Raw genomic sequence first — 56,451 nt, forward strand, 5'->3', positions numbered from 1 at the left:
AAGCTTTGTCTGGCGCACATCAGCCGGGTAATGTTCAGCTGCGGAGCCATGGTTTCGACCAAAAACAGCGGGTGGGTAGCCAGGTCGCCCAGCACATAGCTGGGGCCGACGAAGCGGGGATCGACCCGCCAGCGGGTGCTGGCGTTTTCCAGCTCCACCGGCTGGGCGTGAAAACCGTGGGCAAACTGCATATTGACGATGCGAATATCCCCCAGCAGCCCGTCGGCGATCATCTGCCGGGCCTGCAGGATCAGCTGGTGGCCGGCATAGCCGTAGGTCACACCGATGATCTTGTGCTGCCGCTGGCTGAGGGCCACCAGCTCGTCTGCCTCTTCGCTACTAAAGCACAGCGGCTTTTCGCACACCACGTGCAGGCCAGCCTCCAGCGCTGCCCGGCAAATGGCATAATGGGTATTGTTCGGGGTGGCAATCGACAATGCCTGAATGCCGTCAGGCCGGGCGGCTTCGCCGCGGAACAGGCTCTGGTAGTCGGCGTAACAGCGGTCGGGATCCACCCCCAACTGTTGGCCAAACTGGCGTCCGCGCTCGGCATCAATATCAAACGCGCCAGCCAGCAGCGCAAATGTGTTGTCACGCAGGGCCGCTGAGCGGTGAATATAGCCGATCTGGCTGCTGCCGCCGCCGCCTACCATGCCCCAGCGCAGGGTGCGGTCGAGAGGTTTTAAACCGTTAATCATCTCGTGTCTCCTGTCAGAATCCAACGCCGCGCAGATAGCGCAGGCTCTCCGTGACCGCCTGCAGACTGCCTGCGGCATGGCGCGGGTCACGCTCTTGTTCAATGGTTATCCAGCCCTGATAGCCCCGGTGGGCAAGAAAGTCTTTAATGACCGGGTAATCAATGGCGCCGCTGCCGAGCGGGCACATTACCCCTTCGGCACAGGCAGTGAAGAAGTCGATGCCCTCATGGAGAGCGCGCTGATAAACCTGCGGGTCGACATCCTTAAAGTGCAGATAGTCCAGGCGGTCGTAATAGCGATCCAGCCAGTTGAGCGGATCCATCCCGGCGTAATAGAGATGCCCGGTGTCCAGACACAAGCCGGCGACGTCGTGCGGGATATCGTTGGCCAGCCGCTCGATCTCATCCGCGAATTCAATGCTGCCCCCCGCGTGCGGATGGATAACCGCGCGCACACCGTACTCCTGCCACGCCAGAGTACTGAGGGCGGTAATGTGCTTCATCATGCGCTGCCAGTCGCTATCATCGAGGCGCGGAGCCAGCGCGCCGCGCCCGGCGAAACGTGCCCGCTCAGGGTTGCCGAAATCGATAATCACCAGATACGGCGGCTGGAAAGGGCGGCCCGGGATCGGTTCGGCGGAGGGAGCCTGCGACAGGTTACGGCAGATTTGATGGGTCAGCGCCACCAGCGTGGGGAAATGAGCCTCGCTCACCAGATCGTCAAAGATCGTCCCGGCGACCAGCGACAACTGATGCTGCTCCAGGGCCGCGCGCAGGCTGGCCGGATCGGTGGGGAGATAGCCCCACGGGCCCAGTTCAATGCTGCGATAGCCGGCCTGCGCCGCCTCCTTCAGCACGGTGCGCCAGGCGGGCAGGTCAGGGTTTTTCGGGTCATCGACGCCCCAGCTGCAGGGGGCATTGGCGATAGGATGTGTCATGTCGGCTTCCTTTTTCTCACAAGGGATGCCGCTGAGTATTGAATGAAAATTTCATTATCAACAACGATGGAATGTTGATTTTATGATAATCGTCATGGTTTTGTTTGATGGCTTTTTTGATAGTTTTTTATCAAAACAAGCAGGCGCGTGGCCCGGACGCCAACAGGCCCCCTCGGCCACGGGGCGGGGATTCACATATTTTCTTTGGTGATGATATCGAAAGGCTGAGGCAGAGAAATCACTTCACTGCGCGGACGCGCAACGGCCTCGGTCATCGCGTGTAGCGTAGCCGCGGCAAACCCATCCAGCCGGTGGTTGAGAATGATATCAATGGTGCCGTCGATCAGAGCCAGCTCACTGTCGCTGAGCGGGCCGTGACAGACGAGGGTGACTTCCTGCTGACGGTCGCTGTCGCGCAGCGCGTCGACGATGCCTTCGACGCCGCCGCAGGGGGCGTAGATCGCCTGCAGGGTCGGGTATTGACTCAGCATCTGTTCTGTCACGGTCCTGGCGATATCCGCCCGTTCATGGCTGCGAACCGGCTCAAGGATCTGCTGCCCCATGCCTTGTTCTCGCAGGCAGGAACGGAAGCTGATCTCACAGCTTTCCTGACAGCTAAAACGATTATCGCCAATGATAATGCCAATTTCGCCATCCCCGCGGCATAAGCGCTCGATAAACCAGGCGGCGGTGCGCCCGGCTTTTTGATTATCGAGGCCGATATACCCGCTGCGCTGGGGGACTGCCAGATCCGAAAGCAGGGTGAACACGCGAACGCCGCGGGCGGCGGCCCGGGCCACGGCGTGGCGAATCAGCGGATGATCCAGCGCCACCAGGCCTAATACTTCCACCTCGTCGCTGAGCCGGTGAATAGCCTGGGCCATCGCTTCCACCGCATCAATGGCAAAATGCAGTATCACCGGGGTATGGTCCGCGGGCAGCCACGGCGAGGCTTCCCGTGTCAGTGCCCGGGCCAGCGGCAGATAGAAGGAGTGGCTCTCCTGCAGCAGAATAAAACCCATTCTGATGGTGACCGGTGCTTTGCCGGCAGCCAGACGATAGTGGGGCTGCTCGAGGGTGAACCCCAGCCGTTGGGCGGCTTCCCGCACGCGGTATGCTGTGGATTCCTTCACCGCCGCGCGCTTGTTGAGCACCCGGTCGACGGTGGCAATACCGACATTGGCTTCACGAGCGATGTCGGCAAGGGTGATTTTGCTGGCAGTTTTTTTCACCGTGATGGCCATTGAGAATGAGAGGTATGATAGAAACTATCACGATTGTTCTGCCTGCAAAAGGGCAGCCACTGCGGCAGCGATAAAACGCATGCGCAGCCAGCCTGCAATATGACGGGATCACAGTCTGTGATCAAAAGCGACTACCAGTTCTGGCATTGCAGCTATGCTGTTGAAATAAAATTAATAATAAAGGAATTATCGTACCCGGGTGGCTAAAGCGTGTGCAAAGTCACCCTCACGGGTCTCCGCTGGGCGTATAACCGACTATACTTGCCGCGCACGCGCGTAATGAAGGTTATTCGATTTCGTTTTGTTTTCACTTTATGCCAGCGTCAGGGGGAGCACCGGAAATGTGTTGTTCCGGCGTGGGATTGGTCGGTTTGGGGCCTGTATGTTATTCAAAGAGCTGGCTGTTTTTGATGTATTAAGTACCCCGATATGGGTAGTCCATCCTTTTAATGAAAGCGTGGTCTATGCCAATCAGGCTTCCCGGACCTTGAGCGGCGAGATGTCGCTCAATGAGATGCGTAACGGTATCTATTCCACCTGCCCGGAAACACAGCTGCAGCATTATCTTCGCTATCTCGACACCATGACCGAGATATTTGAAGTCTGGACGCTACCCACCGCCAATGGATTGCAGTCGGTATATTGCAAAACCACCCTGATTAATACCGAGGACTGCGGTTGCTTGCTGCTGTTTGAGGCGGTGAAGCTTCTCGCGCAAAATCAGTCTATTCATACCGGCTCTCGCCGCTACCAGCGGCGCAATAATGGCTTTTTTGCCCGATTTTTTATGACCAACACCGCGCCGATGCTGTTAATCGACCCACATAAAGATGGCCGGATTGTGGATGCTAATATTGCGGCGCTGCGTTTTTATCATTATTCCGATGAGGAAATGCGCAACAAACATACCTGGCAAATTAATACCCTTGGCCGGGACGTGATCCCCATTATGAATAATATTGCCAATATGCCCGGCGGGCATAAGCCGCTTAATTTTACTCATATTCTGGCGGACGGCTCACTGCGCCATGTCCAGACCTATGCCGGGCCGGTGGTGCTGTATAATATTCGTCTGATGTTATGCATCATTCACGATATCACCGAAGAAGTGCATCTGAAAAAAGAGCTGGAATTCTCGGCCGCCCACGATCCCCTAACCGGGTTACTTAATCGCCGCGAATTTTATCGCCTGGTCGAGGCGCCCACATTTATTGCGCGGGGATTTTGTCTGCTGTTGATCGATATCGATCATTTCAAGAGCATTAATGATATTCACGGGCATCAAAAAGGGGATGAAGTCTTACTGGTTATCTCCCGCATTCTGGAAACATCGGTCGACCGCGAAGATAAAATTTATCGCTGGGGCGGGGAGGAGTTTCTGCTCTTTTTACCCCATTCGCCGATCGCCCGCGCGCTGATACTGGCGGAGGGGATCCGCCAGGCGGTTAGCGAGTACCAGACCCTGTCGGTGACCGTCAGCATCGGCGTGGCTGAACATCATGAGGGTGAAGCTGTCGATCAGCTGTTTTCCCGCGTCGATAAAGCGCTGTATGTGGCCAAAAATGGTGGGCGCAACCGGGTCTCGCGCCTGCCGTTTGAAAATGTGGAACTGCTGCATAGCCGCGGAGGCGCGGCCTGACCAGCCCGATGCTTTTTCTCCCCGCCGGACGCGCAGGCTGACTCACCGACTATACTGAGTGAACGCCAGCCTGCTGATTTAGGTGGCAATATTGTTAGCCTGTCGCTGAGGTGGCAAACGACATATGGTGCGTCTTTTCGTTCTCCTGTCGGTACTTTCGCTTTCCGCGCCAGCGACGCTGGCGGCGAACGGCCACGCCATCAAACAGCGTGCCGATGCCGTATTGACTCTGATGAGCTATACCGTCGTCCCTGACGTGACCGCCAGCGATCTCAACATTGGTTCCGGCAGCAACAACAAACATAATCTGGCCATCACCCAGTTTGGCGGCGGGGCAACCCTCAGCGAGTCGTTTCCTCTGTACCTTGAAGGTACGATGGGTTACAGCCGTTACGACCCGCGCTTTGTGGTCAGCAATGGCGAGCAGACGCGGAATGTGCCGACCAAATGGAACAGTCTGACCACCACCGGCGGCGTCGGTTGGGATTTTTCGCTGCACCGGGACAGCCTCGGAGGCAACCTGGTGCTGCGGCCGCTCGTCAATGTGATGCTCGGTACCCTGGCCAGCGATGCGCGTATTGGCAGCTGGGCAATTGAGCGAAAAACCAGCGCCGATCTGCAATTTCTCGACGGCGGTCGGTTCAACGCCTGGGGGCTGGGCGGGGCACTGATGCTGGATTACGAACGCTTCTCCGCCACCCAGGATATTGATGCCGAACTGCGTTACTCCTATATGCATCTGCAAAGCTTCAACAGCAGCGCCGAGGTGGTGCAGGGGGAGGCCAGCGCGGAGAATCTTGGCCTGTATCTGCGCCGCCGCGCGCCAATAGCCGACTGGACGCTGCTGGGTAACCCGCTGCGTTATGTGCTGGAGGGGGCGCATACCGAATTTCTCGGCGATCAGCGAGGGGCGCTGGGCTTTACCGGTTTGACCTCGCTGGGAATTGGCCTCGAGCTGGACAGCAGTAAATACCCGGTCTTTATCACCCGCACCCGGCTGGTGGCGCGCTACATGTTCGGCAATAACACCACAGGCTACGGCGTTGGCCTGGCAATGAGTTTTTGATGACCCAAATTCTGGTGCCGGATGGTTCCCTCTCCCTTTGGGAGAGGGCCAGGGTGAGGGTCAATCCTGACACCACACCCGCTCGCCATTCACCCACGTCTCGCTGATATTGCGTTCATCTCCCAGGGTCATCAGCACGAACAGCTGCTCATAAATGTCATGGCAGCGGCCCATGCGCAGGCGCTGTAGCGGAGTGACCGCCGGGTCAATCACCACAAAATCCGCCTCTTTGCCCGGCTGAAAATTGCCAATTTTCTCCTCCAGCCGCAGGGCGCGCGCCCCGCCAAGGGTGGCGTGATAGAAGGCCTCGCTGGCGCGCAGGCGATAGCTTTGCAGTTGTCCTACTTTGTAGGCCTCGCCCAGCGTCCGCAGCATGCTGAAGGTGGTGCCAGCGCCAACGTCGCTGCCAATGCCCATCCGCACCTGGTGCTGCCAGCAGGTGGGCAGGCGAAACAGTCCGCTGCCGAGAAACAGATTCGAGGTCGGACAGAAGGCGACGGCGGAGCCGGTGTCATGCAGGCACTGCCACTCGGCATCATCGAGATGGATCCCATGAGCAAACACGCTGCGTTCGCCGGTGAGCTGATAGTGATGATAGACATCCAGATAGTGCTTATGCTCTGGCCATAGCTGGTTGACCCAGGCGATCTCCTCCCGGTTTTCACTGAGATGTGTATGGAGCCAGGTATCGGGAAACTCAGAGCGCAGACGCTGCACCGCCTCCAGCAACGCTGGTGTCGAGGTAGGGGCAAAACGCGGGGTGATGGCATAGCCCAGCCTGCCGCGCTGATGCCAGCGACGGATCAACTCCCGGGTCTGCTCGTAGCTCTCCCCGGCGGTTTCGCACAGATAATCCGGCACATGGCGATCCATCATCACTTTCCCGGCGATCAGGCGCATATTCAGGCGCAGCGCCTCGCTGAACAGCGCCTCCACCGAGGCCGGGTGCAGGGTACAAAACACCAGCGCGGTGGTGGTGCCATGGCTTATCAGCTGGTTAACAAAAAACTGCGCTATCTCCTCGGCGTAATCTGCATCGGCAAACTGGCTCTCCACCGGGAAGGTGTAGGTGGTGAGCCACTCCAGCAGCTGTTCGCCAAAGGCGCCGATCATCTCCGTCTGCGGATAGTGAATGTGGGCATCGACAAACCCCGGCAGCAGCAGCTTGCCTCGCTGGTCGACATAGCCCTTCAGCGGATGCAGAAAGGCTTCTCCCTCCTGCCATGGCAGCAGCGCGATAATTTTCCCGTCCTGCAGGAACAACAGGCCATCGTCGAGATAGCGGGCCTGGGCGGCCACCTCATCCGGGGTCTCCGCCACGCCGGCGATATCAAAAAATGCACCGCGCACCGCGGTCTGGTAATCCATCATCGAACCTGCCTTCTCTTAACGCTCTGGGAATAGTGATAAACAGCAAGATTGGTGCCAGATTGCCGCGGCCAGACGCCGCGGCAGAAGGGGAAGTTTACTCTTTTTGCGCCACGGCGCCGGCGCGGAAGGCCGGGGTAGCCAGTACTTCACGCTCATCGCGGGCCAGCCAGCGGTAGGTCGTCGCGCCAAGGAACACCCCGATAAACCAGCTAAAGTTCGCCACTTCATGCAGGGACGGAATAAAGCTGATGATCAGCCCCAGGCCCACTGACGGCAGCAGGGCGGCAATGGCTTTAGGGTTAAAGCCGTTGCGGTACCAGTATTTACCCTTTGGCGTATCGTCAAACAGATCGTCCACCGACACCCGGCCGCGTTTGATCAGGTAGAAGTCGGCGATCAAAATGCCAAACAGCGGACCAATAAAGGCGCCCAGTACGTCGAGGGTATAGTGGATCAGCTCCGGCGAGTTAAACAGGTTCCACGGCGTCAGGAGTATCGAGCCCACCGCGGCAATCATCCCGCCGGTACGGAAGCTGATTTTCTGCGGCGCGCAGTTGGAAAAATCGAAGGCCGGCGAGACGAAGTTAGCCACAATATTGATGCCGATGGTGGCGGTGATCATGGTCAGCAGGCCTATGGCCACCGCCAGATCGTTACCCACGCGGCTGACGGTTTCGATCGGGTCAGTGATCATTTTGCCGAACAGCGACTGGGTGCCGGAGACAATCACCACGGTCACCACCGAGAACAGCAGGAAGTTAAACGGCAGACCCCAGCGGTTACCGCGGCGGATCTCGCCCATGTTTTTGCCGTAGCGGGAAAAGTCACCGAAGTTAAGCAGCGGCCCGGAGAAGTAGGAAACCACCAGCGCTGTGGCGGTGATCATCTGCCAGGTCTGCTCGCCGGCGCTCAGGGATTTGCTGGCGAGGGTAAAGGAGATCCCGTCCAGACCGGTCTTGTATACAATCCAGCCGGCCAGCGCCAGCATCACCACATAAACCGCCGGACCGGCGATATCGATAAAGCGTTTGATGGCGTTCATGCCGTGCCAGAACACCATCGCCTGCAGCAGCCACATGGTGGCGAAGCACAGCCAGCCGAGCGTCGACAGCCCGAGAAAGCTGCTGCTGGTCAGCGAGGCAAGAGAGGGCCAGAACTTGAGCAGAACCAGCATCAGGGCGTTAGCCGCCAGATAGGTCTGAATACCGTACCAGGCAAACGCAATCAGCCCGCGGATCACCGCCGGGATATTGGCGCCGAAGACACCAAACGCCTGACGGCAGATGACCGCGTAGGGCACCCCGGCCATCTGGCTCGGCTTCGCCACCAGGTTAGCGCACAGCTGTACAATGCAAATGCCCACCAGCAGGCAGAGCAAAACCTGCCAGCTGGCCAGGCCAAGCGTAAAGAAGCTCGCCGCTACGACGTAGCCGCCCATGCTGTGCACGTCCGACATCCAGAATGAAAAAATATTGTACCAGCTCCAGTTCTGGTCGCGGGTGGGCGCCAGATCCTCATTACATAGCCGCGGACTGTAGCTGGCGGCCGCCTCGTGAGTCTTCTTCTGCTGCGTGTGGGATGAATGTGGCATGAAACCTGCTCCTCTGAATGAAAACCCTTTGAAATGGATTGCTGAGGCTATTGCAGGATCCAGGCCAGAATGATGAATCTTGTATACAAAAAATAAATTTTATGTATACGATCTGCTATCGATAAGTGAAACCGGAGTGGGTTAATGAATAATGAACATCGTCTCCAGGCCGCGCCAGCGCTGCAGGACAAGGACGAAAGCATTTACCAGGCGCTGATGACGGCCATCGTCGAACATCAGTTGCCGCCGGGCAGCAAACTGCCGGAAGAGGCGCTGGCGGAGGTGTTCGCCGTGAGTCGCACCGGCATCAGAAAGGTGCTGCAACGACTCGCCGCTGTGCAACTGGTCACCTTAACGCCCAAACGTGGTGCACACGTCACCAGCCCGAGCGTGGAAGAGTCCCAGGCGATCTTTCGTACCCGGGCGCTGCTTGAGGTCGCTAATCTGCCGGATGTGATCGCGCGCTGCCAGCCGCCGCATCTGGCGGCGCTGGAGAACATTATTCAGCGTGAACAGCAGGCCCATGAGGCGCACGACGGCCCGGCGGCGATCCGCCACTCCGCTGACTTTCATATTCAGCTGCAGGCTATCTCCGGCAACCCGGTGCTCACCGAGATGGTGACCCGCCTCAGCCAGCGCTCCTCTTTAGTGATTGCCGCCTGGGGCGCCCCCTGGCGACAGGGCTGCCGTTGCGACGATCACCAGCAGCTGGTGGGTTTGCTACGGGATAAAGCCCTGCAGCCGCTCAGCGAGGCGCTGATGCACCATTTTGATCATATTGTCGCCAGTCTGTGCTTCGAGCGCGATGGCGTCAGCCTGCCCGATTTTTCCCGGCTGTTCGCCGGCCACCAGGAGCCGTGATGTCTGCCATATGTATACAAGTGATCAACCCCAACACCAGCCTGGCAATGACCGAAACGATAAGCGCCGCCGCGCGTGCGGTCGCCGCGCCGGGTACCGAGATCCTTGCGGTCTGTCCCCGCGCTGGGGTGCCGTCAATTGAGGGCCACTTTGACGAAGCCATCGCGGCGGTCGGCGTGCTGGAGCAGATTAAGGCCGGACGCGAGCAGGGGGTGGATGGGCATGTGATCGCCTGCTTCGGCGACCCGGGGCTGCTGGCGGCGCGGGAGCTGGCCCAGGGGCCGGTGATCGGCATTGCGGAAGCGGCGATGCATATGGCGACGCTGGTCGCCACCCGTTTCTCCATTGTGACTACGCTGCCGCGCACGCTGATCATCGCCCGTCATTTGCTGCACCAGTACGGATTTCATCAACACTGCGCGGCGCTGCACGCCATTGATTTGCCGGTGCTGGCGCTGGAAGACGGCAGCGGCCTGGCGCAGGAGAAAGTGCGTGAGCGCTGCATTCGCGCGCTGAAAGAGGACGGCAGCGGGGCGATTGTCCTTGGCTGCGGCGGGATGGCGACTCTGGCGCAGGAGCTGACCCGCGAGCTGCGGGTGCCGGTGATCGATGGCGTCAGCGCGGCGGTGAAGATGGTGGAATCGCTGGTCGCGCTGGGGCTGGCGACCAGCAAGCACGGAGACTTAGCGTTTCCGGAGAAAAAAGCGTTAAGCGGACAGTTTCAGTCGTTAAATCCATTTTAAAAGGGGCAGGAGATGGGAGAGAACCAGGAACACTATCCTCGCGATCTGCGAGGTTATGCAGGGCAGCCACCGCACGCGCGCTGGCCGGGCGGGGCGCGGATCGCGGTACAGTTCGTCCTCAACTATGAGGAAGGCGCCGAGAATCACGTCCTGCATGGCGATGCGGGGTCGGAACAGTTCCTGTCCGATATTATCGGCGCCGCCAGCTACCCGGCGCGCCATATGTCGATGGATTCACTCTATGAGTACGGCAGCCGGGCAGGGTTCTGGCGCATCCATCGCGAGTTCAGCCAGCGCGGGCTGCCGCTGACCGTTTTCGGGGTGGCGATGGCGCTGGCGCGGCATCCGGAGATTGTGGCGGCGATCAAGGCCGCGGATTACGATGTGGTCAGCCACGGCTGGCGCTGGATCCACTATCAGCACATGGATATTGCCGAGGAGCGCGCGCATCTGCAAAAAGCGGTTCAGGTGTTAACCGACCTGTTCGGCAAAACGCCCACCGGCTGGTATACCGGCCGCGACAGCCCCAACACCCGCCAGCTGGTGGTGGAGCACGGCGGCTTTGACTACGACAGCGATTATTACGGCGATGATTTACCTTTCTGGAGCGAAGTGGCCTGCAGCGACGGCAGCCAGCGACCGCACCTGATCGTGCCTTATACCCTCGACGCCAACGACATGCGCTTTGCCACCGCCCAGGGGTTCAACACCGCGGAACAGTTTTATACCTATCTGAAAGACAGCTTTGACGTGCTGTACGCCGAGGGAGAAACCGCGCCGAAGATGATGTCCGTGGGGATGCACTGCCGGCTGCTGGGGCGCCCGGGGCGTTTCCGCGCGCTGCAGCGTTTTCTTGACTATATCCAGCAGCACGACAAGGTGTGGGTCTGCACCCGGCAGCAGATCGCCGACCACTGGCGCGATGTTCATCCGTATCGCGGGTAGCTTGCTGCCCTTTATCATGGTCCTCTCCGCAGGGAGAGGGTACCGTCCGGTCAGGTCTCTCTCACCGGTTCACCGCGATGTATCGTGATTACTGGATGAGCATGGCGAGGAGCACCAGGCACAAGAGCAGCACATAGATGCGTGCATACCATACATCAGGTACCGCAGGGATAGCCCGGCGGCTAAACACTATCCCGGCCCAGCCGGTCAGGACGAGCAGGCCTAAAATTTTCAGGCTGATAAACCCAATAAACCCGCCCAGCGGAATGCTGTGCCAGCCAATGATGGCATAGGTCACAGCCCCGCATAGCGCCACAGGCAGAGAAAGTGGGTTGGAAGCGCTAACGCACTCCTGCATCTCATACCCGTGTCGCCGTAGCAGGGGCACCGTCATGACGCTGCCACCCACGCCCAGCAATGCGGCAATCATACCGATAACCATACCGCCGCCGGTGACCACTGGCAGGGACAGCCGACGCCGAGCGCTGCCCCTGAAGAAACCTTTGCGCAACAAACAATCGCTGATGGTGGCCAGCATATAGAGAATAAACAGCGCGCGAACGATCTTCTCGCTCAATATCCCCGCCAGACAGGAACCCACCACCGCCCCGATAGCAATAAACCACAACAACGGAAACAACGTCTGTACGGCAAGCTTGCCCGCCCGCCAGTTTCGATAGCTGACCCAGCCGGCGTTAAATATCATCACCGCCGTTGAGGTGGCCACTGCGACATGCATGGCGTTGCCCGTGAGTTCCGGCTGACGGAGCATCAGGTGATAGACAAAGGGGACCACCACAAAGCCGCCCCCGAAGCCGAACAGTACCGTGGTAATGCCGGTCGTAAAGCCTGCCAGCGCAATAATAACGATATCATTCAAGAGAATATCCCCGCCCTGAAAATGAGCGAGCAGCTTATACCGGTCGCGTACGGCTTCCCATTTGCGTAGCGCTCAATTACCTTTGTAAATCGGTCAGAGGGGGGCAGGTGTGCGCAACGTAAAAATTGACGAGGTCGATCGGCTCGATCGCGAAGTGGTGGCGTTAGGCAATGACTATGCGCAAGGGTATATACTGCCACCGCACCAGCATCGTCGTGCACAGCTGCTGTATGGCGCGACCGGACTGATGCATGTCACTACGCAGGACGGAGAATGGGTGGTTCCGCCGCAACACGCGGTCTGGATCCCCCCTGAAACCGTGCACGCCGTCAGATTTGCGGGGGTGACCACGCGTAGCTTATATATAGAGCCAGATGGCGTGGCCACGTTGATTAAACACCGTCGTTGCGAAGTGATCAGCGTCTCGCCGCTGTTGCGCCAGCTACTGCTTGAGGCTGTGGATTTACCGCCGTTGTACGACAGCCCACGCGATCGCATGCTGATCCAGTTGATGTTGCTGGAGCTGGCCGCCATGCCGGTCCGCGAATTTGATATTCCGTTGCCGCAGCATCCGGCGCTGCTGGCGCTTTGTCAGGCTTTTTTGCTTAATCCTTCTATTCATGATCCTGCCGCGCGCTGGGCCAGGGGGCTGTTTATGAGCGAGAGCACCTTTCGCCGCCATTTCCTGAAGCAGCTGGGCCTGTCATTTTCCGCCTGGCGTCAGCGAGCCTGCGTGGTGAGCGCCCTGGCATGGTTGATAGCGGGTAAACCGGTGAATGACGTGGCATTATCCCTTGGATACGACAATGCGTCCTCTTTCGCCACCATGTTTCGCCGCGTAACCGGGCAGCCGCCGTCGTTTTATCATCCAGCCTGATGCTTCGGGGAAGGGGACTGCGGCAGCATGTGTCGGAAATGAATGTCGCTTTTTATGGCGTTGCTTTGCGTTAACGCAGTCATAAGACAGACAATCCCGGAATGCCTGGCTTGCGTTTTCAGGTCCCCCTACATTTAGTGGTGGCTACCTCAAGGCGGTTTATCTATTCTGCCTGTAACCGTGAGAAGACTGGAGTCTCTCTTTGTGAACCATCTTATCGTTGAAAAAATTATCATCATCTTTCTTCTCGTCCTGTGGGGATTCGATACATTCAGGACCAGGAAAAGAAAACGTTCCGAGCCCGCCATTGAAGCAGCTGATGCCAGAGAACGTTATCAATGGCGCTATCTGAGATGGGGGTTCCGGGTCATACAGGTGGTAGCGGCAGTGTATATCGTCGTGCAACTGATACAGGTATTACTGAGATAGAGGCATGGGCAGAGTTGCTTTTCGCGTCGACAAGGGGAAGCGTTCGCTCTGTGCCAGAGCAGACGTTAACGTCGATAACTGCGTCACTTCTGAAGCTGAACATAACCATTATCAGCTACACTTGTTCTGTTTTTCGTCGAGAGCTGAGAACTTGCCTGCATATCAAAGGGGGGGTTTTTAGATGATAACATTTCAAATAACGGCTTATGTGACCCTGCAATGATGCAAGTGATACTGGTTCGACACGCGGAAACAGAATGGAATGTAAAAGGTATTATTCAGGGACACAGTGATAGCGCATTGACGCTTCGTGGGGAGCGTCAAACATCAGCTTTATTGGCAGCGTTTGCAGAGAGTGATTACCGGGTAGAATGTGTTTACGCGTCTCCACTTGGCCGGGCCTGGCAAATGGGACAGCGCCTGGCTGAGCGTTTTTATTGTTCACTGATAGCTGAACCGGCTCTGAAAGAACAGGCTTTTGGTCAGTTTGAAGGCATGACAACCGTAGCGCTGCTGCAAAATAATCCGGACGCCGCAGAAGCATTATTCACCCTGGATGCAGAGTATTGTCCGCCAGGGGGTGAGTCTCTCTCAGATGCTTCGCAGCGAATGATACATTTTTTATCCAGTCTGGAAAAAAAACATCATCATCGAACAATATGTATTGTGTCTCATGGGCAGGTCATTCAGGGCGTGCTTGCGACGTTAAAAAGTGGATCTGTGGATGATTTTCACCGCTATGCACAACCCAATGCGAGTTACGCCGTTTTCGAGCTGATTAATGGAAGCTGTACCGTTCTAAGCTGGGGGATCGCGACACATTTACGCCACCTGGATTAGCCATTACCTTGCTGTCATTCAAATCGATGATGATTGAAGTACAACGTCCGCTTCTTGCCCGCATCGAACGGAGGTAACGTAGCGGAAATATGTTTTCGGGCTCTACCAGGATGCCTTCCATCGAAACGTTTATGACTTTCCTTCTCGCACTGACGCTTCTGGAGATTTCTCCTGGGCCAGACATGATGCTGACCATTGCCAGAGGAGTGGGACAGGGAAGACGTATTGCCCTGCTTACGGTACTGGGTAATGTATTTGTAGCTGGTTTTGTGCAAGTTTCTTTTCTTGTCCTGGGGCTGGTGACCATTGTTCATGCCTGGCCGGTGGCGCTGGATCTGCTTAGGTGGGTCGGTGCGGCTTATCTGATGTGGTTGGGTGTAAAAATGATTGCGACTTCAGGCACAGATACGCGGCTGCGGAAAACAGCAAAAATTTCTGACTGGAATGCCGTTAAGGAAGGTGCTCTGAACAGCCTGACTAACCCAAAATCCCTGCTGTTCATGTTTGCTTTTCTTCCTCAGTTTGTCGATCCTGCCGCCGGTCCTGTCTGGCTACAATTACTTGTCCTGGGCAGTATCCAAAAGCTGGCTGGAATTGTTTCCCTGGGGTCAGTTGCGATGGCATCAGGAACATTTGGAAACTGGCTAGGTAAACACCCAGGCGTTATCAAGTGGCAGGAACGATTCACAGGCGTTGTCATGATAGGCCTCGGTATCCGCATGTTGTTTAGCGGGTCTGGCATAGTATCGAAAACTGCCCGTTAAGTTATACCGAAACCGGTAAACCCGGTATCCGCTTCTCGCTCAGACTGGCGTTCGTTCGCTCTGTGCGAGAAGCGGATGATGCTAACTGTCAGATATAAGTATTACTGGGAATTACATCAGTCTGGCTACGGATATCTATTATTGAGTATTGAACTGAAATCGTATGCACTAGATTTAAAATCATTTGCGGGAGGGATATAGGCATTGAGCTTTTTACTGATACTTGATACTTTCAAAGCACAAGCCGCGACCCAACACCATATTATAAAAGCCACAACAAAGACGAACAGAGACTTTAAAATCTCTATGCCATCGCTCTGTGAAGAACCTCTGTATATCTCAGCGCCAATAAATACTAGCAACCATATTAATACAAAAGGTATTAACCACTTATGGAATTTATGAGGGTATATATTCCCGTCAGCAATTGTGTACATGCCCTGATAACGCAAGACTGCCTTCAAAGATGGAATCAATGACTGCGCATGCTCAGAGTAGAAACATATGATTTTGTAAGATAAATCACGGTCTCTATGCAGTCCGAACGACTGTAGACGAAACTGTTGTTCCGCCTTAGCTAACGGATCGGACGTTGGTACAGAAGCGGTCCTGAGCCATTCGATTGCTTTTATCTGCTCTGAGGGTGAGCGTGAAAAAAAGTCTCTGCGATGAAACTGAATATACTTTTTTGTCATCGCTCCGATAATAGCAAGAACTACTGCAGATACCACCGGGATACTGAATAGGTCCTTTATTACTGCTATCAAAGTTTTTCTCCTGCCGGTCTACTTTCTAAATGAGATATTATCGCATTTTTTTAAAGCTAAAAAACTGGACCTCATCCTTTTCAGGGCGTAGTGCACCTTGACCGCTGGCTGCGATCGCGACGAACAATAACCACCATAAATCGTTTCTGGAAGCAGGTTGCTCATGGTTTTTTCATGAAAGGTTGATCGTATTGAGCCACTGCTAAGACCAAACAGCGATCAGCACTTGTCCCACCGCCTGTGTCAGGCGCGGATTTACCTTGCTCCCAAATTAAATACAACACCTAATTAATAATAAAGAGCAAGTATGATAACCTCGATCTGAAAGAGAACAGGACGTTCAATTTGCATGCCTGAGGCTGTTTTGTTCTCCAGGGTGGATGATGAACTTATGGTGAGCTGAAAATCATTGATTTGGGCAGAGGTCTCAACCTCTTGTTACCAGTATTTTATTTTGCCTCTGCAAATCATTTTTTCACCCGTGGCTTACGGTACGCATATGCCGGTGAAAGGCTTTGTCCAGCAATGGAACAAGGCAGTTAATGCAGCTATGAATATAGCTTCAAAAACAGCCGGTTATCGGTTGGTTTATTAAAGCGACAGGACCAATATCAGGACTCATTCAAGTGGTCTCAGCAAATGCATATATAAGGAATAATAATGCACGAGAATAATATCACGTTACTGTGTGATGAAGCAGAACGATTATTGCGGCTTAATATTAGTTTACTACAGAAAATGATTGATGAGCCGAATGTCCTTCTCGAAAACAAACTAAACAACGACGAACAACTCTTTAATAAAAGCAAAGCCATAAAAAGAATTGAAGAATTACAGGGTGAACAAACCAAAATTACCCGTAAAGAGATGGTGCTGGCCGTCGTAGGGACCATGAAAGCCGGCAAATCAACAACCATCAACGCAATTGTGGGCAAAGAGATCCTGCCAAACCGCAATCGCCCAATGACCTCAATCCCGACTCTCATTCGTCATGTACCGGGCAAACATATCCCGGACCTGCAATTAAATAATATCGAACCTGTTCAGCAACTGCTGATCGCCCTCAAGAAGACGATAACGACCGACGAAGGCAAAAAGCTTGTACTTGAACTAGATAAGGATCCGGAGAAAGGGAAATTACTGCGGATTGTCATGGATGGTAGCTGGTTAAAAAATAACTATGCAGGAGAAGCTGAAATTTTCACCTGCCTGGCTTCGCTAAATGACCTGGTACGTCTGGCTACTGAGCTGCATGTAGAATTTCCGTTTGAAGCCTATGAAGAGGTGCATGAACTGCCGGTTATTGAAGTCGAGTTCAGCCACCTGACGGGGATGGATGATAGCCAGGGCACACTGACCCTGTTGGATACCCCAGGGCCAAATGAAGCCGGGCAACCCCATCTCCAGACAATGATGCGCGATCAGTTACAAAAAGCTTCTGCGGTTCTGGCCGTGCTGGATTACACCCAGTTAAATTCCGTAGCCGATCGTCAGGTACGCACAGAACTTAATGATATTGCGAATGTGGCTGCCGGCCGTTTGTTTGTCCTGGTCAATAAATTCGACCAGCAAGATTGTAATAGTGATACCGCCGAGACGGTCAAACAGAGCGTGCCCGCAATGCTTGAGCAGGGTGTTCTGAATAGCGATCGAGTGTACCCTGGCTCGGCTCGCCACGCGTACCTGGCCAACCGCGCCCGCAACGAGATAAGTCAGGCCGAGATGCTGTCTGATCGGGAAGGGTGGGTGAAAGATTTTGCAAAACTGGCCTTCGGCATAACCTGGGAAGCAGAGGATCTCGCGAGTCTGGATGATGTCAGGAGAAACGCCGATAAAATCTGGCGCCGTTCATTGTTTGATAAGCTCATTACCGAAGTTATCCAGGGCGCACATGCTAAAGCAGCATCGCTGGCCGTCGATTCTGCCGCAGCAAAGCTGGTTCAGAACGCGGAAAATGCTAATGAATATCTCTCGGTGCGCCATCAGGGGTTGTTGACCAGTATTCAGACCTTACAACATCAGATCAACGGGTTGCTTAGCGATATCGATAATATCGCCGCCTGCCAGAAAGATGTCGACGGCGAGGTGCAACGGGCCATGAAAGACATCACTCGTGCAACGGATGCGTTGCTGGAACAGGCCGAATCAACGCTGAGCAAAAAACTGGATGAATACTTCAAAAATGGGAAGCGCCAGGAGAAAGACGCACTTGCGATCGATCCGTCGCAGGAATTACAGAGCCGCAATTTCCTTGGCATGTTTGTGAAGACGCTGACCGGTACGGCGCAGCCGCGAGTGCGCGATTTCAATCCGCAAAACCCGGAAATGACATTTAACTCGCGTTTTGACGCCGAAAAATTCGTCCAGCAGATCGAAGATTCTGTCACCAGTTTGCTGGCGGAGACCGAAGTAAAAATTAAACCGACGCTGACCGAGATCGTTGCAGGCATAGAAAACAGCTTCCATGGCACTGCGCTTCAGGCCGTTGAAAGAATTGCCCATCAAATCAACACGCGTCTGGAAGACGATGGCTTTACTGTCAATATTCACTTCCCTAAAGTGAGTCAGCTGCAAACCAACCTGTCTATCAGAACCCGCATGACCAGTTTACTGGAGGAAAAAACCTTCAGTGAAACCAGGCGTCGCCGTTCCGATGGGGCATGGGGAACGGTATGTAAGTGGTTCAACACCGATGACTGGGGCTGGGAAGATTACAGCGTCACTGTTACTCGCAGCGTGGTGGATATTCGCAAGATTAAAACGGCTGTGAATAAACAGACCAAAGAGCATTTTGCCGAGTTAAACGAGGCCATCAACGCGAGGATCAACAAGCCTATTCTGAACGAAATTGAGTCATTCTTCGCGACCTTTAAAAATAAAGTGGAGCAGTTGCGTAATACGCTTATCCAGAGCACCGAGGACCATAAAAACAGTCAGAATGCGCAGGAACAACTGACGCTGCGCCTGCGCGAACTGAATAAACTCACACCGGAGATGATCCGCGACAGCAAAGCGTTGAAAGAAGAACTGGAGCCGATGCTGTGATGAACCCAATTCAGGAAGCATTTCCCGATCATCAGCCATGCCAAATTCTGACGTGCCTACCGGAAAAGTTTATTGTTGATTTCGCCAACGGTATCGATCTCACGCAAGATCACCTTCGGGTGCAGAAAAACCGCAGCTTTATCACGCGGATGAAAGAAGGGCTTAGCGGTCAGTCTTCCGCCCGGCAGCACGCGATTAATAGTGCACTTGCGGTTGGCGTTGAGGCCTCACTGACGTGGCTCACCGAACTCACCTCCTCGTTGGCTACCACCAACTATGCCTTGACGCAGGTGAATGACAGAGTGACGTCTCTGGTCACGGATACCGCACTGCTCGCCCACTATTCTGCCGACACCCGTGAGCAACTGACTGCACTGTCTCTGCAGCTGAGCCAAAAGCTGAACCACCTCGAGCAGCAGCTTCATCGCGTCGATATGCTCCAGCGGGGCCAATTGCATCTTGAGCAGATATTTTCCAACTGGAGCGCCGGACGGTACTCAGCCCTGCCGTTGGCCGGACGCTGTTATGTCGCCCTTGAGGAATTACGCTGGGGAGCATTCGGCGATGTGATACGTCATGGTGATACGTATCAGGCAAAGCAGATGATCGACATTCTCACAAACAAAGCTTTAGCCCAGCTTGCCGCCGATCACAACAGCCTGGCGAGCGTACGCCACGACACGCACAGCTGGCTGTCGTGGCGTGCAGGCCAAACAAAGCAAAATGACTGGCCTGAGACACTCAACTGGATGGCTGACTGGTGTACTGAAGATGCTCATCCTGTTATCTGGGCTACGACCCATATACAGGACAATTTACCGTTGCGTATGCCGCGTCTGTGTTCAGCAGAACGCATTGCTGGCAGCATGGTTGAGGAAATATTCAGTCAGGAGGCCGTATGAGCCAAACGATGACAGTGGGTCTGGCGCTTTCCGGCGGTGGGGCGATTGGAGCCTATGAAGTAGGGATCGTCAAAGCGCTTGCGGAGTCTGGAATCGACGTCCATATGGTTTCCGGCGCCAGCATTGGCGCGCTGAACGGCGCGATTATCGCCTCTTCTTCAGGGCTTTCGCAGGCGGCGGAACGGATGGCGGAAATCTGGACCCATCTGGGCAATGACACCGTTTTGTCGGTCAACAAATCAGCCTATTTTTCACTGCTGTTGCAGTTTGGCATCGGAATGGGGCTCTCCCCGATACTCAGTAAGACGGGAAGCATGCTCAGTACGATCCTCAATCGCGCTGCGCTGTTAACCGGCATGAAAGGAATTGAGAATCAGCCTTTGCTCTCGGATCAACCCTTGATTAACCTGATGGATCGCTATCTGGACATGAACGCCCTTGCCAGCGGCTTACCCCTTTTCGTCTCGTTGTATCCCACGGAGGGCGGATTGCAGGATATTCTCCGTTGTATAGCTGCCGAGCTGGGCTTAGGCTCAACGCGCGATTCCGAATTTTACCATGTGCAAAATTTACCCCAGGAGCAGCAAAAAGAGGCGCTACTGGCATCAGCGGCCTTGCCGTTGCTGTTCAACCCCCGTGAAGTCAACAACACCAGTTATAGCGATGGCGGTATGGGCGGTTGGGCAAGTTTGCAGGGGAATACGCCGGTTACACCACTGGTGGAGGCTGGTTGTAACATGGTGATCGTCACCCATTTAAGCGATGGTTCTCTATGGGATCGTCGGGCATTTCCTGATACCACGGTATTAGAGATCCGACCGCAGCGTTCATTACGCCGCAACGAAGGGGCGCTGGGTGGTGTAAAAGATCTGCTGGGCTTTACGGCGATGCATATTGATTCATGGATTGAACAGGGCTATCACGACTGCATGAGCACTCTGGCGCGCATCTGTAAACCACTACAGGCCAGACGCACGCTACAAGCGTCCGGTACTGCGCTTGAAAGCAGTCTGGCAGAGAACAGCAAGGCGGATTCGGTCTTGAAAAACGCAATGTCCCGACTGAAATAGGCGCATGATGCTCAATGGAACGAGCTGGCCCCCCCCGCCGGCCAGTGCCCGCGGGGGTGCGAACGATTATTCCCAACGTTTCAGCAGCAGGCTGGCGTTAACGCCGCCAAAGCCAAAACCGTTCGACAGCGCATAGCGCATCTTCTGTGGGCGGGCCTCCAGCGCCACCAGGTTCATGCCTTCCGCCTCTTCATCGGGGTGGTGCAGGTTCAGCGTCGGCGGCACTACCTGGTCACGCAGCGCCTGAATGGTGAAGATGGCCTCGATCCCGCCGGCTGCGCCTAGCAGATGGCCGGTGGCTGATTTCGTCGAGGTAATGGCGACGGGATGGGCGCCAAACAGATTTTTAATCGCCGCCAGCTCACCTTTATCACCGACCTGCGTTGAGGTGGCGTGGGCGTTGATATGGTCAATCTCTGCGGCGGTCACCCCGGCCTGGCGAAGGGCGGTTTCCATGGCCCGACGCGCGCCGTTACCGTCTTCAGGGCCCGCGGTCAGGTGATAAGCATCTGCGCTGGTGCCGTAGCCGACCAGCTCGGCTAGCGGCGTGGCACCGCGCGCCAGCGCGTGCTCCAGCGACTCGATCACGATAAGCCCCGCGCCTTCTCCCATCACAAAACCATCGCGGTCACGGTCAAAGGGGCGGGATGCGCTTTCCGGCTGGTCGCTGTAGGCGCTGGACAGCGCCCTTGCGGCGGCAAACCCGGCCAGACTAACGCGATGAATTGCCGCTTCCGCGCCGCCGCAGAGGGCGATATCCGCCTCGCCACTGCGGATCATCCGCGCCGCATCGCCGATGGCCTGGGCGCCTGCCGCGCAGGCGGTGACCGGCGCGCCGATGGGCCCCCGGAAACCGTGGGCGATAGAGACATGCCCGGCGGCCAGGTTGGCCAGAAAAGAGGGGATGGTGAACGGCGAGAGGCGACGCGGCCCGCGTTCATCGGTGGTATGTACCGCATTGGCGATCTCGCTGAACCCGCCGATCCCGGTGGCGATCACCGTGGCGGTGCGTTCCTGTTCGGCCGCGGATGCCGGCGCCCAACCGGCCTGGGTCAGCGCTTCGCGAGCGGCGACCAGCGCAAACTCAATAAAGCGATCCATCTTTTTGCGCTCTTTCGCCGGGATGGTCGCCAGCGGGTCGAAGCCGTGCAGTGGATCGCTGTCAATAGACGGCACCTGGCCGGCCACTTTGCAGGGAATATCCGCAACCAGCTGCTCGCTGAGTCGGGTAATCCCTGACTTTCCTGCCAGCAGCGACTGCCAGACGTGCTGTACGCCGCAGCCCAGCGGGCTGACAATCCCCATCCCGGTGACGACAATGCGTTTAACGGAAACGCCCATAGTTAACTCTCCTGTAGTATCAGTGTGCTGGCGGCTTTTTCATCAAGGGAACCAGCAGCGCGGCAAGCAAAAAACCCATCATGATGAGGTAGAACGCATCGGAAAATGCCTGGGTTCGCGCCTCCCGCAGCGTCAGTGCGGAAAGATTTTTCAGCGCCGCCGTCTGCGCGGCATCCGGCGAGATCCCCTGGACGGTGAAGTTTGCCGCGCTGCGCTGAACAAAATCGCTCATCGCCAGGTTGGCGTTATTCAGATGGTCCGCCAGGCGGCTGTAGTGCAAATTGGTTCTGTCGTTAAGCACCGTGCCGCACAGAGCGATGCCGATGGCACCCCCGAGGTTGCGCATCAGATTAAACAGCCCGGAGGCCAGCTTCAGACGCGCGGGCGGCAGACTGCCCAGCGTCAGGGTCACGGTAGGCGCAACGGCAAACTGCTGCGCCAGTCCGCGAAAGGCCTGCGGGAGCAGCAGCTGTTCCGCTCCCCAGTCGTGGGTGATAGGGACAAAGCTGTACATCGAGACCGCAAAGCCGATCAGCCCGGCCATCAACAGCCAGCGCAGGTCGACGCGGTTGGCGAGCCACGAATAAAACGGAATCGACATCACCTGGAACAGGCCGGTGGAAAATACCGCGAGGCCAATATCCAGCGCGCTGAAACCGCGCACACTCCCCAGATACAGCGGGGTTAAATAGATGGTGGCGAAGATGCCGACGCCGGCCATAAACGAGAAATAGCAGCCGAGGCTGAAGGTTCGATCCTGCAGGGCGCGGAGATCCATCACCGGCTGCGGATGGCGCAGGGTGCGGATAACAAACGCCACCCCGCAGAGCAGGGCGATCCAGGCGGTGGTCGTCAGGGTCGCGTCATCAAACCAGCCCCAGCGCGGACCTTCTTCGAGGGTATATTCCAGGCAGCCGAGGGACAAGGCCAGCAGCAGAATACTGAGATAGTCGGCGCCGCGCAGCAGAGTGGGGTCGGCGCTGTCTACTTTTACCAGCAGCGGCACTGCCACCGCAATGTAAATCCTCGGAACAATGTTGATAAAGAACAGCCAGTGCCAGTTGTAGTTTTCGGTGATCCAGCCGCCCACCGTCGGACCCAGCGTGGGGGCTAGGGAGGCCAGGCCGCCGATCGTCGCCGCGGCAATGACCCGCTGTTTGCCCTGAAAAAAGGCGAAGGCGGTGGTGAACACCAGAGGGATCATCGATCCGCCCGCCAGCCCCTGCAGGGCGCGGAAGGCGATCATACTCTGGATGTTCCACGCCCAGCCGCACAGCAGGCTCATTAGCGTGAAGCCCGCCGCGGAAGCGGCGAACAACCAGCGGGTTGACATGACCCGGGCCAGCCAGCCGGAAAGCGGGATGATAATGATCTCGGCAATCAGATAGCTGGTTTGTACCCAGACGGTTTCATCGTCGCCCGCCGACAGGCCGCCGCCGATATCCCGCAGCGAGGCGGAGACGATCTGGATATCGATAAGGGCGATAAACATCCCCACGCACATGCTGGCGAACGCGAGGATCTTCTTCGCCGTCGGCATCGACAGACCCTGCGGGGCGGACAGCGCCTGAGCGGTGCTCATCGCTGGCTCTTTTCATTGACGGTGACGATCACCGACAGGCCCGGGCGCAGGACGTCAAGCTTTGCCCCGTCACCTTCCAGCGCGATGCGGACCGGCACGCGCTGCACGATTTTAGTGAAATTACCCGTCGCGTTCTCCGCCGGCAGAATGCTGAAGCGTGAGCCGGTCGCCGGCGCCAGGCTGGCGACATGGCCCTTAAAGGTATGGTTCGGCAGCACATCGGCGACGATGGTCACCGGCTGGCCGGCACGCATATGCGCCAGCTGGTTTTCCTTGAAATTAGCGTCAATCCACAGGCCGTGCGCAGGCACCAGGGAGAGCAGCTGCGTACCGCTGCTGACAAACGAGCCGGACCACGCGCGGCGGTTGCCAATCACCCCATCGAACGGCGCGCGAATGTCGGTATAGCTGAGGTTCAGCCTGGCCATCTCGAGGTTAGCCTGAGCCTGCGCCAGGGCGGCCAGGGTTTGTTGCTGGCGAGCATCCAGTATCGCCAGCTGACGTTCGGCCACGGTTTTATCCGCTTTGGCTTTCTCCTGCTCGGCGTGTGCCCGGCGGTAATCGGCGGAGGCGTTATCACGGATCTGTGCGGAAATCGCGCTCGATGCGGCGAGAGCGTTATAGCGTCGGTTGTCGTTCGCCAGTTTTTCGGTGGCCGCCGTGGCGGCCAGTAACGAGGCCGCAGACCCGGCAATGGTCGCCTGCTGCAGCTGGCGGGTGGCCTGGATATCGGCCAGCGCGGCCTGCTGCGCCGCCACTTTTCCGGCGGCTTTCGCGAGGGCGGCGCGATAATCGCGGTCGTCAATACGGATCAACAGATCGCCTTTTTTCACTGCCATATTGTCCTGCACCGCCAGCTGCTGGATATAGCCAGAGACTTTGCTGGAGATGGCGCTAATGTCGCCGCCAACATACGCATCATCGGTGGTCTGCATAAAGCGCCCGCTATGCCACCAGTATGCGCCGTAGCTCGCTGCCGCGAGGGCGGCGACGCCAAGCGCCGTCAGGGTGAGGAGGCTTTTCTTACTGGTCGGATTCATTGCTGGCATCTCTGTAAGGTTCCGGCTGGAATTTTTGCCCGCTGTCGCCTTCGCGTTTGCGCAGCAGATATTCATGACGATATTTCATCAGCGGCGAGGCGGCGGGTCCCGGCACCATGGCGTATTTACCCGGGATAATCTCTTCCCCGGTCGCTTTATCCACCATGACTGGATCCACGCGGCGCTGGGTGGCGGTTTCCACCAGCTGCATCTGACGCCCTTCGGGGGCGAAGTGGCGATTACCCCATTCTGCCAGCGCCAGCAGCACCATGCGGAAATCGCGGCCGCGTTCCGTGAGGTGGTATTCGTAGCGCGGCGGGGTGCTGCTGTAGCACACCTTCTCCAGCAGTCCGTCATCCACCAGCTCCTTCAGACGGCGTGACAGAATATTAGGCGCGACGTTGCTGCTTTTCTGAAACTCGTCAAAGCGGGTAAAGCCCGCGAAGGCGTCGCGCAGGATCATGATGCTCCAGCTGTCGCCGATGCGGCCAAGGCTGCGGGCGATGGGGCAGGGAGCGTGGCAAAGCGGTTCGTTTTTCATGAGTAGAACTGGATGAGTCGGTGGCGTCGTGAGCAAATTGACATAGTCACTATCAAAATGCAAGTTACTCTTCGCCGCGCTCTGGACGTGAGCCGATCCCATTTCTCAAGGCCGTTTCTTTCTGCGAATGAGTATCCGCCGTCTTTAACCGCCAATGACGTTTTTTTACCGGGATAAGAGATAAAAATCGCTGATGGTGGATGAAACATTTTAATAATGACAGAAATCGATGTGGTGGCTGATGACCTTTATTGGGGGATGCGATATAAAGTATTGCGAAATGCAAATTAACATTCTCATAACTTATAAAGGTTAAATAAATGAAGCAGGTGGGTATTGTCGGCTGGCGAGGAATGGTAGGCTCTGTATTACTGCAAAGAATGATTGAAGAAAATGATTTTGACGATATTACGGCGCATTTTTTTAGTACCTCCAGTGCGGGTGGCGCGGGTCCTGTTATTAAGGGTAAAAGCGACATTCTTAAAGATGCCAGTTCCCTCAGTGCCCTCGCCGAAATGGATATCATCATTACCTGTCAGGGCGGAGATTATACCAAAGCCATTTATCCTGCTTTAATTAACCATGGCTGGCAAGGTTACTGGATTGACGCGGCGTCGGCGCTGCGGATGGATGAAAAAGCGTGCATTATTCTCGACCCGGTCAACCGCGATAATATTGATCGTGCTGTGCAAGCAGGAATTAAACTGTTTGTCGGTGGCAACTGCTCCATTACGCTGAGCCTGATGGGTCTGGCAGGATTAATAAAAGCCGAGCTGATCGAATGGATGAGCGTGATGACCTATCAGTCTGCCTCCGGGGCGGGCGCCAAACAGGTGCGGGAATTAATCGCGCAAAGCGCTTATATCAGTCAGCATTTATCTGCGGATGAACTGACGTCATCAGGTTCCGTGCTGCCATTGGTGAATAAAGTGAGTGCGCTGATTAACAGCGCGGGCATGCCGGTAGAGCATTTTGGCGTGCCATTAATGGGCAGTATCATTCCGTGGATCGACAGCGATTTAGGCGATGGAAATAGCCGCGAAGAGTGGAAGGGCGAGGCGGAAACCAATAAAATCCTTGGCCTTGCGCCGGGTACCATCCCGGTCAATGGTTTATGCATTCGCGTCGGGGTGATCCGCTGCCACAGCGCGGCGATTACACTGAAACTGAAACGTGAGGTCAGCGAAGCAGAATTTGCTGAGTTAGTCACCCATTCCCATCCGTGGGTAAACTATGTCCGCAATAATAAGCAGGAGAGTGTCAGTCAATTGACCCCGGCGGCTATTAGCGGTTCGCTGCAGGTTGGAATTGGCCGCTATAAGAAAATGGCGCTAAATAATGAACCCGTCTACTCGGTGTTAACGGTGGGCGATCAGCTATTGTGGGGCGCGGCGGAACCCCTGCGCCGCATGTTAAATATCCTGCTGGGCAAAATATAATTACAGTTATCCGGGGTAAGCCCTCGCGCGCTGGCGGTTAAGACAACGGTTTAACGAAGCGCTTGCGGACCTCCTTGTAGCCGTTACTTTCATAAAATTGATGCGCTCTGATTCTTTTTTCACTGCTTGAAAGCTCGATCTGAGCGCATTGTTTATCGCGGGCGAGACGCTCAGCGGCATGGAGAAGCTGGCGGCCTATTCCTGAACCACGTGACGCTTCCTCAATGACCAGCGCGGAAATTAATGCCCATAACCTGTTTTCATGTACTGGTAAAATAAAATTGATAACGATGACGCCACACACGGCGTTTTCTGCTTCAGCCACCAGCACACTTAGCGTACTTTGCGGTGCAGAGATGCGTTGTTCTAAGATCGCCGTCTCCGTCTGATAGCCCAGCTGCAGAAATAGCGTTTGCAGCGAGGGGATATCTTTTGATTCCGCTGTTCTGATTAACACCATGATCATCGACTCCAAACAGAGTATTACCGGACCGGAGACTTTATTCCCCCGGTCCGCTCCAGTGTACGCCACTCAGTCCATCAGACTGACCTGGGCGGCAACAATCCGCCAGCCGTAGGGGAAGCGCACCCACGTTTGTTGCTGGCGGCCCAGGCGGGCGCTGCCCTCGCGGGTGAACTCGGTGCTGCACACGGCCATATCCGCGCCAAAGGTGGTGATGGTGGTCTGGTGCAGGTCGCGGGCCAGACCGGCGGCGGGGCGGGCGGCGCGAAAAGCGCGGATCGCCTCGATACCATACAGATTCTCGCCGGCCCCCAGCCGCACGGTGCGCGGGTCATGCCAGAACAGCGCATCCAGCGCCTCGATGTTATTACTGACCAGCGCCTCTTCATACTGATAAAACGCCGCCGTTACCTCGGCGAGGATCGCCGGGCGGTCTACATTGTCCAGGTTGATCATGCTGCACTCTCCGCCACTCGGGCATCGGTAATGCCCATCGCTTCCAGCGCCCGCGCGGCGCGAAGACAGGCTTGTTCGTTGAACGGCGCGGCAATCAGCTGCAGGCCAATCGGCGTGCCGCTGGCGGTACGCAGGGGCACGGTCACTACCGGCAGCCCGAGGAAGGAGATCGGCTGCGTCAGCATTCCCATGCTGGCGCGCACCGGCAGCGGCTGGCCGTTAATCACCATCTCCTCCGCGCCTATCGGCGTGGCGCTGCATGGGGTGGCCGGGGCGATCAGCACGTCGGCTTGGCTGAACAGGGATTTCATCGCCTGGCGGGCATGACGGCGAAAACGCTGGGCCTGCAGGTACCATGCGGAGGGGATCATCGCGCCGGCCAGCAGCCGCTCGCGGGAGTGAGGTTCAAAGCGCTCGGGCGAGTGGCGAAGATCCGTCAGGTACTGATTGCCGCCTTCGCTGGCGCTGATGATAAAAGCTGCCGAGCGGGCCAGCGCGGCATCCGCGAACTGCAGTTCGCTGTCGGCACCCAGCGCGTGGGCGACCCGATCCACGGCCGCCCGGGCGTCGTCATCGCACCAGGTGGTGAAATAGCCGCCCAGCCGCGCGCAGCGCAGCCCCTCCAGCCCCCGCTCCAGCAGATTGCCGGTGCGCTCGCTGGCTTTATCAGCCTGAAAGTCATCGGCCGGGTCGCGCCCCTGCAGGGCGTCATACACCGCGGCGAGGTCGGCCACCCGGCGGGCAAAAGGACCAATATGATCCAGACTGGCGACAAACGGATGGCTGCCGGAACGGGAGAGGCGGCCGAAAGTGGGTTTCAGGCCAAAGATCCCGCACAGCGACGCGGGGACGCGGATCGAGCCGTTGGTGTCGCTGCCGAGGCTGAAATGGACCAGCCCGGCCGCCACCGCCGCGGCCGAACCGCCGGAAGACCCGCCGGCGATCCGCGACAGATCGTGCGGGTTGCGCGTCGCGCCATAGTGGCTGTTTTCGGTGGTAAAGCCGTAGGCGTAGGCGTCCATGTTGAGCATCCCGCTGAGCAGGGCGCCGGCGCTGTGCAGCTGGCGCACCGCCCAGCTGTCGCTGGCCGCTGGCGGCCGATCGCTCAGCAGTTCCGCCCCGGCGAGGGTGGTATGTCCGGCGACGTCAAACAGATTTTTCACCGCATAGGGAATGCCAGCCAGCGGCGGCAGGGGACGCTTTTCCCGGCGCAGGGCGTCAATGCTGTCGGCCTCCGCCAGCATGCGCTGGGCGGTGACCTCGGTCCAGGCGTTGATCTGCGGATTCACGCGGGCGATAGCGTCCAGCGTCTGGCGGGCGATCTCCCGGGCGCTCAGTTCGCCCTCGTGCAGCGCCCGCTGAAGCTCGGCGATGGTGAAGTGATGAAGTGTCATGCTTTATACACCCCCGCAATCTCCTCGCGCGGCCCGAGGGGATAGTCCATCAGCGGCTGCGCCATGGCGGCGATACGGGCAAACTGGCGCGCCAGCTCCTCACGGCGCGGCGCATCCAGCTCCATATCCAACAGGTGAGTCATCTGCGTCAGATACTCGCTCCAGTCTGGCTGTGTGGTCATAGTCTGCTCCTTAGTATCCGGCGGCGGCGCCGTTGCTGCGTGGATCGGTCGCCCCTTCAAGCAGGCCGTTGGCATGGCGGACAATGGCGCCGGCGTGTCCCATCGCTTCGCTGAAATCGGCCAGCACGTCGACTTCGTGCCCCAGCTCGCGCAGGCGCGCGATACAGGCGGGGGCAAAGCGTCCCTCCAGCTTCAGGGAGTCGGAGGACTGGCCCCAGGTGCGCCCCAGCAGCCAGCGCGGGCGGGAGATGCTCTCCTGCAGCGGCACCCCCTGCAGGATATAGCGGGTAAATAGCGCCGCCTGAGTTTGCGGCTGACCGTCGCCGCCCATTGAGCCATAGACCATCACCCGGCCATCGTTCAGGCGCGCGGCGGCAGGGTTGAGGGTATGGAACGGCTGTTTGCCAGGGGCCAGCGCCAGGAGATGCTGCGGGTCGAGGCTGAAGGCCGCCCCGCGGTTTTGCCAGACGATCCCGGTGTCCGGGATCACCACGCCGCTGCCGAACTCGTGATAGATACTCTGAATAAACGACACCGCCAGCCCGCTGTTATCCACGACGCCCATCCAGACGGTATCGCCCGGGCCTTTGCCGCCGCCCCAGGGCGAAGCGCAGGCGTCGTCGATGCTGTCGGCCAGCGGCTGCAGGGCTTCCGGAGTGAGCAACTGCTGAACATCGACATCCAGATGGCGTGGATCGGTGATATGCGCATCGCGCAGGGCAAATGCCCGCTTGGTGGCTTCAACGATACGGTGCACCGTTTGCGCGTCATCGGCATCGGCCATGTTCAGGCGGTCGGTGATGCCAAGGATCGCCAGCGACACCAGCCCCTGTGTCGGCGGCGCAAGATTCCACAGCGTGCCCTGCTGGTGCTGGAGCGTCAGCGGCGTCGGACGCCGGGCGCGGTGGGCCTGCAGGTCGCCGAGGGTGACCGGCATCCCCAGCGCGGCCATGCCCTGCGCGAGACGCTCGGCCAGCGGCCCGCGATAAAAGCTGTCGAGGCCGTCGCTGGCCAGCAGGCGCAGGGTACCGGCGAGGGCGGGCTGGCGAAAGCGGCTGCCGGGCCGCGGGGCCTCGCCCGCTACCAGCCAGGTTTCGCTGAATCCCGGCTGATGGCGCAGCTCTTCCAGTTTGCTGGCGGTGGCGTGGGCCTGCGAGGCGGTGACCGGAATGCCGTCTTCGGCATAGCCGATCGCATCGGCCAGCAGGCGTGCCACCGGCAGCGCGCGGCCGGTTAAGTCCCGTGAAATACGCAGCGCCTCGTCCCAGCCGCTGACGGTGCCGGCGACGGTCAGCGCGGCCTGCGCTCCCCGGTGGGGAATATGCCGCTGTCCGGCGTAGGCCTCGAGGGTGGCCATTGACCCGGCGGCCCCGCTGGCGTCAATGGCGATGGGCTCTCCCTCCGGCGGTACAATCAGCCAGAAGCCATCCCCGCCGAGACCGTTCATATGGGGATAGACGACGGCGATGGCGGCGGCGGCAGCCACCATCGCTTCAATGGCGCTGCCGCCCTCGCGCAGGATCGCCAGCGCGCTCTGGCTGGCGAGGTGGTGGGGAGCGACCGCCATGCCGTGGGTCGAAACGTTGCTACTGTGCATAAATTATCCTTTCTGAACGAATCACCCGCAGAACATTGCAAAAGCTGTTCCACCTCTGAACGTTTCGTTTCATTGATAAAAACAATGACCGTCATTTTCCCACTGGCACGCTATGTGTAAGGCATAGCAGATACAGTATGATGAGGGATAGCTGATGAAACAAAAGTTACAGGGGCGCTATGCAACAACTCGATGAACGACTGAAAGGGCAATACGCCTCGCTGTCGCCGCAGGAGCAGCGGGTGGCGGATTTCATCTTCGACCATTTTGATGACCTGATAAGTTACAACAGCGCCGAGCTGGCGCAGCTGAGCGGCGTGTCGAAAGCCACCGTCAGCCGCCTGTTTAAGCGCCTCGGTTATGACAAATATAAGGACATGCGCGATGAACTGCGCACCCTGCGCCAGAGCGGGATGCCGCTCACTGACCAGCGCGACGCGGTGCAGGGTAACACGCTGCTGGCGCGCCATTATAAGCAGGAGATGGCGAACCTTACCCAATGGGTCAACGCCCTCGACGCGGGGCAGTTCGCCGAGGCGCTGACGGCGATGGTGGCCGCGCGCCGCATTGTGGTGATAGGCATGCGTAACGCCTATCCGGCGGCGCTGCACCTGCGCCAGCAGCTGCTGCAGGCCCGCGGCCAGGTGCTGGTGCTGCCCCAGCCGGGCCAGAGCCTTAGCGAAGAGCTGGTCGATCTGACCGCTGATGATCTGGTGGTGATGATGGCGTTTCGCCGCCGGCCGCGAATAGTCCGCCCGCTGCTGCAGCAGCTGCAGCGCGATGGGGTACCGGTCCTGTTACTGTGCGAGCCGCAGGCCCACAGCCTGTTTCCGCTCTCCCGCTGGCAGCTTTGCGCGCCACTGGACAGCGTCTCGGCTTACGACAGCTATGCCTCGGTCAACAGCCTGATCAATCTGCTGGCTAATGCCTTTCTCCATGAAACGCTCGACAGCGGGCGTCCGCGGATCCACGACATCGCCACGCTTTATCAGCAGATGGATGAGCTGGAACAACGCTGATGGGGCGCCAGCGTGGTGCTATGCATTATTTTGGTGCGTAAAATTCCACGTTTGGCGCTCTCTTTATCGATCCTCTGCGCGCTGAATGCCCGTCTTATCTCGCTTTTAACCTTATCCCCCTCTAAAACCACGCATCGTCCGTGTCTGGCACATTAGTTGCAGAAACAGGTTCAAAGAATCTTTTGTTTCATGCTAACGTAACGGGTAAACACCATGAAAAAACTGTTGATCGCGCTGGCCGGGGCCGCTTGTCTCCTTTCGTCTGTTTCTGCCGCGCGGGCGGACCAGCTCCAGGATATTGAAAAACGCGGCGTCATTCGCATTGCCGTACCGCAGGATTTTCCGCCGTTCGGCTCGGTGGGCACCGACCTGCAGCCGCAGGGGTATGACATCGATATGGCGCGCTACCTGGCGAAATCGATGAAGCTCAAGCTGCAGCTGGTCCCGGTGACCAGCGCCAACCGCGTGCCGTATCTGCAGACCGATAAGGTGGACCTGGTGATCTCCAGCCTCGGCAAGAACGCCGAGCGCGAGAAAGTGATCGACTTCAGCCGCGCCTATGCGCCGTTCTTCCTCGGCGTGTTTGGCCCGAAAGGGGCGGAGCTGAAGGACGCGGCCGCGCTGAGTGGTAAAAGCATCGGTGTAACCCGCGGGGCGGTGGAAGATATGGTGCTGACCAGCGTGGCGCCGCAGGCAGCGCAGATTAAGCGCTACGAGGATAATAACACCACGCTGTCGGCTTACCTGTCCGGTCAGGTGCAGTATGTCGCGACCGGCAATCTGGTGGTGGCGGCCATCTCCCGGCAGAACGCCGACAAAGCGCCGGTGCCGAGCTTTATGCTGAAGGACTCGCCATGCTTTATCGGTCTGAAAAAGAACGAACCGGCGCTGAAGGCGAAAGTGGATACCCTGATCGAGGAGGGCATTAAGGACGGCACCCTCAACGGTCTGTCCGAGAAGTGGCTGAAAGCGCCGCTGCCTGCCAGCCTCGGCGCGTAAGGTCTGTTAATGACGGAGCAACTTCATTTCTCTGAGCTCTGGCCGCACTGGCCGGAGCTGCTGGCCGGCCTGTGGGTGACGGTGCAGTTGACGGTGCTGGCGACGATCGGCGGCCTGGCGATCGGCATCCTCGGGGCGGCGATCCGCAGCGGGCGCCCGGGCGTCCTCAGCCGGGTATGGGGCGGATATGTGGAAATTATCCGTAACACGCCGTTTGTGGTGCAGCTCTTCTTTATCGTCTTTGGTTTACCGAACCTGGGACTGAAGATGACCGCCGGTGAAGCGGCGCTGCTGGCGATGGTGGTTAACCTCGGCGCCTACAGCACCGAGATCGTCCGCGCCGGCATTCAGGTGACGCCGAAGGGCCAGTGGGAAGCCGGTCGCGTGCTCGGGCTTAGCCGGACGCAAACCTTCGTTCGCGTCGTATTGCCCCCGGCGCTGCAGCGGATTTACCCGGCGCTGGTCAGCCAGTGCATCATCGTGATGCTCGGCTCGTCAGTGGTGTCGCAGGTCTCCTATGAGGAGCTGACCTTCGCCGCCAACCTGATTCAGTCGCGGACTTTTTTGAGCTTTGAGGTCTATCTGGTGACCACCGGGATCTACTTAGCGTTATCGATAGCGATGCGCCAGCTGCTGATGGCGGCGGGGCGTAAATGGCTGGGGGTGCAGGCCTGATGACCACTTTTACTGACTGGGACATTATCCGCAACCTGCTGCTGGCCGGTCGCTGGACGGTGCTGCTGTCGCTGGTCGCGTTCACCGGCGGGGCGCTGGTGACCTTACCGTTACTGCTGCTGCGCCTCACCGGCGGACGCCAGGTGAAACGGCTGATCCGCGGCTACATCGAGCTGTTTCAGGGGACGCCGCTGCTGATGCAGCTGTTTCTGGCATTCTTTGGCGTGGCGCTGTTCGGCGTCGACGTCTCGGCGTGGACCGCCGCCTCGGTCGCTCTGACGCTCTATACCAGCGCCTTTCTGCTGGATATCTGGTTCGGCAGCATTCGCGCGCTGCCGAAAGGCCAGTGGGAGGCCTCGCGCTGTCTCGGGCTGAGCTTCGGCCAGACCCTGTACCGGGTGGTGGCGCCGCAGGCGCTGCGCATTGCCATCGCGCCGACCGTCGGGTTTGCTGTACAGGTGATCAAAGGGACGGCGCTGGCATCGATTATTGGCTTTGTGGAGCTGACCAAGGCGGGGACGATGCTGACCAACGTCACCTACCAGCCGTTTAAAGTGTTTGCCCTGGTGGCGCTGGGCTATTTCATTCTGTGCTATCCGCTGTCCCGCTATAGCCGCTATCTGGAGAACAAATTCAATGCCTCTCATCACCATTAATCAGATGCAGAAGTACTACGGCGACAACCATGTGCTGAAGGGCGTCGATCTGGATATCGACATGGGGGAAGTGATCTCGATCATCGGCCGCAGCGGCTCGGGTAAAAGCACGCTGTTGCGCTGCATCAATGGTCTGGAGGGCTACCAGGAGGGGAGCATCAAACTCGGGGGCATGACCATCACCGACCGCGATTCCCAGGCCCGGGAGATCAGCCGCTCCATCGGCATGGTGTTCCAGAACTTTAACCTGTTCCCGCACATGACGGCGCTGGAGAACGTCATGCTGGCCCCGCGGCGGGTGCTGAAGAAGTCCCAGGCCGAATGCCGGGAGCTGGCGCAGCGGATGCTGGAGAAGGTCGGTCTTGGCGATCGTCTGGATTACTATCCGGCCAACCTCTCCGGCGGCCAGCAGCAGCGCGTGGCCATTGCCCGGGCGCTGGCCATGTCGCCGAAAGTTTTACTCTGTGACGAAATCACCTCGGCACTCGACCCGGAACTGGTGGGGGAAGTGCTGAAGGTGCTGGAGCAACTGGCGGCGGAAGGTATGACGCTGATCCTCGTCACCCATGAAATGAATTTTGCCCGCGAAGTGGGCGACCGCGTGGTGTTTATGCATCAGGGGCGCGTCTGGGAGCAGGGCGACAGCAAAACGCTGTTCGCCAGCCCGCAGACCAGCGAACTGAAACAGTTTATCTCCTCGGTGCGCGGTCTTAACTAACGTAAGGAATGGCAGATGGATATCACTCAGTTTTCGCAAATTAACCCGCCGCAGCGCCTGCTGATGGGGCCGGGGCCGATCAATGCCGACCCGCGCGTGCTGCGCGCCATGGCGAGCCAGCTGGTTGGCCAGTACGATCCGGCGATGACCCACTATATGAATGAAGTCATGGCGCTTTACCGCGGCGTGTTTCGCACCGAAAACCGCTGGACGATGCTGGTCGACGGCACTTCGCGCGCCGGGATCGAAGCGATTCTGGTGTCGGCTATCCGTCCGGGTGACAAAGTACTGGTGCCGGTGTTCGGCCGGTTTGGTCATCTGCTGTGCGAGATCGCGCGTCGCTGCCGGGCAGAGGTGCACACCATCGAGGTGCCGTGGGGCGAGGTCTTTACGCCGGATCAGGTTGAGGACGCGATCAAGCGCGTGCGCCCGCGCCTGCTGCTCACCGTGCAGGGCGATACTTCCACCACCATGCTGCAGCCGCTGGCAGAGCTGGGGGAGATTTGCCGTCGTCACGATGTGCTGTTCTATACCGACGCCACCGCGTCGCTCGGCGGCAACCCGCTGGAAACCGATGCCTGGCAGCTGGATGCCGTGTCCGCCGGGATGCAGAAGTGCCTGGGCGGTCCTTCCGGCACCTCGCCCATCACCCTCAGCCCGCGGATGGAAGAGGTCATCCGCCGCCGCCGCTGCATTGAGCAGGGGATCCGCACCGATGCGCATCACGACGGGGTCGACGAGATGATCTACTCCAACTATTTCGATCTCGGCATGGTGATGGATTACTGGGGGCCGGAGCGCCTCAACCACCATACCGAAGCGACCTCGGCGCTGTTCGCCGCCCGGGAATGTGCGCGACTGATCCTCCAGGAGGGACTCGACAACGGCATCGCCCGCCACAAACTGCACGGCGATGCGCTGCTGAAGGGCGTCCAGGCGATGGGGCTCGAGACCTTTGGCGACCTGCGGCACAAAATGAATAACGTGCTGGGGGTGGTGATCCCCAACGGGGTCAACGGCGATCAGGTACGCAAGCTGATGCTGGACGATTTCGGCATTGAAATTGGCACCTCGTTTGGCCCGCTGCACGGTAAAGTCTGGCGCATTGGCACCATGGGCTATAACGCGCGTAAAGACTGCGTGATGCAAACGCTCAGCGCGCTGGAAGCGGTCCTGAACTACCTCAGGTTCTCTACCACTCAGGGCGCGGCGATGCAGGCGGCCTGGGATCACTACCGCACCGAGGCCACCCTATGAGTGACACAGTCCGCCAGCAGGCGGAGAGAGAAGCGGCGGCCAGCCGGGTGATGGCCCGCGCCGATCGGCTGGCCACCCTCAGCGAAACCGCTGATGCCCTGACCCGGGTCTATCTGTCACCCGAGCATCTGCAGGCCAACCAGCTGGTGGGCCAGTGGATGCAGGCTGCCGGCATGATGGTGTGGCAGGACAGCGTCGGCAATATCTGCGGACGCTATGAAGGGCAACAGGAGGGGGCGCCGGCGGTGCTGCTGGGTTCTCATCTTGATACCGTGCGCAACGCCGGGCGCTACGACGGCATGCTCGGCGTGCTGGCGGCGATTGAGGTGGTCCAGCGTCTGCACCAGCAGGGGCGACGGCTGGCAAAGGCAATCGAGATCGTCGGCTTTGGCGATGAAGAGGGTACCCGCTTTGGCATCACCCTGCTCGGCAGCCGCGGCGTCACCGGCACCTGGCCTGAAAGCTGGCTGTCACAGTGCGATGCTGATGGAGTGAGCGTCGCCCAGGCGCTGGTGAATGCCGGACTCGATCCGGCGCGGATCGGCCACGCCGCCCGTCACCCGCGGGATATCGCCGCCTATCTGGAGCTGCATATCGAGCAGGGGCCGTGCCTGGAGCAGGCGGGGCTGGCGCTCGGTGTGGTGGAGGCAATTAACGGCGCCCGACGGCTGAACTGCCGCTTTACCGGCGAAGCTGGCCATGCCGGCACGGTGCCGATGCAACATCGTAAGGACGCCCTCGCCGCGGCGGCGGAATGGATGGTGCAGGTGGAGAACCTGACCCGGCAGCGCGGCGGTAACCTGGTGGCGACGGTCGGCACCCTGCGCTGTGCGCCGGGCGCGGTAAACGTGATACCGGGCGAGGTGCAGCTGACGCTGGATATTCGCGGCCCGCAGGATGCGCCGCTGACGGCGCTGCTGGATGAGCTACTGGCGCAGGCGCAGGCCATTGCCGGGCGTCGCCAGCTGCGTTTCGCCGCCGAGGAGTATTATCGCATCGCCGCCACCGCCTGCGACAGTCATCTGCAGGCGGTGCTGGGCGAGGCGGTAGCGGCGGTGCAGGGGCGTTCGCTGACGCTGCCGAGCGGCGCAGGGCATGACGCCATCGCCATCGCCGAGCGCTGGCCATCGGCCATGCTGTTTGTGCGCTGCCTGGGGGGCGTCAGCCATCACCCGGCGGAGTCGGTCACCGCCGCCGACGTCGGGCTGGCTATCGACGCGTTCTCCCGGGCGGTAGAGAAGGTGGCCGACGCCTGATCGCGCCGGCTGGCGGCTTCACACCGCCAGCTGGTTGACCACTTCGGCGACGGAGGCGATGGTACGGATGTTGCCGATCCCCGCGCCCACCGAGATATACCCCTCATCGGTATTTCCCTCCAGCATGCCCAGCCGCATCCCGCGCAGGCCGCCCATCGCCTGGGCCAGCTCGGCGTTTGAGGCGCCGGCACGATCCATGGCCACCAGTTTGTCGCTCAGTTTGCCGGGCAGGGCGCGATAGTAGTCCGGCAGGGTGCGGAACAGGCGCAGATCCAGACCGTTGGCGGCCACAATTTTCGCTTTCACCGAGTCGGGAACCCGGCTTTCGATGGTGCTGATAAATACCGAGCCGGCGAAGACCCCTTCCGCACCGAGGGCGTGGACGGCGCGCGCGCCCCGGGCGTCGGTGATCCCTCCGGCGGCCATCACCGGAACCCGCTGTACCGCGTCAACGATCAGCGGGACGATGGTGAAGGTTCCGAGGGCAGTGGCCGGCAGCGTACCACCTTCGTCAAAGCCGGTGGCGACGATAATGTCCGCTCCGGCCTGCTCCGCACGGCGGCTGTTCTCCGGCGTTGGGTTGATATCGCGATAGATGATGGTGATCCCGGCGGCTTTCAGCTCATCAAACAGCGCCGGTTTTAATGAACCATCGCCGTAGCCGGTGTAGACCACCACCTTAACCCCTTCCTCTTTGATCACCGGCAGGATCGCCGGCGTCCAGATGTCGTTTTCCGCCGTCGGGATCAGGTTGACGCCAAAGGGTTTCTCGGTCAGCTGTTTGGTTTTGCGGATCTCTTCGCGCATTTTCTCTGCGGTGGCCTCCGGAGTGGAAACGGCGGTTGCCGCCGTCAGCCCGGCGTTTGGACCCAGCACGCCAAGCCCACCGGCGTTGCCGACAGCCGCCACCAGACGCGCATCGGTCAGCCAGGAGAGCGGCCCCTGGACCACCGGTTTTTCAATACCCAGAATGCGGGCGACGCGGTTAGATTGCATGATATTTTTCCTTGTATGTTAATAAGTTATAAATTTCTTCGCCCCAGCGATGCGGCAATGAGGGCAGTGTAGGCGTCTTTATTGTTTTAAAAAATGAGCAAAAACTTTCATCACTATTATTAAATTAGTAATAATGTGCACTGATGAAGAGGTGGGAGGCGGGCCATCATGCAAATGAATCTGTTTGAAAATATTAAAATTTTTATTGAAATCGTCGATGCCGGCAGCTTTGCCCAGGCGGCGGAAAATTTGCAGATCCACCGACCGGCGGTGACCAAAGCGCTGCAGCAACTGGAGCAGGAGAGCGGGGTCCGGCTGCTGCAGCGCACCACCCGGCGTCTGTATCTCACGCCGGAGGGGGAAGAGTTTTATCGCCGCAGCAAACCATTGCTCTCCCAGGCCGACGATCTGCTGGAGTCGTTCGCGCCGGACCGGCCGATCCGCGGTCAGCTGCGCGTTGATATGCCGATCGCCTTTGCCCGGCTGCTGGTGATCCCGCATCTGCCGGAGTTTTATCAGACCCATCCGGAGGTGGAGATTGTCCTCAGCAGCTCCGACGTACGCCGGGATATGCTGCGCGATGGTCTGGATTGCCTGCTGCGGGTGGGGGATCTTGAGGATGGCGACTATGTGGCGCGTTCGCTGGGGGAGGTGGCGTTAACCACCTGCGCCAGTCCGGGCTATCTGGCGCGCTATGGAGCGCCCGCGACGCTGGAGGACCTGCAGTCGCATCTGGCGGTGAACTGGGTGAACAGCAGCAGCCGGCAGATTATGCCCTGGCGATTCCAGACCGCGGAGGGCATCAGGCAGATCGCCATCCCCGGTAAACTGGTGCTGGACAACTCTGAAGTCTTTACTGCCGCCGGGCTGGCGGGGCTGGGGATGCTGCAGGGGATGCGTTTCTTTTTGCAACCTTATATCGACAGCGGGCAACTGGTGGAAATTTTGCCGGACTTTCCGGCGCCACGTCGACCGTTGTCGCTGCTCTATCCGCACCGGCATCTGTCGCATAAGGTGCGGGTCTTTGCCGACTGGTTGCAGGGGCTGGTGGCGACGCTGGATCGATCGGTGTCGGCTTGACTCTGCCGACTGAGCGATTATATATAAAATGTGAATGCTATTAAGCAATGAATCACAAAGCTGGATAACGACTTAACCTGTAAGGGAATGCTGATGAAACTCTGGAATAAAACACTGCTTGCTTCCGCCCTGTGCCTGACCCTGTTTGGCTGCGATGATGCGTCGAAGGTCGATAACAAACTGGATAAAGCCAAAGATAATGCGGAGCAGATGAAGGATGCGGCGGCGGATAAAGCGCAGGCGATTAAGCAGGATGCGGATAAGCAAATTGATACGCTGAAAAGCCAGGCTGACGCCGAGGCCGATCGCCTGAAGGATCAGGCCAGCGCTATCAAGGCGGAGGCGGACAAGAAAGCGGACGCCATCGCCCAGCAGGCGAAAGCCCAGGCCGATGCCGTGAAGCAGAACGCAAAGCAGGAAAGTGACCGCATAGTTAAAGAGGCGGGTCAGATCAAAGACAACGCCATCGGCGACGCCAATCAGCTCTCGGCGGAGGCGGCGAGTAAAACCAAGGCTATCCAGGACAGTATCGCGGCGGACAAACAGAACACCACGCCACCGCCCGCCCAGCAGTAACTCGCGGTGTTTGCCGGGCTGTCGCCCGGCATAACAGCGGCTCTGTGCCCACGGTACTTGCCTGGCGGCGCTGCGCTTGCACAGGCCTACGGAGGGTGCCAGTTGGTTGCCAAATCACCTGATATTCCAGGCCGGATAAGGCGTCGCCGCCGCCCGGCACGTGGGTCGAAAGCACATCATGCCCAGGGGTATCTTACGATACCCCTTTTTTATGCTCGCCGCGGGGTCAGCGGTTCGGGACCAGGGTGCCTTTCAGGCCGTGCGGCTCCGATCGCAGGTACTGCGACGGCACGCGCACCTGGGCGCCAAGGCTGGCCGCAGCGTGCCACGGCCAGTGCGGATCGTAGAGTACCGCGCGGGCGAGGGCGATCAGGTCGGCATCGCCTTCTTCCAGCGCCATTTCCGCCTGCTGCGCGTCGGTGATCAGCCCCACGCCAATCACCGGGATAGCTACCTGCTCGCGAATATCGCGGGCGAAAGGCAGCTGATACCCCGGCCCAACGGCGATCGCTTGCTGGGGCGACAAACCGCCGCTGGAGACGTGAATATAGTCGCTGCCCAGCGCTTCCAGCTGCTGGCTAAACTGAATGGACTGTTCGCAGTCCCAGCCGCCTTCGACCCAGTCGGTCGCCGACAACCTGACCCCCACCGCCATGGCGCTGCCTACCGCGTCGCGGATCGCTTTAAAGACTTCCAGCGGATAGCGCATCCGGTTTTCCAGCGAACCGCCGTACTCGTCGCGGCGCTGATTACTGAGCGGGGAGAGAAACTGGTGCAGCAGATAGCCGTGGGCGGCGTGCAGTTCAATCAGCTCAAAGCCCAGCCGCTGGGCGCGCAGCGCGCTGGCAACGAAAGCCGCTTTGATGCGCGTCAGGTCGGCATGGCTCAGTTCAGCGGGGGCGCGATCGCCATCGTGAAACGCCACGGCGGACGGGGCGACGGTTTGCCAGCCACCTGCGTTGAGCGCCAGCTGATGCCCTCCCTGCCACGGGGCCGCGCAGGAGGCTTTGCGTCCGGCGTGCCCCAGCTGGATCCCGAGGCGGACAGGCGACCAGGCCCGGATATCCTCTACCACCGCGCGCAGAGCGTTTTCGGTTTCATCATCCCACAGCCCCAGATCCCCCGGGGAAATACGCCCCGCAGGCTCTACCGCCGTGGCTTCCAGAATTAACAGGCCTGCGCCGGAGAAGGCCAGCTGTCCGAGATGGATCCGATGCCAGGAGGTGGCTTTTCCCTCATCGGCAGAGTACTGACACATCGGGGCAATAACGATGCGATTATCCAGCGTCAGCTGACCAATACGCGTCGCGCTAAAAAGATGACTCATGTGTACCTCGTAAATGTTAGGCGTGGTCTTGCAGAGGGGCAGACAGTCACTGTTTATAGCATGCCTGCCTGCGACCCCCGTATTCGGTTATTGCGCTTAAGCGCTCCGTCATTCAATAAACCAGAGGCGACGCCGACGGCCGGTTGCCTGTTGCGACACGGCGCGGGCCATTGCGCTGCCAATCTCGGCGCTGGCCGTCAGCCCCTGCACAAACGGGCGATCGTGCATCAGCCAGGGAAGAGCGCCGAAGGCGACCCGACTGCGCAGCGTCTCAGGGGCCTGCAGGGTGTAGTCATCACCGACATCCGGTATGTCGTCGCCGCAGGCCAGCAGCTGCTGGCGCAGTGAAGGGAAGGGCAGATCCCGGGTTTTTAGCGCTTTTTGTCCGCGGGCATCGATAAAGACATCAAATTCGCTGCGCTGCTGGTGATGAACAATGACGGTTCGGCTGGCCTCACGCTGCAAATCATAATCCTCGCCGAGCGCCACAATACGCAGAATACCCGCCTGATGCAGGGCCAGCAGCCGGCGAATGGATTCCGGCGGAATGGCGGCGTAGTTATCGATAAACACCCGGGCGAGGCCCTGGCGGAAGCGACGGCTGTCCTCGTCGTTGAGCTGCGGCACCACGGTTTCGATCGCTTCATGCAGACGAAGTATGGTGTAGCGCCAGGGCACAGTATGGTGGTCGCGTTTATTACGCTCCACCTCCTGCAGATTGCGCTGCGCCCACTGGAATGGATCGTGGCTGTGCCGGTCGGCAAACCAGACGTCGGCGATGGTGTCAGGCGTTAGCTGACGGAGCCCCGTCGCCGCGCACCAGTCCGGCGCGGTATATTCCAGCTCCTTGACGATCAGCCCGAACACGCGATCCAGCAGACCGTCGCTGCCCTGAGCAACGGCCGCTTCGAGGGCGGCGGGAGTGGCAATCTCCAGCGGCTCCCACGGGATCGGGCAGTAAAAATCGGCTTCCGGGAGCACGCCGTTGCGCGACATCAGGGTTATCTCCAGCGCCTCGCTGCCGGGATGGAGGACAAAATGGGTCGTTTTGTCGTTTTCGGTATGGAAAACACCGTGGCGGGCTACCACCGCAACGGCGGCATCAATCGCGCTTAATGACGTCCCGAGGATCCCCACCCGGCAGGGGGCGATCCGGGCCTCCATCAGGCCGGTCCACGGGCTGGGGAAGTACTGTCGGCTGGCGCGCTCTTCTTCTGGCCACAGATGGCCGGTGGCAATCGCCACCAGGTCGACCATCACCGGCTCTGCGGCGCTATCGGTATAGATAGCGATCCCGGCGGGCTGGACGGCAATATCCGTGACTTCACAGGATTCACAGACCCGAATCACAAAGCCGGCGTCCCGGGCCCGCTCAACGAGATACAGAAAGCGGTCGCGATAGTACTCGCCGAGGATCACCCGCGGCAGAAACTGGCGCTCATGCAGCGTGTGCCGCTCCAGGCCGCGCGCCGTCAGCCAGCCGTCGCTGTGCTGCTGCAGCCATTGCAGATAGGTCAGGTCGATGGGGGGGATCTCAATGCTGGCAATGTTGGCCAGCATCTGTGCCGCGGTATTATCGTCACTGTAGGGCATACCCACCCCGGCCTGCGCCTCTTTTTCAAACAGCGTGATGGCCAGCAGCTCACCACGCTTCACCAGTTCATACAAGGTGTAAATCCCCGTCGGCCCGGCGCCGACGATGGCAATACTCTTCATGATTCTCTCCCTTCCTGTGGGCGGATACGGCATGTACGGCGATTCACTTAACTCTGCCTGTCCTTAATTCTGGTCGAAAATTGCCGAACCGGTGGAGCGTTGCACGCAATTTGAAACAAATTAGCAGGCTAATAAACTTGCCGACTGCCGATAAAGAGGTGTAATTAACAAAAGAGCAACTTTCTATACAAACAATTTACAAAGCGGTGACACCAGCGTGCTCTGCCGGACGCCGCGCAAGCTCCCGGCAATGCCGTCGGGATAGGGATGACAAGATGCATGGCTGGACTTCACGACAGCGCAACGCGGCGATTGCCAGTTTTTTAAGCTGGACGCTCGATGCTTTCGATTTCTTTCTGTTGGTCTTTTTACTGAGCGATATCGCCCACTCGTTTCACGTCGACCTTGAAGAGGTCACCCTGGCGATTCTCCTGACCCTGGCCGTTCGGCCGGTGGGCGCGCTGATTTTCGGCAGGGCGGCGGAAAAATATGGCCGCAAACCGATCCTGATGCTGAATATCGTCTTCTTCTCAGCCTTTGAGTTGCTCTCTGCCGCCGCGCCATCATTAATGCTGTTTTTCCTGCTGCGGGTGCTGTATGGCGTGGCGATGGGCGGGATCTGGGGCGTGGCCTCGTCGCTGGCGATGGAGACGATCCCCGATCGCTCGCGCGGGCTGATGTCCGGCCTGTTTCAGGCGGGATACCCCTTCGGCTATCTGCTGGCGGCAGTGGCTTATGGGCTGCTGTTTGAGCAGCTCGGCTGGCGCGGGATGTTTGTGATTGGAGCAGCTCCGGTTCTGCTGCTGCCATTTATCTATTTCTGCGTCGAGGAGTCACCGGTTTGGCTGGCGGCCCGGCAGAATAAAGCGAGTACGGCCCTGCTGCCGGTGCTGCGCAGTCACTGGAAGCTGTGCCTGTATCTGGTGGTGCTGATGGCGGCCTTTAACTTTTTCTCTCACGGGACGCAGGATCTGTACCCGGTCTTTTTGAAAGTTCAGCATGGTTTTGAGCCTAAAACGGTCAGCATCATCGCGGTCTGCTACAACATCGCCTCGATCATCGGCGGGGTGTTTTTCGGTTCGCTGTCGGAGAAGATTGGCCGGCGCAAAGCGATTATGATTGCCGCTCTGCTGGCGCTGCCGGTTATCCCGCTGTGGGCCTTCGCCAGCGGCTCGCTGGCGCTGGGGGCTGGGGCATTTCTGATGCAATTTATGGTGCAAGGCGCCTGGGGGGTGATCCCGACCTGGCTCAACGAACTGGTGCCGGCCAACACCCGGGCGGTACTGCCTGGCTTCGTCTATCAACTGGGCAATCTGCTGGCTTCGGTGAACGCCACGCTGCAGGCCTCCATTGCTCAACATCACGGGCATAACTATGGTCTGGCAATGGCCCTGGTGGCCGGGACGGTGGCGATCGTCATTACCGTACTGACCTTCTTCGGCCGTGAGGGACGGGTGATCCACCCTGCAGGGGAGGTGCATCCCCAGCCGCTCTCCACCAGTCGTTAACCTCTGTGACCGGGTGTCGACAGGCGCCCGGCCGCTGCCAGGCGTTTTTCCAGGGAGCAAATGACGATCCCCAGCATGATAAACAGGGCGCTGAACAGATGCCAGGCATGCGGCTGGGTATGCAGGAAGAGGATGCTCAACACCCCGCCGGAGAGCGGGATGATATGGGTGTAAATTTCTCCCCGGGTGGCGCCAATCGCGGCGATACCTTTGTTCCAGAACAGATAGGCCAGCCACGACGGGAAAATCACCAGATACGCCAGGCCGCTGAGGAAAAACGGCTCGCGCCAGGCGGCCCAGTCCTGCGCCGGGTGGCGCATCAGCCAGAAGATGACGATGGGCAGCAGGATCAGCGCGCCGAGCAGCGAGCTGACGGCGACAAAGCCATTCGCCGGGATCCGGCGGTCCTTCAGACGTAATAGCGAGCAGTAGAGCGCCCAGCTCAGCGCCGATCCCATCGCCCACAGATCGCCGATGGCAAAGCTATGCAGCGAGGCGGCGTGCAGTGGGTTTCCCTGGAATAACAGGATCATTACGCCGAGGGTGCTGAAGATGACCCCCAGCCAGTTACGCACCGATACCGGGTCGCGGAAAATCAGCCGGTTAATCAACAGCACCATGCTCGGCGTGGCAGACATATAGATGGCGGCGTTAAGGGCAGAGGTGGTTTGCAGGCCAATATAGAGCGTAAGCGGGAAGCTGACCTGGCCACAGAGGGTGAGCACCAGCACCGCCGGGGCGTTTTCCCGCAGCAGGTGGCGGCTGGCGGCGATCTGCCGGTGATAGAGCAGGCCCAGCAGCAGCGCCGTTAACGCCCATCGCGCTTCGGTCATCAGGATCGGATCCACGCCCTGCACCAGCACGTGCCCGACAACATAATTCCCGCCCCAAAACAGAGCTGCCAGCGTCAGTAACAGATAGGGCATGCTTATTCCTTGCGTCGCTTATCACTATACCGGATGGTAACTTTATCAATTTTATAATATCAATATTTTTTTAGTGGTTTTTGTGTAATATGTTATAAGTCTTTTATTTACAATAACATATAAGATGTTATTGAATTTTCATTGCCGCTTTTTAAACGGTACTATACCGTATAGTCGCCATGTATTTCACAGGGATAAATCATGCGTAATACTGATAATGGGGTGATTGGAAGCGACCAGACCGCGGTGATGGCCAGGCTGGCGCTGGATGAATTAATCGACCAGCTTGTTCACAGCAACGCGCTGTCGCTGAAGCTGACGGCTAACCCACTGGTGTCCGACAGGGCCTGGCATCTAACCGAGAATACCTGTATTCGCGCCTTCTCCGCTGACGACCCGCAGGCTAAAAAGCGGGCGCACCACGCGCTGTTCATTCTCTACCAGTCCTGGCTTGCCGACCCGCTCTCGCCAGCGGCAGCCAATCAGTTTCATCCGCTGCTTTCCGGGATCAGAAATTACATTGAGTCTGAGTGGCTGCGCGCGGAAAGCAAACGTTTCCACTGCCAGAGACCGATGCTGAACGCCGGCAATATCGTCGACGAACTGCGCGCCTTATGCCAGCAACACCCGGCGTCTCATCATCCGCTGTTCGATTTCCTTGCCACCAAGGCCTCTGTGGCGCAAATCGACTATTTCTTCAAAAGCGACAGCGCGCTGAATCTGCTGTTCTTCGATCTCGTGGCGATGGGGCTGGTCGGTTCGCTGCCGGAAACTCGCGCCGAGATTGCGCAAAATCTGTGGGATGAGATAGGCCAGGGCAGCACTGAGATCACCCACGTCAATTTGTACAAGGATTTACTGAAGCGGCGGAATATCGCTTTGCCGGACAATCATTTTGCCCATTTGTACGAGTGGCAGGGGCTGGCCGGGTATAACGCCTTTATGCTGGGCGGCGTTAACCGTCAGCATTATTACAAATCACTGGGCGTGATGGCCATGACCGAGCTGCTCGACCCGCCGCAGTATGAAAAACTGGTAACGGGCTGTCGGCGGATTGGGCTTTCCGATCGCGACGTGCATTACTATGCCGAACATATCACCGTCGATATCGGCCATGCGGACGGCTGGCTGAACAATGTGATTGTGCCGATTGGCAAAAAACATCCGGCGGCGATGGAGGAGGTCTACTTTGGCGCCGCGCTGCGCCTGCAAACCTGTAACGATTACTATGATGGTCTGCTGGCGGCGCTGCAATCACTGGACGGCAGCGTTGCGGCTCAGAGCGTGCCGCCTTCTGAGTAGATAAGCGCTTTGGCCGCGCTCCAGGCGGCCATCCCCGGCGGGATCTCCCGACATTCCACGGACTCGGCCTGCTGGGCGGCGATAGCGCCATCGATGAGCATCACCATCATCATGGCGACCCGCTCGGCAGGCTCTGGTTTTAACACCAGCAGGAGAATATCGCGGAAGAACTGCCAGAGGAGCGACTTGAAGCGGGAACACTGCTCCCGGATCGCCGGCGATGACGCGCCATATTCAAACAGCGCGCGGGTAAACATGCAGCCGTGGAACGTTTCGCAGGTAAACCAGCGATGGTAATAGTCGAACACGGCAAACAGCTTCTCCCGCGCGCTGGCTTTATCCGCCGTGATCTGCGCCAGATCCTGCATAAATTTGCTCTCTTTCTGCCTGAGAATAGCCAGAATGAGCGCCTCTTTATCGGCGTAATAGCGGTAGAAAGTCATTTTGGAGATGCCGGCATGTTCAGCAATCCGCTCGATGCTGGGCGACTGATATCCTTCGCGATTAAACAGCGCGCTGGCGTGGCGGAGAATGTCCGCTTGTTTTGGCTTCATGCGTTTTCCTGTCGAATGGTTCGCTGTCACGACCGTTGGTAACACGGCTGTCATGTGACAGCGGTGCATTATGCCGGATCTTGCCGCCAGACGGGTAAAAAGTAAATCAGCCGCGGTTTATGCGGTGTCGGTTCCCTCAATAAAACAAGATTGCGTAGACATGCACAAGTCATGTCCTTATGTCTCCGAACCAGCGTATTATTTGGACCTTTATACACATAAGCTTTGAATGATGTGCTTTCTGATAGCCATTATTTCTGAAGTCTGAAACGTTTACAGCACGACAGGCATCGAATGAGGGTATTACAGACATCATTACCAGGATGATCCGATAACTATGATGAATCTTATTAAAAGGTTGCTGCGAAGAATATTCAGATCGTTAATTTCATATTATGGCCCTGCTGTATTGACCATTCTCTTCGCCGTGGCGCAAGGGCTCTTTTTTCCAAAGACGCCTCTCTGGCTTGTTCCCCTGTTTTTCGTATTTGTTATTGTAATGTTTTATCGATTTGTGAAATTTTAATATCGAAATTTAACTTTATATTAAATTGACAAGGAAGTGCGATGGCTGGGTTGAGGCTAGCAGGTTAAGATAGTCCTGCGATTGCCAGTCTCATTAAGAAGAAGAGAAGAGATGATGTTACCCCTGACCACGCCCCGGCTACTGCTGCGCCGGTTCAGAACGGAAGATCTGCCGTCTTTCAGCCATTATCGCAACTTACCGGAAGTAGCCCGCTATCAGAGCTGGACCCACTACGATATGGCACAGGCGACAGCCTTCTATGAACAACAGCGTTCGCTGGCCTTTGCTGAGGATGAGAGCTGGTTCCAGCTTGCCGTAGAGATCCAGGCCAACGGTGCGCTGGCGGGAGATGTGGGGATCCACTTTTTCGATCAAGGCAGACAGGCTGAGCTGGGGATGACCTTTTCCCCGGCGTATCAGCATCAGGGGTATGCCCGGGAAGCGATGCGGGCGGTGATGGCCTTACTCTTTGAACAGTTAGCCCATCACCGGCTGATGGCGGTGGTTGATACCCGCAATACCGGGGCGATCAAACTCCTGGAAGGGCTGGGCTTTCGTCGCGAGGCGCATTACCGGCAGAATATCTTTTTTAAAGGCGAGTGGGGCGATGAGTACCTGTACGCGCTGCTGCGCAGTGAATATCAGTGAAGTGACGGGCGAGCCGTCACTTCTGTCAGGATTGCAGTTAGCTGTGCTGGCGGATAAAGCGCGCGCGCCACGGTTTTAGCACCCACAGCGCGAGGGCGGCGGTGACAAAATCGAGGCCAATAGCGCAGCTGAAGACCACATGCCAGCCGTGGGTGTAGTGATAAAGCAGTGCCGCCAGCGGGCCGCCGAAGATTGACCCGATGCCCTGCGAAATATACAACCAGCCATAGTTGGTGGCGGCATGCTCGCTGCCGAACGTATCGGTGAGTGTCGACGGGAAGAGGGAGAAGATCTCACCCCAGCCAAAGAACACCACCCCGGAGAGCAGGACAAACAGCAGCGGATCTTCCCGGCACGCCAGCCAGAGCATCATCGCCACGCCTTCCAGCGCAAAGGCGATAAACATGGTTTGCTCGCGGCCGAAGCGGTCGGAAATAAAACCAAACAGCGGTCGGGTTAAGCCGTTGGTAAAGCGGTCTATCGTTAACGCCAGCGGCAGCGCCGCCATGCCAAACACCACCGCCTGGCTAATGCCGAAATCCTCGGCGAACACCGCCATCTGCGAAGTGACCATCAGCCCGGAAGTCGACATCATCGCCATCATGGCGAACATCAGCCAGAACAGCGGCTGGCGCAGCATTTCCCGGGAAGTAAACGATCTGCTGCTCTGCGCCACCGTCTGACTGACGGGCCGGGAGACAGCGGGCGGCGGCAGCTTCAGCCCCTGACTGGCGAGGAAGCCGACGAGGGCGAAAAGGATCCCGAAAGTCGTCATCGTGTGTTCGAGGCCGTTAGTGGTCAGCGACAGGGAGATGGGGAAGGTGGTTATGATGGCCCCCATCCCGTAGCCCGCCGCCACCGCGCCGGCGGCAAACCCCCGCTGCTGTGGGAACCATTTGACCATCAGGCCGACAACGCCGATGTAGACGATCCCGGTCCCGAGGCCGCCCATGCAGCCATAAACCAGCCAGAGCGTTGCCAGGCCATTCACCTGCGCGGAAAGCACCCAGCTCATTCCCGCCATCACCGTGCCAATAGCGATCAGCCGCCGTGGGCCAAACTTTTCCACTAACCGCCCCTGAAAAGGGGAAAAGAAGGTCTGCAGGATGATCAGCAGGGAGAAGGTGACCTGCAATTCTGGCAAACCCACGCCAAGCCTGGCGGCCAGAGGTTTTGTCAGCAGCGTCCAGACATATTGCGGACTGGAAATGGCGGCCATACAGACCAAGCCCAGCACCAGCTGGCGCCATTTGCCATATCTCGGGGTAACCAACGGTTCGCTGAGTGTCGTCATGTTGTTCTCCGTTTTCAGTTAGCAGGCTTCCGTGAAGCGCATCAGAACGAGAAGTACTGCGACCGCAGACTGGCGAGCTGTTGTGGCCATACGGCATACGTTCTTGTCCACATCGCGGTATACAAGCGAAATAGCATTAAACGTGCCATATGAAATAGTCTTTTGTATTCAGAACGTTAATGTACTAAGGGCATGTCTGACGAGGTTCGGCATGGTGAATGTGCGGCACCAGGGCGGTGCACATGGGTTATCGCGGTGCGCTTCGTGTACAAACTGGCGTAAGACATAGCGTGTATCCTGGACTGGCGCGAGACAGACTTCTGCGCAAAACCGTCCAGGCGGGTCGAGGCTATGGAAATCACCGCCTGGGGCGGCTGGCAGGGTAAACGGCAAACAAGGATGGTGGTTTACCCGCTTAGTACCGAATAAACGCTACTGTCCCGACTGATTTTGTGCTTTGTGACCAGGGTATTTATCGTATGGACTCTGGCAGGGAGAAATGCTTCCTGTAGAAATACTAACTACCACACTAGATATGGGAAGCCGCCCGCTGGCACCTTATCGCTCCTCAGCACGCTACAGACTGCAGTTACGTCGCGGTACTGGCCCGAACTTTGAGTACTGACGGGATTTCAATGTACTTTTCACACGGCTTATCGTTAAGCAGGTCGAGCAGGGCTTTACCCGCTTTCACCCCAATGTCATGCCAGGGAAACTCAACGGTTGTCAGGGCAGGGGAACAGACTGTCGATAACACCCCGCCGCCTAAACTCGCAATGGATACGGTATTGGGCACTTTTATACCGGCACTGTGGCAGGCCATCATGCATCCGCAGGCCATTTCATCCGAGGTGCAAATTAACGCATCGAGATCGCCCCAGGTAATCATCATATCCTTGAATATATTGACGCCTGTGGCGATGGTGGAAGGCAAATGCGTGGTCACCACCCGATGCGGAGAACGGTTCAGGGAAAGCATCGCCGTATTCCAGCCGCTGAGCAGCTGGCGAAACATCGTGTTGTTGGCCGGTGTACAGAGCAATGCGATGTTTTTTAATGAGGCATCAGCCAGGTGGGTCACGATCTGTTTTACGGCTTTACCGTAATCCACGCCGATGCACATGCCCACGGGGTGGGTATTTAACGCGCCAATTTCCAGAATAGGGACATCCACATTGGCCAGCAGCTGGGTGCAGCTCTCAATGGTGTCGATATTGAACTGAATAATGGCTGCCGGGTTATAAGCGAGCATTTTTTCAAACGTCTTTTGTTCACTTTGCCCGTCATGGCCGGATTCCATAAACATCATGGTATACCCGCGTTCGGTCAGTATCTTTTGCAGCGCTTCAGAGACCGGCAAAAAACCCGGCGAAGAGAAGGTGGGGACGACGGCGAGAATGAGATCGGAATGGACCGACGCCAGATTGCGAGCCTGAAGATTGGGAACATAGCCGAGTTGACTGACGGCCGCGTCAATGCGATCGCGAAGCTCAGGGTTCACTTTTTCAGGCATTCTCAGCGCACGCGAGACGGTCATGGCGCTCACGCCGACAAACTCAGCCACTTCGGTCAGGGTTATCTTACCAGTACCCTTACGACGTTTTTCTTTCGGGCTACCGTCCGCGTCTAAACTCTTCACCAAAATCACCAACCGTTTGAAAAATAAAATATATCGAAAGTATATCTGCGAGTTGCATTATAACTTACCACAGCGAAGGGGAAAGCACATTATAACCAGTGTTAGCGGTAACGCACTTTTTAACATTTTTGCTTGTTAGCGCTAACTTTGGGAGGTGCATCACAGTTGCATTTTATTTAGCTGTTTATAGTGCAGCACATGGACCCCCTCGGGAGAGCATATGATCAGCGACTGGTTAACACCGGATAAAATTAATGTCATTAACACTATTGATACCTGGGAAAATGCCATTCGACTTGCAGCCGAACCCTTGCTGGCGCAAGAGTATATTACGGCGATTTTAAAAAGCCATGAAGAAATAGGGCCTTATTATGTCCTGGCCCCTGGTTTAGCGATGCCACATGCTCGCCCTGAACAGGGTGTGTTAAGAAATTGACTATCGCTTCTTCATATTACAGAAGGGGTGGCATTCGGTTCGACAGAGAACGATCCGGTGTACGTGGTTATCATACTTTGTGCACGCTCCGGGGATGAACATATCACGATGATCGGCGAGCTGGCAGAAATCTTTAGCGACCAGAAAAAGTTAACCCGATTATTAAATGCCGCTAACATCAAAGCCATTCAGGCTGTCATTGACTGAGAGGAAGAGGGAATGAAAAAAGTACTCATTGTGTGCGGCAATGGTTTAGGCAGTAGTTTTATCGTTGAAATGAATGTCAAAAAAATCCTTGCCGAACTGAATAAAGAAGCGGAAGTCGCCCATACCGATCTGACGTCGGCGAAAAGCGAAACTGCCGATCTTATTCTCAGTGCCAAAGACATTGCAGAACATCTTAGCAATCACTCTGCCCGGGTGATTGGGTTAAGTAATCTACTTGATAACAATAAAATTAAAGAAATTTTAGCAGAACATATTTAAGCAACGGCTATCTGATTCGTGGAGTTTAACATGCTTCATTTCATTATTTATGATGTGCTAGGGACACCGGCGATTCTGGTTGGTTTATTTTCACTGATCGGTCTGCTGTTGCAAAAAAAAGGAATTTCAGACGTTATTTCAGGCACGCTGAAAACCATTATGGGGTTTGTCATTTTAACCGCGGGCGCTGGTATTATTGCCTATACGTTAACGATTTTTAGTCAGTTATTTGAGCATTCTTTCCATATCCAGGGCGTGGTACCCAACACTGATGCCATGGCGGTTCTGGCACAGAAGAATTACGGCACGGAAACCGCCACCATAATGGTGCTGGGTATGCTGATCAATATCGCGCTGGCACGCCTCACGCCATTAAAGTACATCTTTCTGACCGGGCACCATACGCTGTATATGGCAGCGATGCTGGCGGTCATTTTGTCAGTCGGGGGGTTATCAGGAATTTGGGTTGTGACTATTGGCGCGATTATTCTCGGCGCCATGATGGTGATCTCCCCGGCCATCCTGCAGCCGTTTACCCGCAAAATCACCAATACCGACGATTTGGCCCTCGGCCATTTTGGCTCTACTGGTTATTTGCTTTCCGCGCTGGTGGGCAAAGTCGTCGGTAAGGGAAGCCCCTCGATTGAAGAGATTAAAGTGCCTAAGTCACTCAATTTCCTTCGCGACTCGTCGGTGGCCATCTCTCTTACCATGATGATTCTGTTCATCGTGCTGGTGGTCGTTGCGGGCAAATCTTATGTCGAGGAGACGCTGAGCGCAGGCCAGAACTTTATTATTTTCGCCATTATTCAGTCCCTTACATTTGCTGCGGGGGTCTATATCATCCTCGCCGGGGTGCGGATGGTGATTGCCGAGATCGTCCCGGCGTTTAAAGGGATTGCGGACAAACTGGTCAAAGATGCGAAGCCGGCGCTGGACTGTCCGACGGTCTTTCCCTTTGCTCCGAATGCCGTCATCGTCGGCTTTCTCTCAAGCTTTATGGCTGGGCTGGTCAGTATGTTCCTCTGCCCGCTGTTCGGCTTAAGTGTCATCGTCCCGGGCCTGGTTCCCCACTTTTTCTGCGGGGCCACGGCAGGGGTTTACGGCAACATTACCGGCGGACGTCGCGGGGCGGTGGTAGGGGCATTTGCCCACGGTCTGCTGATTTCGTTCCTGCCAGCCATTCTTTTGCCCATGATGGGGAATATGGGCCTTGGCTCCACGACGTTTGGGGACGCCGACTTTGGCGTTGTCGGGATCGTGCTGGGTCATATCATCGCAATTTTTAACTAACTATTGACTCCCGGAGGTGGTTTATGAGCGCCAAATTTTCACCCTCATTAATGTGCATGGATTTAACACAGTTCAAAGAACAGATCACGGCAATGAATAAAAAAGCGGATTTTTACCATGTTGATATAATGGATGGCAATTACGTCCGCAATATCACTTTATCGCCTTTTTTTATTGAGAATCTGAAAAAAATCACTACTGTCCCCATCGATGTTCATCTGATGGTGAATCACCCGGAAGATATCATTCCCATGTGTCTCGATGCCGGCGCCGATATCATCAGTTTTCATCCCGAGACGGCGAATAACAAAATTTTCCGCCTGCTGAATCAGATTAAGGATGCGGGTAAAAAGTGCGGGGTGGTACTGAACCCGGCGACACCGGCAGAAAGTATTGCCGAATATGCGCATCTGCTGGATAAAGTGACGGTCATGTCGGTTGACCCTGGCTATGCCGGACAAAAGTTTATCCCTGAGTCGCTAAACAAGATAAGAAAGCTCATCACTATGCGCAAAAATAATGGCTATCATTATCTGACCGAAATTGATGGCTCTTGCAATGAAAAAACCTTTGGCCAGATTGCTGCATCCGGGGTGGATGTCTTTATCGTCGGCACATCAGGTCTGTTTTCTCTCCATGAGGATGTCACTCAGGCGTGGGACAGAATGATCGAGATCTTCCAGCGGGAAACCGTCGCAGCCTAACGGGTTATTACTGTATTAATTTTCTTTGAACCACAGCATCTATTTAAATCAGACTTAAAAGATCTGCATCATACCAGCGATGCCTGCTCTGTCATTCAACGACCACTCTATATTAATGCGGGTGAATTATGGATATTTCGACAGTACTTAATGTTAATAACATCAAGTTAAATATGACCGCCAGAACGAAGGAAGAGGTAATAGAAGAACTCACCGACTTACTGATCCAGGACGGCGCCGTCACCAATAAGGAAGACTTTATTCGCGATGTCTGGTTACGTGAGGAGCAAGGCTCCACGGGCTTTGAAAACCATATCGCTATTCCACACGGCAAGTCTTCCGGTGTTTCCCGTACCGCATTAGCCATCGGACGCACGCAACATGCCATTCCCTGGGAGACCATGGATGGCAGCGATGTGCGTTGTGTTATTTTATTTGCGGTTTGCCTGGTGGACCAAAATGCCACTCATATTCGCCTGTTAGCACAAGTGTCCGGGTCTCTGGCAGACGAAGACATTATCGCTAAATTACTGGTTGAATCTGATCCACATAAAATCATTGCGCTTTTCAATTCAGCAACTGAAAGCGCCGATGCTTAATACTAACTTATTAATATCCTTTTATGCTTTATTAGATTAATTAACGGAGAAACGTGATGAATATTGTCGGCGTTACCGCCTGCACGGTGGGGATTGCACATACCTATATTGCGCAAAAGAAAATTGAAACTGCGGCTAAAAAAGCCGGACATAACGTTAAAATAGAGACGCAAGGAACTATCGGCATTGAGAACCCGTTAACCGCTGATGAAATTGCCAGGGCAGATATTGTTCTGCTTGCTGCCGACGTCAAAGTGACGGGCGAAGAAAGATTTGCCGGCAAGAAAGTCGTCAAAGTCGCGACGGAAACGGCAGTGAAATCCCCCAATAAGCTGATTGAAAAACTCAGTGAAATAGTAAATTCATAACTTTTCACGCCGCGCAGCCACTATATATAAAAGAGTGTGACTTATGACGATAAAAGGAATATGGAAAGCAGCAAACCCGAAAGGGCATCTGCTGACCGCTATCTCGTTTCTGATCCCCATTGTCTGTGGTTCTGGGTTTATTATTGCCATCGGGATGGGGCTTGGCGGGACGGTGCAGGATACGTTAGTGCCGGGACATTTCGATGTGTGGCAGGCTATGGCCACTCTGGGCGCTAAAGCGCTTGGACTGTTGCCGGTGGTGATTGCCGTAGGGATTTCTGGCTCGATAGCCGGCAAGCCAGGCATCGCGCCAGGATTTGTCGTCGGGCTGGCGGCGAATACCATTAGCGCAGGCTTTATCGGTGGGATGATTGGTGGCTATATTGCCGGGTATATTGCGCTGGCGATCATTAAAAACGTCAAGGTCCCTGACTGGGCCCGCGGGTTGATGCCGACGCTGATCGTTCCGTTTTTTGCCTCCATTATCAGCTGCCTGATTATGGTCTATATCATCGGTACGCCTATCGGTATCTTCACGGATGCGCTCACATCGTTCCTGAGAAGCATGGGCACGTCGTCGAATTTGGTGTTAGGTGCAGTCATTGGCGCATTGTGTATCGTTGACTTTGGCGGCCCGCTGAATAAGACATGCTTTGCTTTCGTGCTGACCCTGCAGGCGCAGGGGATAAATGAACCCATTACCGCACTTCAGTTAGTTAACACCGCTACGCCTATCGGATTTGGCCTGGCTTTCTTTATTGCCAAACTGCTGCGTAAAAATATCTATAACCGTGAAGAAGTGGAAACCTTAAAATCAGCGGTCCCGATGGGGATTGTGAATATCGTTGAAGGTTCTATCCCGATCGTCATGAATGATATTGTGCGTGGTATTGCCGCAGCGGCTATCGGCGGCGCCTGCGGCGGGGCGGTCACCATGGTCTATGGTGCGGATGCGACGGTGCCTTTTGGTGGAGTACTGATGATCCCCACGATGTCACATCCGATGGCAGGTATCATGGCCTTGCTGGTGAATATCGTTGTTACCGCGACGGTCTATGCCGTCATCAAAAAAGATATCCCTCGCGACGTGATTATTGAGAATGATTACGAAGAAGAGGATATCGCCCTGGATGATATTAAAGTGAGCTAACGTATCCCCGGGTTATTTTAAATTAACATTAAGCGCTTC

The 56,451-nt window shown here is 57.2% G+C and carries 54 protein-coding genes and 2 pseudogenes; 33 read left to right on the forward strand and 23 right to left on the reverse strand.

Annotation, left to right across the window (positions count from 1 at the left end; translation table 11 throughout):
- The 3 genes from ACKLKD_RS20820 to ACKLKD_RS20830 form a co-directional block, all read right to left on the reverse strand.
- Positions 1-698: Gfo/Idh/MocA family protein (locus tag ACKLKD_RS20820; protein WP_420061985.1), on the reverse strand; the 698-nt coding region annotated here is incomplete at its 3' end.
- 13 nt (positions 699-711) lie between these two features.
- Positions 712-1,635, reverse strand: a complete 924-nt coding sequence (locus ACKLKD_RS20825) for a TIM barrel protein (protein ID WP_087805765.1) — start codon at positions 1,633-1,635, stop codon at positions 712-714.
- Positions 1,636-1,826: 191 nt separating this feature from the next.
- Positions 1,827-2,867 carry a LacI family DNA-binding transcriptional regulator gene (locus tag ACKLKD_RS20830; protein WP_087805783.1) on the reverse strand — a complete coding sequence of 347 codons (1,041 nt, stop codon included), beginning with the start codon at positions 2,865-2,867 and terminating at the stop codon, positions 1,827-1,829.
- Between the two features lie 394 nt (positions 2,868-3,261).
- Here ACKLKD_RS20830 and ACKLKD_RS20835 point away from each other — a divergent pair, with 394 nt between their 5' ends.
- Positions 3,262-4,518: a sensor domain-containing diguanylate cyclase gene (locus ACKLKD_RS20835; protein ID WP_087805767.1), complete on the forward strand. Its 1,257-nt coding sequence runs from the start codon at positions 3,262-3,264 to the stop codon at positions 4,516-4,518.
- 124 nt (positions 4,519-4,642) lie between these two features.
- Complete coding sequence (locus ACKLKD_RS20840) at positions 4,643-5,584, forward strand: hypothetical protein (protein ID WP_087805769.1); 942 nt, start codon at positions 4,643-4,645, stop codon at positions 5,582-5,584.
- A gap of 60 nt (positions 5,585-5,644) precedes the next feature.
- Here ACKLKD_RS20840 and guaD read toward each other — a convergent pair whose 3' ends face one another.
- Both guaD and ACKLKD_RS20850 read right to left on the reverse strand, forming a co-directional pair.
- A complete protein-coding gene (gene guaD / locus ACKLKD_RS20845) occupies positions 5,645-6,955 on the reverse strand; it encodes a guanine deaminase (protein WP_087805771.1) in 1,311 nt (436 codons plus the stop codon).
- A gap of 94 nt (positions 6,956-7,049) precedes the next feature.
- Positions 7,050-8,546 (reverse strand): NCS1 family nucleobase:cation symporter-1, encoded by a 1,497-nt coding sequence (locus tag ACKLKD_RS20850; protein WP_087805773.1) that lies wholly within the window; start codon positions 8,544-8,546, stop codon positions 7,050-7,052.
- A 144-nt stretch (positions 8,547-8,690) separates the two neighbouring features.
- Between ACKLKD_RS20850 and ACKLKD_RS20855 the strand changes: the two genes are divergently transcribed.
- The 3 genes and pseudogenes from ACKLKD_RS20855 (at position 8,691) to puuE (ending at position 11,095) form a co-directional block, all read left to right on the forward strand.
- Positions 8,691-9,407, forward strand: coding sequence for a GntR family transcriptional regulator (locus tag ACKLKD_RS20855; protein WP_025712424.1), 717 nt, complete (start codon positions 8,691-8,693; stop codon positions 9,405-9,407).
- Positions 9,407-10,278, forward strand: a pseudogene (hpxA, locus tag ACKLKD_RS20860) (allantoin racemase). The gene ACKLKD_RS20855 and the pseudogene hpxA overlap by 1 nt, the downstream one beginning before the upstream one ends.
- Complete coding sequence (gene puuE / locus ACKLKD_RS20865) at positions 10,163-11,095, forward strand: allantoinase PuuE (RefSeq protein ID WP_080924068.1); 933 nt, start codon at positions 10,163-10,165, stop codon at positions 11,093-11,095. Before hpxA ends, puuE begins: the two are co-directional and overlap by 116 nt.
- Before the next feature lie 88 nt (positions 11,096-11,183).
- Here puuE and ACKLKD_RS20870 read toward each other — a convergent pair whose 3' ends face one another.
- Complete coding sequence (locus tag ACKLKD_RS20870; protein WP_080924067.1) at positions 11,184-11,975, reverse strand: sulfite exporter TauE/SafE family protein; 792 nt, start codon at positions 11,973-11,975, stop codon at positions 11,184-11,186.
- A gap of 109 nt (positions 11,976-12,084) precedes the next feature.
- On the opposite strand from ACKLKD_RS20870, the gene ACKLKD_RS20875 reads away from it, so the two are divergent.
- From ACKLKD_RS20875 to ACKLKD_RS20890, 4 genes are all read left to right on the forward strand, one after another.
- Entirely contained in the window at positions 12,085-12,852 is a 768-nt protein-coding gene (locus ACKLKD_RS20875) for an AraC family transcriptional regulator (RefSeq protein ID WP_080924066.1), read from the forward strand.
- A gap of 204 nt (positions 12,853-13,056) precedes the next feature.
- The gene (locus tag ACKLKD_RS20880; protein ID WP_080897823.1) at positions 13,057-13,281 is read left to right on the forward strand and encodes a hypothetical protein; all 225 of its coding nucleotides are present in this window, start codon (positions 13,057-13,059) and stop codon (positions 13,279-13,281) included.
- A 219-nt stretch (positions 13,282-13,500) separates the two neighbouring features.
- The gene (locus ACKLKD_RS20885; protein WP_071993263.1) at positions 13,501-14,121 is read left to right on the forward strand and encodes a histidine phosphatase family protein; all 621 of its coding nucleotides are present in this window, start codon (positions 13,501-13,503) and stop codon (positions 14,119-14,121) included.
- A 110-nt stretch (positions 14,122-14,231) separates the two neighbouring features.
- On the forward strand, positions 14,232-14,885 hold the full coding sequence (locus ACKLKD_RS20890) for a LysE family translocator (RefSeq protein ID WP_080897824.1): 654 nt from the start codon (positions 14,232-14,234) through the stop codon (positions 14,883-14,885).
- 125 nt (positions 14,886-15,010) lie between these two features.
- Here the strand turns inward: ACKLKD_RS20890 and ACKLKD_RS20895 are convergent, their stop codons facing one another.
- Positions 15,011-15,652 (reverse strand): hypothetical protein, encoded by a 642-nt coding sequence (locus ACKLKD_RS20895; RefSeq protein ID WP_080897800.1) that lies wholly within the window; start codon positions 15,650-15,652, stop codon positions 15,011-15,013.
- Positions 15,653-16,312: 660 nt separating this feature from the next.
- Here ACKLKD_RS20895 and ACKLKD_RS20900 point away from each other — a divergent pair.
- Genes ACKLKD_RS20900 through ACKLKD_RS20910 form a run of 3 tightly spaced genes read left to right on the forward strand, consistent with a single transcriptional unit; the run spans position 16,313 to position 20,669 of the window.
- A complete protein-coding gene (locus ACKLKD_RS20900; RefSeq protein WP_087805775.1) occupies positions 16,313-18,697 on the forward strand; it encodes a dynamin family protein in 2,385 nt (794 codons plus the stop codon).
- Positions 18,694-19,599: a diguanylate cyclase regulator RdcB family protein gene (locus ACKLKD_RS20905; protein WP_370511764.1), complete on the forward strand. Its 906-nt coding sequence runs from the start codon at positions 18,694-18,696 to the stop codon at positions 19,597-19,599. Before ACKLKD_RS20900 ends, ACKLKD_RS20905 begins: the two co-directional genes overlap by 4 nt.
- Entirely contained in the window at positions 19,596-20,669 is a 1,074-nt protein-coding gene (locus ACKLKD_RS20910) for a patatin-like phospholipase family protein (RefSeq protein WP_080897803.1), read from the forward strand. The genes ACKLKD_RS20905 and ACKLKD_RS20910 overlap by 4 nt, the downstream gene beginning before the upstream one ends.
- 66 nt (positions 20,670-20,735) lie before the next feature.
- On the opposite strand, the gene fabF is transcribed toward ACKLKD_RS20910, so the two are convergent.
- From fabF to ACKLKD_RS20930, 4 genes are read right to left on the reverse strand one after another with little or no spacing between them, the layout of a single operon-like run.
- Entirely contained in the window at positions 20,736-22,010 is a 1,275-nt protein-coding gene (fabF, locus tag ACKLKD_RS20915; protein ID WP_080897804.1) for a beta-ketoacyl-ACP synthase II, read from the reverse strand.
- Between the two features lie 19 nt (positions 22,011-22,029).
- Positions 22,030-23,592 (reverse strand): DHA2 family efflux MFS transporter permease subunit, encoded by a 1,563-nt coding sequence (locus tag ACKLKD_RS20920; protein ID WP_087805777.1) that lies wholly within the window; start codon positions 23,590-23,592, stop codon positions 22,030-22,032.
- Positions 23,589-24,632, reverse strand: coding sequence for an HlyD family secretion protein (locus ACKLKD_RS20925; protein ID WP_087805779.1), 1,044 nt, complete (start codon positions 24,630-24,632; stop codon positions 23,589-23,591). Before ACKLKD_RS20925 ends, ACKLKD_RS20920 begins: the two co-directional genes overlap by 4 nt.
- Positions 24,616-25,173, reverse strand: a complete 558-nt coding sequence (locus ACKLKD_RS20930; RefSeq protein ID WP_025712436.1) for a winged helix-turn-helix transcriptional regulator — start codon at positions 25,171-25,173, stop codon at positions 24,616-24,618. The genes ACKLKD_RS20925 and ACKLKD_RS20930 overlap by 17 nt, the downstream gene beginning before the upstream one ends.
- Before the next feature lie 320 nt (positions 25,174-25,493).
- On the opposite strand from ACKLKD_RS20930, the gene asd reads away from it, so the two are divergent.
- Positions 25,494-26,612 carry an aspartate-semialdehyde dehydrogenase gene (gene asd, locus ACKLKD_RS20935; protein ID WP_080897807.1) on the forward strand — a complete coding sequence of 373 codons (1,119 nt, stop codon included), beginning with the start codon at positions 25,494-25,496 and terminating at the stop codon, positions 26,610-26,612.
- 37 nt (positions 26,613-26,649) lie between these two features.
- Here asd and ACKLKD_RS20940 read toward each other — a convergent pair whose 3' ends face one another.
- From ACKLKD_RS20940 to hpxW, 5 genes are all read right to left on the reverse strand, one after another.
- Entirely contained in the window at positions 26,650-27,072 is a 423-nt protein-coding gene (locus ACKLKD_RS20940) for a GNAT family N-acetyltransferase (RefSeq protein ID WP_025712438.1), read from the reverse strand.
- 72 nt (positions 27,073-27,144) lie between these two features.
- Complete coding sequence (gene hpxZ / locus ACKLKD_RS20945; protein WP_025712439.1) at positions 27,145-27,531, reverse strand: oxalurate catabolism protein HpxZ; 387 nt, start codon at positions 27,529-27,531, stop codon at positions 27,145-27,147.
- On the reverse strand, positions 27,528-28,925 hold the full coding sequence (locus ACKLKD_RS20950) for an AtzE family amidohydrolase (protein WP_087805781.1): 1,398 nt from the start codon (positions 28,923-28,925) through the stop codon (positions 27,528-27,530). Before ACKLKD_RS20950 ends, hpxZ begins: the two co-directional genes overlap by 4 nt.
- Positions 28,922-29,107, reverse strand: a complete 186-nt coding sequence (gene hpxX / locus ACKLKD_RS20955; RefSeq protein ID WP_025712441.1) for an oxalurate catabolism protein HpxX — start codon at positions 29,105-29,107, stop codon at positions 28,922-28,924. The genes ACKLKD_RS20950 and hpxX overlap by 4 nt, the downstream gene beginning before the upstream one ends.
- A gap of 10 nt (positions 29,108-29,117) precedes the next feature.
- Positions 29,118-30,704 (reverse strand): oxamate amidohydrolase, encoded by a 1,587-nt coding sequence (hpxW, locus tag ACKLKD_RS20960; RefSeq protein WP_025712442.1) that lies wholly within the window; start codon positions 30,702-30,704, stop codon positions 29,118-29,120.
- A gap of 179 nt (positions 30,705-30,883) precedes the next feature.
- Here hpxW and hpxU point away from each other — a divergent pair, with 179 nt between their 5' ends.
- The 7 genes from hpxU (at position 30,884) to hpxK (ending at position 37,284) form a co-directional block, all read left to right on the forward strand.
- The gene (gene hpxU, locus ACKLKD_RS20965) at positions 30,884-31,723 is read left to right on the forward strand and encodes a MurR/RpiR family transcriptional regulator HpxU (protein ID WP_025712443.1); all 840 of its coding nucleotides are present in this window, start codon (positions 30,884-30,886) and stop codon (positions 31,721-31,723) included.
- Positions 31,724-31,936: 213 nt separating this feature from the next.
- Complete coding sequence (locus ACKLKD_RS20970; protein ID WP_080897809.1) at positions 31,937-32,722, forward strand: transporter substrate-binding domain-containing protein; 786 nt, start codon at positions 31,937-31,939, stop codon at positions 32,720-32,722.
- 9 nt (positions 32,723-32,731) lie between these two features.
- Entirely contained in the window at positions 32,732-33,397 is a 666-nt protein-coding gene (locus ACKLKD_RS20975; RefSeq protein ID WP_025712445.1) for an amino acid ABC transporter permease, read from the forward strand.
- Positions 33,397-34,053 (forward strand): amino acid ABC transporter permease, encoded by a 657-nt coding sequence (locus ACKLKD_RS20980; protein ID WP_004176118.1) that lies wholly within the window; start codon positions 33,397-33,399, stop codon positions 34,051-34,053. Before ACKLKD_RS20975 ends, ACKLKD_RS20980 begins: the two co-directional genes overlap by 1 nt.
- Positions 34,034-34,771, forward strand: a complete 738-nt coding sequence (locus ACKLKD_RS20985) for an amino acid ABC transporter ATP-binding protein (RefSeq protein WP_004179947.1) — start codon at positions 34,034-34,036, stop codon at positions 34,769-34,771. Before ACKLKD_RS20980 ends, ACKLKD_RS20985 begins: the two co-directional genes overlap by 20 nt.
- Positions 34,772-34,786: 15 nt before the next feature.
- The gene (locus ACKLKD_RS20990; RefSeq protein ID WP_025712446.1) at positions 34,787-36,028 is read left to right on the forward strand and encodes a pyridoxal-phosphate-dependent aminotransferase family protein; all 1,242 of its coding nucleotides are present in this window, start codon (positions 34,787-34,789) and stop codon (positions 36,026-36,028) included.
- Positions 36,025-37,284 carry an allantoate amidohydrolase gene (gene hpxK / locus ACKLKD_RS20995; protein WP_080897810.1) on the forward strand — a complete coding sequence of 420 codons (1,260 nt, stop codon included), beginning with the start codon at positions 36,025-36,027 and terminating at the stop codon, positions 37,282-37,284. Before ACKLKD_RS20990 ends, hpxK begins: the two co-directional genes overlap by 4 nt.
- Positions 37,285-37,302: 18 nt before the next feature.
- Here hpxK and ACKLKD_RS21000 read toward each other — a convergent pair whose 3' ends face one another.
- Complete coding sequence (locus ACKLKD_RS21000; RefSeq protein WP_080897811.1) at positions 37,303-38,280, reverse strand: NAD(P)H-dependent flavin oxidoreductase; 978 nt, start codon at positions 38,278-38,280, stop codon at positions 37,303-37,305.
- A 174-nt stretch (positions 38,281-38,454) separates the two neighbouring features.
- On the opposite strand from ACKLKD_RS21000, the gene ACKLKD_RS21005 reads away from it, so the two are divergent.
- A complete protein-coding gene (locus tag ACKLKD_RS21005; protein WP_025712449.1) occupies positions 38,455-39,360 on the forward strand; it encodes a LysR family transcriptional regulator in 906 nt (301 codons plus the stop codon).
- 87 nt (positions 39,361-39,447) lie between these two features.
- Positions 39,448-39,936: a hypothetical protein gene (locus tag ACKLKD_RS21010; RefSeq protein WP_025712450.1), complete on the forward strand. Its 489-nt coding sequence runs from the start codon at positions 39,448-39,450 to the stop codon at positions 39,934-39,936.
- 226 nt (positions 39,937-40,162) lie between these two features.
- Here ACKLKD_RS21010 and ACKLKD_RS21015 read toward each other — a convergent pair whose 3' ends face one another.
- Together ACKLKD_RS21015 and ACKLKD_RS21020 are read right to left on the reverse strand one after the other, a co-directional pair.
- Positions 40,163-41,263, reverse strand: a complete 1,101-nt coding sequence (locus ACKLKD_RS21015) for an NADH:flavin oxidoreductase/NADH oxidase (RefSeq protein WP_080924061.1) — start codon at positions 41,261-41,263, stop codon at positions 40,163-40,165.
- A 108-nt stretch (positions 41,264-41,371) separates the two neighbouring features.
- Entirely contained in the window at positions 41,372-42,979 is a 1,608-nt protein-coding gene (locus ACKLKD_RS21020) for an FAD-NAD(P)-binding protein (protein WP_080924060.1), read from the reverse strand.
- 275 nt (positions 42,980-43,254) lie between these two features.
- Between ACKLKD_RS21020 and ACKLKD_RS21025 the strand changes: the two genes are divergently transcribed.
- A complete protein-coding gene (locus tag ACKLKD_RS21025; protein WP_025712453.1) occupies positions 43,255-44,487 on the forward strand; it encodes an MFS transporter in 1,233 nt (410 codons plus the stop codon).
- Here the strand turns inward: ACKLKD_RS21025 and ACKLKD_RS21030 are convergent.
- A complete protein-coding gene (locus tag ACKLKD_RS21030) occupies positions 44,484-45,413 on the reverse strand; it encodes a DMT family transporter (RefSeq protein WP_080897815.1) in 930 nt (309 codons plus the stop codon). The two genes, ACKLKD_RS21025 and ACKLKD_RS21030, sit on opposite strands and share 4 nt — an antisense overlap.
- A 201-nt stretch (positions 45,414-45,614) precedes the next feature.
- On the opposite strand from ACKLKD_RS21030, the gene ACKLKD_RS21035 reads away from it, so the two are divergent.
- Positions 45,615-46,715, forward strand: coding sequence for an iron-containing redox enzyme family protein (locus ACKLKD_RS21035; protein WP_080897816.1), 1,101 nt, complete (start codon positions 45,615-45,617; stop codon positions 46,713-46,715).
- Here the strand turns inward: ACKLKD_RS21035 and ACKLKD_RS21040 are convergent.
- A complete protein-coding gene (locus tag ACKLKD_RS21040) occupies positions 46,691-47,269 on the reverse strand; it encodes a TetR/AcrR family transcriptional regulator (RefSeq protein ID WP_080897817.1) in 579 nt (192 codons plus the stop codon). The two genes, ACKLKD_RS21035 and ACKLKD_RS21040, sit on opposite strands and share 25 nt — an antisense overlap.
- A gap of 337 nt (positions 47,270-47,606) precedes the next feature.
- Between ACKLKD_RS21040 and ACKLKD_RS21045 the strand changes: the two genes are divergently transcribed.
- Positions 47,607-47,795 (forward strand): hypothetical protein, encoded by a 189-nt coding sequence (locus ACKLKD_RS21045; protein ID WP_025712456.1) that lies wholly within the window; start codon positions 47,607-47,609, stop codon positions 47,793-47,795.
- A 111-nt stretch (positions 47,796-47,906) separates the two neighbouring features.
- Positions 47,907-48,443 carry a GNAT family N-acetyltransferase gene (locus ACKLKD_RS21050; protein WP_080897818.1) on the forward strand — a complete coding sequence of 179 codons (537 nt, stop codon included), beginning with the start codon at positions 47,907-47,909 and terminating at the stop codon, positions 48,441-48,443.
- Between the two features lie 37 nt (positions 48,444-48,480).
- Here the strand turns inward: ACKLKD_RS21050 and oxlT are convergent, their stop codons facing one another.
- Both oxlT and ACKLKD_RS21060 read right to left on the reverse strand, forming a co-directional pair.
- On the reverse strand, positions 48,481-49,737 hold the full coding sequence (oxlT, locus tag ACKLKD_RS21055; RefSeq protein WP_080897819.1) for an oxalate/formate MFS antiporter: 1,257 nt from the start codon (positions 49,735-49,737) through the stop codon (positions 48,481-48,483).
- A 589-nt stretch (positions 49,738-50,326) separates the two neighbouring features.
- Complete coding sequence (locus ACKLKD_RS21060) at positions 50,327-51,379, reverse strand: LacI family DNA-binding transcriptional regulator (protein ID WP_080897820.1); 1,053 nt, start codon at positions 51,377-51,379, stop codon at positions 50,327-50,329.
- Between the two features lie 217 nt (positions 51,380-51,596).
- Here ACKLKD_RS21060 and ACKLKD_RS21065 point away from each other — a divergent pair.
- From ACKLKD_RS21065 to ACKLKD_RS21095, 7 genes and pseudogenes are all read left to right on the forward strand, one after another.
- A pseudogene (locus ACKLKD_RS21065) lies at positions 51,597-52,019 on the forward strand (PTS sugar transporter subunit IIA).
- Between the two features lie 12 nt (positions 52,020-52,031).
- Positions 52,032-52,298 (forward strand): PTS sugar transporter subunit IIB, encoded by a 267-nt coding sequence (locus ACKLKD_RS21070; protein WP_025712461.1) that lies wholly within the window; start codon positions 52,032-52,034, stop codon positions 52,296-52,298.
- A gap of 30 nt (positions 52,299-52,328) precedes the next feature.
- The gene (locus tag ACKLKD_RS21075; protein WP_080924059.1) at positions 52,329-53,591 is read left to right on the forward strand and encodes a PTS ascorbate transporter subunit IIC; all 1,263 of its coding nucleotides are present in this window, start codon (positions 52,329-52,331) and stop codon (positions 53,589-53,591) included.
- A gap of 23 nt (positions 53,592-53,614) precedes the next feature.
- Positions 53,615-54,295, forward strand: a complete 681-nt coding sequence (gene alsE, locus ACKLKD_RS21080; RefSeq protein ID WP_080898084.1) for a D-allulose 6-phosphate 3-epimerase — start codon at positions 53,615-53,617, stop codon at positions 54,293-54,295.
- 128 nt (positions 54,296-54,423) lie between these two features.
- Positions 54,424-54,894: a PTS sugar transporter subunit IIA gene (locus ACKLKD_RS21085; RefSeq protein ID WP_080898086.1), complete on the forward strand. Its 471-nt coding sequence runs from the start codon at positions 54,424-54,426 to the stop codon at positions 54,892-54,894.
- Positions 54,895-54,950: 56 nt separating this feature from the next.
- The gene (locus tag ACKLKD_RS21090; protein ID WP_080898088.1) at positions 54,951-55,262 is read left to right on the forward strand and encodes a PTS fructose transporter subunit IIB; all 312 of its coding nucleotides are present in this window, start codon (positions 54,951-54,953) and stop codon (positions 55,260-55,262) included.
- A gap of 43 nt (positions 55,263-55,305) precedes the next feature.
- Positions 55,306-56,412, forward strand: a complete 1,107-nt coding sequence (locus tag ACKLKD_RS21095) for a PTS fructose transporter subunit IIC (RefSeq protein WP_080898090.1) — start codon at positions 55,306-55,308, stop codon at positions 56,410-56,412.
- Positions 56,413-56,451 lie beyond the last annotated feature (39 nt).

This window comes from Klebsiella sp. 10982 (assembly GCF_048589245.1).
Taxonomy (GTDB): Bacteria; Pseudomonadota; Gammaproteobacteria; order Enterobacterales; family Enterobacteriaceae; genus Klebsiella; species Klebsiella quasivariicola.

Excerpts from the sequence above, each read along its gene's own strand:
- ACKLKD_RS20825 (WP_087805765.1), bottom strand. The coding sequence starts at position 1,635 with ATGACACATCCTATCGCCAATGCCCCCTGCAGCTGGGGCGTCGATGAC.
- ACKLKD_RS20835 (WP_087805767.1), top strand. The coding sequence starts at position 3,262 with ATGTTATTCAAAGAGCTGGCTGTTTTTGATGTATTAAGTACCCCGATA.
- ACKLKD_RS20840 (WP_087805769.1), top strand. The coding sequence starts at position 4,643 with ATGGTGCGTCTTTTCGTTCTCCTGTCGGTACTTTCGCTTTCCGCGCCA.
- guaD (WP_087805771.1), bottom strand. The coding sequence starts at position 6,955 with ATGATGGATTACCAGACCGCGGTGCGCGGTGCATTTTTTGATATCGCC.
- ACKLKD_RS20850 (WP_087805773.1), bottom strand. The coding sequence starts at position 8,546 with ATGCCACATTCATCCCACACGCAGCAGAAGAAGACTCACGAGGCGGCC.
- ACKLKD_RS20855 (WP_025712424.1), top strand. The coding sequence starts at position 8,691 with ATGAATAATGAACATCGTCTCCAGGCCGCGCCAGCGCTGCAGGACAAG.
- puuE (WP_080924068.1), top strand. The coding sequence starts at position 10,163 with ATGGGAGAGAACCAGGAACACTATCCTCGCGATCTGCGAGGTTATGCA.
- ACKLKD_RS20885 (WP_071993263.1), top strand. The coding sequence starts at position 13,501 with ATGATGCAAGTGATACTGGTTCGACACGCGGAAACAGAATGGAATGTA.
- ACKLKD_RS20890 (WP_080897824.1), top strand. The coding sequence starts at position 14,232 with ATGCCTTCCATCGAAACGTTTATGACTTTCCTTCTCGCACTGACGCTT.
- ACKLKD_RS20900 (WP_087805775.1), top strand. The coding sequence starts at position 16,313 with ATGCACGAGAATAATATCACGTTACTGTGTGATGAAGCAGAACGATTA.
- ACKLKD_RS20910 (WP_080897803.1), top strand. The coding sequence starts at position 19,596 with ATGAGCCAAACGATGACAGTGGGTCTGGCGCTTTCCGGCGGTGGGGCG.
- fabF (WP_080897804.1), bottom strand. The coding sequence starts at position 22,010 with ATGGGCGTTTCCGTTAAACGCATTGTCGTCACCGGGATGGGGATTGTC.
- ACKLKD_RS20920 (WP_087805777.1), bottom strand. The coding sequence starts at position 23,592 with ATGAGCACCGCTCAGGCGCTGTCCGCCCCGCAGGGTCTGTCGATGCCG.
- ACKLKD_RS20925 (WP_087805779.1), bottom strand. The coding sequence starts at position 24,632 with ATGAATCCGACCAGTAAGAAAAGCCTCCTCACCCTGACGGCGCTTGGC.
- ACKLKD_RS20930 (WP_025712436.1), bottom strand. The coding sequence starts at position 25,173 with ATGAAAAACGAACCGCTTTGCCACGCTCCCTGCCCCATCGCCCGCAGC.
- asd (WP_080897807.1), top strand. The coding sequence starts at position 25,494 with ATGAAGCAGGTGGGTATTGTCGGCTGGCGAGGAATGGTAGGCTCTGTA.
- ACKLKD_RS20940 (WP_025712438.1), bottom strand. The coding sequence starts at position 27,072 with ATGGTGTTAATCAGAACAGCGGAATCAAAAGATATCCCCTCGCTGCAA.
- hpxZ (WP_025712439.1), bottom strand. The coding sequence starts at position 27,531 with ATGATCAACCTGGACAATGTAGACCGCCCGGCGATCCTCGCCGAGGTA.
- ACKLKD_RS20950 (WP_087805781.1), bottom strand. The coding sequence starts at position 28,925 with ATGACACTTCATCACTTCACCATCGCCGAGCTTCAGCGGGCGCTGCAC.
- hpxX (WP_025712441.1), bottom strand. The coding sequence starts at position 29,107 with ATGACCACACAGCCAGACTGGAGCGAGTATCTGACGCAGATGACTCAC.
- hpxW (WP_025712442.1), bottom strand. The coding sequence starts at position 30,704 with ATGCACAGTAGCAACGTTTCGACCCACGGCATGGCGGTCGCTCCCCAC.
- hpxU (WP_025712443.1), top strand. The coding sequence starts at position 30,884 with ATGCAACAACTCGATGAACGACTGAAAGGGCAATACGCCTCGCTGTCG.
- ACKLKD_RS20970 (WP_080897809.1), top strand. The coding sequence starts at position 31,937 with ATGAAAAAACTGTTGATCGCGCTGGCCGGGGCCGCTTGTCTCCTTTCG.
- ACKLKD_RS20975 (WP_025712445.1), top strand. The coding sequence starts at position 32,732 with ATGACGGAGCAACTTCATTTCTCTGAGCTCTGGCCGCACTGGCCGGAG.
- ACKLKD_RS20980 (WP_004176118.1), top strand. The coding sequence starts at position 33,397 with ATGACCACTTTTACTGACTGGGACATTATCCGCAACCTGCTGCTGGCC.
- ACKLKD_RS20985 (WP_004179947.1), top strand. The coding sequence starts at position 34,034 with ATGCCTCTCATCACCATTAATCAGATGCAGAAGTACTACGGCGACAAC.
- ACKLKD_RS20990 (WP_025712446.1), top strand. The coding sequence starts at position 34,787 with ATGGATATCACTCAGTTTTCGCAAATTAACCCGCCGCAGCGCCTGCTG.
- hpxK (WP_080897810.1), top strand. The coding sequence starts at position 36,025 with ATGAGTGACACAGTCCGCCAGCAGGCGGAGAGAGAAGCGGCGGCCAGC.
- ACKLKD_RS21000 (WP_080897811.1), bottom strand. The coding sequence starts at position 38,280 with ATGCAATCTAACCGCGTCGCCCGCATTCTGGGTATTGAAAAACCGGTG.
- ACKLKD_RS21005 (WP_025712449.1), top strand. The coding sequence starts at position 38,455 with ATGAATCTGTTTGAAAATATTAAAATTTTTATTGAAATCGTCGATGCC.
- ACKLKD_RS21010 (WP_025712450.1), top strand. The coding sequence starts at position 39,448 with ATGCTGATGAAACTCTGGAATAAAACACTGCTTGCTTCCGCCCTGTGC.
- ACKLKD_RS21015 (WP_080924061.1), bottom strand. The coding sequence starts at position 41,263 with ATGAGTCATCTTTTTAGCGCGACGCGTATTGGTCAGCTGACGCTGGAT.
- ACKLKD_RS21020 (WP_080924060.1), bottom strand. The coding sequence starts at position 42,979 with ATGAAGAGTATTGCCATCGTCGGCGCCGGGCCGACGGGGATTTACACC.
- ACKLKD_RS21025 (WP_025712453.1), top strand. The coding sequence starts at position 43,255 with ATGCATGGCTGGACTTCACGACAGCGCAACGCGGCGATTGCCAGTTTT.
- ACKLKD_RS21030 (WP_080897815.1), bottom strand. The coding sequence starts at position 45,413 with ATGCCCTATCTGTTACTGACGCTGGCAGCTCTGTTTTGGGGCGGGAAT.
- ACKLKD_RS21035 (WP_080897816.1), top strand. The coding sequence starts at position 45,615 with ATGCGTAATACTGATAATGGGGTGATTGGAAGCGACCAGACCGCGGTG.
- ACKLKD_RS21040 (WP_080897817.1), bottom strand. The coding sequence starts at position 47,269 with ATGAAGCCAAAACAAGCGGACATTCTCCGCCACGCCAGCGCGCTGTTT.
- ACKLKD_RS21045 (WP_025712456.1), top strand. The coding sequence starts at position 47,607 with ATGATGAATCTTATTAAAAGGTTGCTGCGAAGAATATTCAGATCGTTA.
- ACKLKD_RS21050 (WP_080897818.1), top strand. The coding sequence starts at position 47,907 with ATGATGTTACCCCTGACCACGCCCCGGCTACTGCTGCGCCGGTTCAGA.
- oxlT (WP_080897819.1), bottom strand. The coding sequence starts at position 49,737 with ATGACGACACTCAGCGAACCGTTGGTTACCCCGAGATATGGCAAATGG.
- ACKLKD_RS21070 (WP_025712461.1), top strand. The coding sequence starts at position 52,032 with ATGAAAAAAGTACTCATTGTGTGCGGCAATGGTTTAGGCAGTAGTTTT.
- ACKLKD_RS21075 (WP_080924059.1), top strand. The coding sequence starts at position 52,329 with ATGCTTCATTTCATTATTTATGATGTGCTAGGGACACCGGCGATTCTG.
- alsE (WP_080898084.1), top strand. The coding sequence starts at position 53,615 with ATGAGCGCCAAATTTTCACCCTCATTAATGTGCATGGATTTAACACAG.
- ACKLKD_RS21085 (WP_080898086.1), top strand. The coding sequence starts at position 54,424 with ATGGATATTTCGACAGTACTTAATGTTAATAACATCAAGTTAAATATG.
- ACKLKD_RS21090 (WP_080898088.1), top strand. The coding sequence starts at position 54,951 with ATGAATATTGTCGGCGTTACCGCCTGCACGGTGGGGATTGCACATACC.
- ACKLKD_RS21095 (WP_080898090.1), top strand. The coding sequence starts at position 55,306 with ATGACGATAAAAGGAATATGGAAAGCAGCAAACCCGAAAGGGCATCTG.